At 63.9% G+C, this 57354-nt stretch carries 48 protein-coding genes, 2 tRNA genes and 2 pseudogenes (1 of these 52 only partly in view); 20 read left to right on the top strand and 32 right to left on the bottom strand.

Going from position 1 to position 57354, the window contains the following annotated elements; translation table 11 throughout:
• Positions 1-649, bottom strand: partial view of an acyl-CoA synthetase gene (locus AB4Y34_RS32765; RefSeq protein ID WP_368718378.1) — the start only. It extends 1028 nt beyond the left edge of the window; the window shows 649 of its 1677 coding nt (coding positions 1-649); it begins with the start codon at positions 647-649; its stop codon lies beyond the left edge, outside the window.
• Positions 650-974: 325 nt separating this feature from the next.
• On the opposite strand from AB4Y34_RS32765, the gene AB4Y34_RS32760 reads away from it, so the two are divergent.
• Positions 975-1841: a hypothetical protein gene (locus AB4Y34_RS32760; protein ID WP_176382148.1), complete on the top strand. Its 867-nt coding sequence runs from the start codon at positions 975-977 to the stop codon at positions 1839-1841.
• Positions 1842-1851: 10 nt separating this feature from the next.
• Here AB4Y34_RS32760 and AB4Y34_RS32755 read toward each other — a convergent pair whose 3' ends face one another.
• Positions 1852-2760 (bottom strand): LysR family transcriptional regulator, encoded by a 909-nt coding sequence (locus tag AB4Y34_RS32755; protein ID WP_368718377.1) that lies wholly within the window; start codon positions 2758-2760, stop codon positions 1852-1854.
• A 126-nt stretch (positions 2761-2886) separates the two neighbouring features.
• On the opposite strand from AB4Y34_RS32755, the gene AB4Y34_RS32750 reads away from it, so the two are divergent.
• From AB4Y34_RS32750 to AB4Y34_RS32740, 3 genes are read left to right on the top strand one after another with little or no spacing between them, the layout of a single operon-like run.
• Complete coding sequence (locus AB4Y34_RS32750) at positions 2887-5007, top strand: 3-hydroxyacyl-CoA dehydrogenase NAD-binding domain-containing protein (protein ID WP_368718376.1); 2121 nt, start codon at positions 2887-2889, stop codon at positions 5005-5007.
• A 30-nt stretch (positions 5008-5037) separates the two neighbouring features.
• Positions 5038-6246: an acyl-CoA dehydrogenase family protein gene (locus tag AB4Y34_RS32745; RefSeq protein ID WP_368718375.1), complete on the top strand. Its 1209-nt coding sequence runs from the start codon at positions 5038-5040 to the stop codon at positions 6244-6246.
• Positions 6247-6258: 12 nt separating this feature from the next.
• Positions 6259-7422: an acyl-CoA dehydrogenase family protein gene (locus tag AB4Y34_RS32740; RefSeq protein WP_368718374.1), complete on the top strand. Its 1164-nt coding sequence runs from the start codon at positions 6259-6261 to the stop codon at positions 7420-7422.
• Positions 7423-7522: 100 nt separating this feature from the next.
• Here AB4Y34_RS32740 and AB4Y34_RS32735 read toward each other — a convergent pair.
• From AB4Y34_RS32735 to AB4Y34_RS32665, 15 genes are all read right to left on the bottom strand, one after another.
• Positions 7523-7599: transfer RNA gene (locus tag AB4Y34_RS32735), tRNA-Pro, on the bottom strand.
• A gap of 76 nt (positions 7600-7675) precedes the next feature.
• Positions 7676-8092, bottom strand: coding sequence for a MerR family transcriptional regulator (locus AB4Y34_RS32730; protein WP_176108087.1), 417 nt, complete (start codon positions 8090-8092; stop codon positions 7676-7678).
• A gap of 43 nt (positions 8093-8135) precedes the next feature.
• Positions 8136-8546 (bottom strand): integration host factor subunit alpha, encoded by a 411-nt coding sequence (locus AB4Y34_RS32725; protein WP_176108086.1) that lies wholly within the window; start codon positions 8544-8546, stop codon positions 8136-8138.
• A 69-nt stretch (positions 8547-8615) separates the two neighbouring features.
• Positions 8616-11051 carry a phenylalanine--tRNA ligase subunit beta gene (gene pheT / locus AB4Y34_RS32720; protein ID WP_368718373.1) on the bottom strand — a complete coding sequence of 812 codons (2436 nt, stop codon included), beginning with the start codon at positions 11049-11051 and terminating at the stop codon, positions 8616-8618.
• Positions 11052-11210: 159 nt separating this feature from the next.
• Entirely contained in the window at positions 11211-12224 is a 1014-nt protein-coding gene (gene pheS / locus AB4Y34_RS32715) for a phenylalanine--tRNA ligase subunit alpha (protein WP_018435256.1), read from the bottom strand.
• 158 nt (positions 12225-12382) lie between these two features.
• Entirely contained in the window at positions 12383-12742 is a 360-nt protein-coding gene (gene rplT, locus AB4Y34_RS32710) for a 50S ribosomal protein L20 (protein WP_006052502.1), read from the bottom strand.
• 29 nt (positions 12743-12771) lie between these two features.
• Positions 12772-12969, bottom strand: coding sequence for a 50S ribosomal protein L35 (gene rpmI / locus AB4Y34_RS32705; RefSeq protein WP_006052501.1), 198 nt, complete (start codon positions 12967-12969; stop codon positions 12772-12774).
• 258 nt (positions 12970-13227) lie between these two features.
• Positions 13228-13752, bottom strand: coding sequence for a translation initiation factor IF-3 (infC, locus tag AB4Y34_RS32700; protein WP_075643713.1), 525 nt, complete (start codon positions 13750-13752; stop codon positions 13228-13230).
• 48 nt (positions 13753-13800) lie between these two features.
• On the bottom strand, positions 13801-15708 hold the full coding sequence (thrS, locus tag AB4Y34_RS32695) for a threonine--tRNA ligase (protein ID WP_176382161.1): 1908 nt from the start codon (positions 15706-15708) through the stop codon (positions 13801-13803).
• Between the two features lie 253 nt (positions 15709-15961).
• Positions 15962-16038, bottom strand: a tRNA-Val gene (locus AB4Y34_RS32690).
• A 105-nt stretch (positions 16039-16143) separates the two neighbouring features.
• On the bottom strand, positions 16144-18387 hold the full coding sequence (locus AB4Y34_RS32685) for a bifunctional (p)ppGpp synthetase/guanosine-3',5'-bis(diphosphate) 3'-pyrophosphohydrolase (protein ID WP_368718372.1): 2244 nt from the start codon (positions 18385-18387) through the stop codon (positions 16144-16146).
• Between the two features lie 69 nt (positions 18388-18456).
• Positions 18457-18810, bottom strand: coding sequence for a RidA family protein (locus AB4Y34_RS32680; RefSeq protein WP_176108081.1), 354 nt, complete (start codon positions 18808-18810; stop codon positions 18457-18459).
• 78 nt (positions 18811-18888) lie between these two features.
• Positions 18889-19803: an alpha/beta fold hydrolase gene (locus AB4Y34_RS32675; protein WP_368718371.1), complete on the bottom strand. Its 915-nt coding sequence runs from the start codon at positions 19801-19803 to the stop codon at positions 18889-18891.
• A 225-nt stretch (positions 19804-20028) separates the two neighbouring features.
• Positions 20029-20670: a CoA transferase subunit B gene (locus tag AB4Y34_RS32670; protein WP_013089923.1), complete on the bottom strand. Its 642-nt coding sequence runs from the start codon at positions 20668-20670 to the stop codon at positions 20029-20031.
• A 2-nt stretch (positions 20671-20672) separates the two neighbouring features.
• Positions 20673-21377, bottom strand: coding sequence for a CoA transferase subunit A (locus AB4Y34_RS32665; RefSeq protein ID WP_368718370.1), 705 nt, complete (start codon positions 21375-21377; stop codon positions 20673-20675).
• Between the two features lie 223 nt (positions 21378-21600).
• On the opposite strand from AB4Y34_RS32665, the gene AB4Y34_RS32660 reads away from it, so the two are divergent.
• Positions 21601-22146, top strand: a complete 546-nt coding sequence (locus AB4Y34_RS32660) for a LuxR C-terminal-related transcriptional regulator (protein WP_176108078.1) — start codon at positions 21601-21603, stop codon at positions 22144-22146.
• A gap of 46 nt (positions 22147-22192) precedes the next feature.
• Here the strand turns inward: AB4Y34_RS32660 and AB4Y34_RS32655 are convergent, their stop codons facing one another.
• Positions 22193-22624, bottom strand: coding sequence for a thioesterase family protein (locus AB4Y34_RS32655; protein ID WP_176124024.1), 432 nt, complete (start codon positions 22622-22624; stop codon positions 22193-22195).
• A gap of 55 nt (positions 22625-22679) precedes the next feature.
• On the bottom strand, positions 22680-23456 hold the full coding sequence (locus AB4Y34_RS32650) for an SDR family oxidoreductase (RefSeq protein WP_013089927.1): 777 nt from the start codon (positions 23454-23456) through the stop codon (positions 22680-22682).
• A gap of 186 nt (positions 23457-23642) precedes the next feature.
• Between AB4Y34_RS32650 and AB4Y34_RS32645 the strand changes: the two genes are divergently transcribed.
• Positions 23643-25316 (top strand): electron transfer flavoprotein-ubiquinone oxidoreductase, encoded by a 1674-nt coding sequence (locus tag AB4Y34_RS32645; protein ID WP_176382171.1) that lies wholly within the window; start codon positions 23643-23645, stop codon positions 25314-25316.
• A gap of 175 nt (positions 25317-25491) precedes the next feature.
• Here the strand turns inward: AB4Y34_RS32645 and aroC are convergent, their stop codons facing one another.
• From aroC to AB4Y34_RS32630, 3 genes are all read right to left on the bottom strand, one after another.
• Positions 25492-26592, bottom strand: coding sequence for a chorismate synthase (gene aroC / locus AB4Y34_RS32640; RefSeq protein WP_176382173.1), 1101 nt, complete (start codon positions 26590-26592; stop codon positions 25492-25494).
• A gap of 140 nt (positions 26593-26732) precedes the next feature.
• Positions 26733-28670, bottom strand: a complete 1938-nt coding sequence (locus tag AB4Y34_RS32635; protein ID WP_368718369.1) for an MFS transporter — start codon at positions 28668-28670, stop codon at positions 26733-26735.
• Positions 28671-28859: 189 nt separating this feature from the next.
• Positions 28860-29327 carry a CBS domain-containing protein gene (locus AB4Y34_RS32630; protein WP_026228653.1) on the bottom strand — a complete coding sequence of 156 codons (468 nt, stop codon included), beginning with the start codon at positions 29325-29327 and terminating at the stop codon, positions 28860-28862.
• Positions 29328-29614: 287 nt separating this feature from the next.
• Here AB4Y34_RS32630 and AB4Y34_RS32625 point away from each other — a divergent pair, with 287 nt between their 5' ends.
• The 3 genes from AB4Y34_RS32625 (at position 29615) to AB4Y34_RS32615 (ending at position 32220) form a co-directional block, all read left to right on the top strand.
• Entirely contained in the window at positions 29615-30952 is a 1338-nt protein-coding gene (locus tag AB4Y34_RS32625) for an O-acetylhomoserine aminocarboxypropyltransferase (protein WP_368718368.1), read from the top strand.
• Positions 30949-31782 (top strand): alpha/beta fold hydrolase, encoded by an 834-nt coding sequence (locus AB4Y34_RS32620; protein ID WP_368718367.1) that lies wholly within the window; start codon positions 30949-30951, stop codon positions 31780-31782. Before AB4Y34_RS32625 ends, AB4Y34_RS32620 begins: the two co-directional genes overlap by 4 nt.
• 117 nt (positions 31783-31899) lie before the next feature.
• A complete protein-coding gene (locus tag AB4Y34_RS32615; RefSeq protein ID WP_176108070.1) occupies positions 31900-32220 on the top strand; it encodes a DUF962 domain-containing protein in 321 nt (106 codons plus the stop codon).
• 34 nt (positions 32221-32254) lie between these two features.
• Here AB4Y34_RS32615 and AB4Y34_RS32610 read toward each other — a convergent pair whose 3' ends face one another.
• Positions 32255-33565 (bottom strand): YihY family inner membrane protein, encoded by a 1311-nt coding sequence (locus AB4Y34_RS32610; RefSeq protein WP_176380424.1) that lies wholly within the window; start codon positions 33563-33565, stop codon positions 32255-32257.
• Positions 33566-33707: 142 nt separating this feature from the next.
• On the opposite strand from AB4Y34_RS32610, the gene wrbA reads away from it, so the two are divergent.
• The 4 genes from wrbA to AB4Y34_RS32590 are packed head-to-tail and all read left to right on the top strand — an operon-like array spanning position 33708 to position 37209.
• Entirely contained in the window at positions 33708-34310 is a 603-nt protein-coding gene (wrbA, locus tag AB4Y34_RS32605) for an NAD(P)H:quinone oxidoreductase (protein ID WP_176108068.1), read from the top strand.
• A 10-nt stretch (positions 34311-34320) separates the two neighbouring features.
• Positions 34321-34899 (top strand): DUF2069 domain-containing protein, encoded by a 579-nt coding sequence (locus AB4Y34_RS32600; RefSeq protein ID WP_368718366.1) that lies wholly within the window; start codon positions 34321-34323, stop codon positions 34897-34899.
• Between the two features lie 32 nt (positions 34900-34931).
• Positions 34932-36350: an FAD-binding oxidoreductase gene (locus AB4Y34_RS32595; RefSeq protein ID WP_368718365.1), complete on the top strand. Its 1419-nt coding sequence runs from the start codon at positions 34932-34934 to the stop codon at positions 36348-36350.
• A gap of 52 nt (positions 36351-36402) precedes the next feature.
• A complete protein-coding gene (locus AB4Y34_RS32590; protein ID WP_368718364.1) occupies positions 36403-37209 on the top strand; it encodes a metallophosphoesterase in 807 nt (268 codons plus the stop codon).
• 19 nt (positions 37210-37228) lie between these two features.
• On the opposite strand, the gene AB4Y34_RS32585 is transcribed toward AB4Y34_RS32590, so the two are convergent.
• Together AB4Y34_RS32585 and AB4Y34_RS32580 are read right to left on the bottom strand one after the other, a co-directional pair.
• Entirely contained in the window at positions 37229-37369 is a 141-nt protein-coding gene (locus tag AB4Y34_RS32585; protein ID WP_368718406.1) for a hypothetical protein, read from the bottom strand.
• Positions 37370-37579: 210 nt separating this feature from the next.
• Positions 37580-38518: a LysR family transcriptional regulator gene (locus AB4Y34_RS32580; protein WP_368718363.1), complete on the bottom strand. Its 939-nt coding sequence runs from the start codon at positions 38516-38518 to the stop codon at positions 37580-37582.
• A 211-nt stretch (positions 38519-38729) separates the two neighbouring features.
• Here AB4Y34_RS32580 and AB4Y34_RS32575 point away from each other — a divergent pair, with 211 nt between their 5' ends.
• Genes AB4Y34_RS32575 through AB4Y34_RS32560 form a run of 4 tightly spaced genes read left to right on the top strand, consistent with a single transcriptional unit; the run spans position 38730 to position 43683 of the window.
• Positions 38730-40355: an efflux transporter outer membrane subunit gene (locus AB4Y34_RS32575; RefSeq protein WP_368718362.1), complete on the top strand. Its 1626-nt coding sequence runs from the start codon at positions 38730-38732 to the stop codon at positions 40353-40355.
• A gap of 8 nt (positions 40356-40363) precedes the next feature.
• The gene (locus AB4Y34_RS32570) at positions 40364-42580 is read left to right on the top strand and encodes an FUSC family protein (RefSeq protein ID WP_368718361.1); all 2217 of its coding nucleotides are present in this window, start codon (positions 40364-40366) and stop codon (positions 42578-42580) included.
• Positions 42570-42770 carry a DUF1656 domain-containing protein gene (locus AB4Y34_RS32565; RefSeq protein ID WP_013089944.1) on the top strand — a complete coding sequence of 67 codons (201 nt, stop codon included), beginning with the start codon at positions 42570-42572 and terminating at the stop codon, positions 42768-42770. The genes AB4Y34_RS32570 and AB4Y34_RS32565 overlap by 11 nt, the downstream gene beginning before the upstream one ends.
• Before the next feature lie 13 nt (positions 42771-42783).
• Positions 42784-43683 (top strand): HlyD family secretion protein, encoded by a 900-nt coding sequence (locus tag AB4Y34_RS32560; RefSeq protein WP_176135534.1) that lies wholly within the window; start codon positions 42784-42786, stop codon positions 43681-43683.
• A gap of 114 nt (positions 43684-43797) precedes the next feature.
• On the opposite strand, the gene AB4Y34_RS32555 is transcribed toward AB4Y34_RS32560, so the two are convergent.
• Genes AB4Y34_RS32555 through AB4Y34_RS32545 form a run of 3 tightly spaced genes read right to left on the bottom strand, consistent with a single transcriptional unit; the run spans position 43798 to position 46787 of the window.
• The gene (locus AB4Y34_RS32555; RefSeq protein WP_176380416.1) at positions 43798-44619 is read right to left on the bottom strand and encodes an ankyrin repeat domain-containing protein; all 822 of its coding nucleotides are present in this window, start codon (positions 44617-44619) and stop codon (positions 43798-43800) included.
• Positions 44620-44637: 18 nt separating this feature from the next.
• Positions 44638-45456 carry an ankyrin repeat domain-containing protein gene (locus AB4Y34_RS32550; RefSeq protein ID WP_176124010.1) on the bottom strand — a complete coding sequence of 273 codons (819 nt, stop codon included), beginning with the start codon at positions 45454-45456 and terminating at the stop codon, positions 44638-44640.
• 14 nt (positions 45457-45470) lie between these two features.
• Positions 45471-46787, bottom strand: coding sequence for a hypothetical protein (locus tag AB4Y34_RS32545; protein ID WP_368718360.1), 1317 nt, complete (start codon positions 46785-46787; stop codon positions 45471-45473).
• 108 nt (positions 46788-46895) lie between these two features.
• On the opposite strand from AB4Y34_RS32545, the pseudogene AB4Y34_RS32540 reads away from it, so the two are divergent.
• A pseudogene (locus tag AB4Y34_RS32540) lies at positions 46896-47214 on the top strand (hypothetical protein); the annotation flags it as partial.
• On the opposite strand, the gene AB4Y34_RS32535 reads toward AB4Y34_RS32540, so the two are convergent.
• Positions 47169-48770, bottom strand: coding sequence for a methyl-accepting chemotaxis protein (locus AB4Y34_RS32535; RefSeq protein ID WP_176124008.1), 1602 nt, complete (start codon positions 48768-48770; stop codon positions 47169-47171). The pseudogene AB4Y34_RS32540 and the gene AB4Y34_RS32535 sit on opposite strands and share 46 nt — an antisense overlap.
• 479 nt (positions 48771-49249) lie before the next feature.
• On the opposite strand from AB4Y34_RS32535, the gene AB4Y34_RS32530 reads away from it, so the two are divergent.
• Positions 49250-50515, top strand: coding sequence for an MFS transporter (locus AB4Y34_RS32530; protein WP_368718403.1), 1266 nt, complete (start codon positions 49250-49252; stop codon positions 50513-50515).
• A 625-nt stretch (positions 50516-51140) separates the two neighbouring features.
• Here the strand turns inward: AB4Y34_RS32530 and AB4Y34_RS32525 are convergent.
• Complete coding sequence (locus AB4Y34_RS32525) at positions 51141-51389, bottom strand: hypothetical protein (protein ID WP_368718359.1); 249 nt, start codon at positions 51387-51389, stop codon at positions 51141-51143.
• A 751-nt stretch (positions 51390-52140) separates the two neighbouring features.
• Between AB4Y34_RS32525 and AB4Y34_RS32520 the strand changes: the two are divergent.
• Positions 52141-53989, top strand: a pseudogene (locus AB4Y34_RS32520) (propionate--CoA ligase).
• Positions 53990-54001: 12 nt separating this feature from the next.
• On the opposite strand, the gene AB4Y34_RS32515 reads toward AB4Y34_RS32520, so the two are convergent.
• On the bottom strand, positions 54002-54796 hold the full coding sequence (locus AB4Y34_RS32515) for a 5'-methylthioadenosine/adenosylhomocysteine nucleosidase (RefSeq protein WP_368718358.1): 795 nt from the start codon (positions 54794-54796) through the stop codon (positions 54002-54004).
• Entirely contained in the window at positions 54793-57150 is a 2358-nt protein-coding gene (locus AB4Y34_RS32510; protein ID WP_368718402.1) for a UvrD-helicase domain-containing protein, read from the bottom strand. Before AB4Y34_RS32510 ends, AB4Y34_RS32515 begins: the two co-directional genes overlap by 4 nt.
• Positions 57151-57354 lie beyond the last annotated feature (204 nt).

The following is a 57354-nucleotide window of genomic DNA, read 5'->3' as shown; positions in this document are numbered from 1 at the left end:
CGAGCAACACGCGATGCCCGTGTAGCGCGCCCTTCGGTTTTCCGGTCGTGCCCGACGTATAGATGATGATCGCCGGATCGTCCGCGGCGGTATCGGCCGACGTGAACTCAGCGGACGCGCTATGCAACGCCTGCCAGAACGACCTCACGGGCGCGTCCGATGCTTCGTCATCCTGCTCGATATCGACGCTGAACACGTGTCGCAACTCTGGCAGCGCGCCGCGGATTTCGTCGATCTTTTGCACGCCGGCGTGATCAGTGATGAGTGCGACCGCACCGCTATCGCCGAGGCGATGCTCGATCGCGTCGACGCCGAACAGCGCGAACAACGGCACCGCGACCATGCCGGCCTTGTAGGCCGCGAGATGCGCGATGGCCGTTTCGATCGATTGCGACAGGAAGATGCCGACGCGCTCGCCGCGCCGTGCGCCCGCCGCGAGCAGCGCATTGGCGAAGCGGTCGGACAGGGCTTTCAGTTCGTCGAACGTATGGCGGATCGCGCGGCCGTCGGCATCTTCGTAGATCAGCGCGAGACGCCCCGAGCCATCGGCCCACTTGTCGCATGCATCGACGCCGATGTTGTAGCGCGGTGGAATGCGCCACGTGAAATTGGCCGTGAGCGAATCGTAAGTCTCGCCATCGAGGTTCATCGCGTCTCCTGAAAATCGTCGCTATCGCTGCACGGAGTAGTGCATGGCCCATTGCTTGCTCCTTCTGCGCGCGCATGGCCGGTGCTCCGCAGTTTAGCCCACGATCTTGCCTGTGCCGTTCGCCGCGTCGCCTTGCGCAATTGGCTTCGCCAAATACGACATAGTCCCGCCAATAATCGCCGACCCGTCGCGTTGAACTCAGCGTTTTGCGACAACTCCTGTGTGATTCAAGCCCTTTAAGTCTGACCTGTGCCGTCCCCGTCTAGGATCGTTACACAGGTTCGGCGCCCATGTTGCGCCGCATGATCGCTACCCCGGATGACATATGCGCAAGGCAAGATTTGCATCGTTCTGGCATGGTCCGGAACTTTCTCACTATGAAGTCGCCTGTCTAAGTTCGTTCACGCAGTACGGCAGCGAGGTCGCGCTTTATAGCTACGAGCCGATCGCCGGATTGCCGCCCGGTGTGATCGCGAAAGACGCGACCACGATACTGCCGCGCGATTCGCTGAACGACTTCCCGATTCACGGGGTGCCGTCGATGCAGCATTTCACCGACTATTTCCGCTTCGTGATGTTCACGAAGACCGACGAGATCTGGGTCGACACCGATATGCTGCTGTTGCGCGATTTCGATCTGAACGCCAAGGGCGACCTGATCGGGCGGGAAACCCAGACGAGCATCTGCAATGCGATTCTGAGGCTCGATCCGGATCAGCCGCGCTTGCATGAGGCGATCGAACGGGTCGAAGCGATGAAAGGCACCGCACTGAAGTGGGGCGACACCGGCCCGCGTCTATTGACCGCCGTCTATGGCGTGAAGGCCGGTCTTCCCGAAAGCCTGTTCTATCCGGTGCATTTCAACGATTACTACAAGGTGTTCCTGCCGCGCTATTTCGAAGAGTGCGCGGAGCTCTGTTCCGACGCGTACACGCTGCATCTGTGCAACAACCGTGTCGTCAAGATGGGGCTCTTCAAGCGCATCGGCCCGCCCGTTGGGTCGTTCCTGCATCACGTCTTCGAGCAAACCGGCGCCAACGAGCTGTTTCGCGAGTTTTATCCGGCGAGCGTGATGCAGGCGATGGTCGACAACGCGGTGGAGAAAGTCGGCAGCGACGAAGGCGTGCGCAAGCTGCTGCGCGTCGGCGTGCCAATGGTCACGACGGCCATTGCGCGCAGACTCGGCGCCTGAGTTCGCCGCTTCAGTTCGCGCCGCCCCTGCCCGAGCCCTGCGCCTGCTCCAGCACGAAGTCGATGAACGTCGCGGCCGCGCGCGTGTGGTGCCGGTTCGGCATGTACAGCATGTACATCTGGGTGCCGAAGATGCTGAGCCGCCAGGCATCGAGCGCGCTCAGCACGGCGCCGCGCTTCAGATCGTCCTGCACCACGTAGTCCGGCACGAGTCCGACGCCCAGACCGGCCAGCACCGCCTGCCGCAAAAATAGAAAGTTTTCCGAAATAATCGTCGGTTCGAGCAGCACTTCATGACGCTCGTCGCGCAGATACGCGGCGAGCCGCAATTGCTTGCCGATCACGGCCGCGGTAATCAACGGCGCGGTGCGCAGGTCGTCGAGCGTCGCGGGCATGCCGTGCGCCCGCGCGAATTCGGGGGATGCGCAGGCCACGTACCGGACCGGCCCCATGTCCCGAGCGACGAGGTTTTGCGGCGGCTCCGACATCACGCGCACGGCGATGTCGATCTCGTCGCGCATCAGATCCTCGACGCGGTTCTCGAACATTACGTCGAGCACGATGCCCGGATACAGCCGCTTGAACGCGATCAGCCAGTCGGACATCACGAGCTGGCCATAGCCGCTCGGCACGCTCAGCCGCACTCGCCCTTGCAGGCTTTGGCCCAGCGTCGCCACCGACTCGCGCGCGGCCAGCAATGCGTTGCGAATAGTACGGCCGTGCTCGTAGAGCCGCAGACCGATCTCGGTCGGCTCGACGCGGCGCGTGGTGCGCCGCACCAATTGCAGGCCCACCGAACGCTCGAGCTGGTTCAAATGATAGCTAACGTTCGCGCGGCTCATCTTGAGCCGGCGCGCCGCTTCGCTCAGATTGCCGGCATCGAGGATGTCGACGAGCAGGGTCAGCGAGTTGACGTCCATTGGCATGTCGTTGTCAAAATAATTTTGACAGTCTGTCAATCAGCCATGTGATTGTCAATGAACGTTGACCACTCCAGAATGGGGCGATCCGGCGCGCTTCGCCACCCTCATACGGAGACACCCACGATGAACCATTCCCCCACAGCAGACGTCGTCATGCGCGAATTGCGCGGCAAGCTCCTGCTCGTCACGATCGACCACGCGCCGGTCAACGCGCTCTCTGCCGACGTGCGGCGCGGCCTGCTGGCCGCGATCGAAGCCGCCGACGCCGATCGCGCCGTCGAAGCCGTGCTGATCGTCGGCGCGGGGCGCAATTTCATCGCCGGTGCCGATATTCGCGAGTTCGGCAAGCCGCCGCTGCCGCCTTCGCTGCCGGACGTGTGCAATCGCATTGAGGCCTGCGGGAAACCCGTGATTGCCGCGTTGCATGGCGCCGCGCTCGGCGGCGGGCTCGAAGTGGCGCTCGCCGCGCATTACCGGATCGCCGTCGAGGGCGCGAAGCTCGGCCTGCCCGAGGTGCAGCTCGGCCTGCTGCCCGGCGCGGGCGGCACGCAACGCACGCCGCGCCTGATCGGCGCGCCTGCCGCGCTCGATCTGATCCTGAGCGGCCGTCATGCGAGCGCGAAGGAAGCGTTCGCGCTGGGCTTGATCGACCGTCTTGGCGACAGCGACGACATCCTCGCCGAAGGGCTCGCTTACGCGCATGAACTGCTCGCCGCGCACGCGCCGGTGCGCCGCACGCGCGACGCCGCCGCATTGAACGATCGCGTCGCGAGCCTCGCCGCCATCGCGAAAGCGCGTGAAGAAACCGCGAAGAAAGCGCGCGGCCTGTTCTCGCCGCTGAAAATCGTCGACGCCGTCGAAGCCGCGATCGAAAAGCCCTTCGACGAAGGCCTGAAGTTCGAACGCACGCTGTTCCTGCAATGCCTCGACAGCCCGCAGCGCGCAGGTCTCGTGCACGCGTTCTTTGCCGAGCGCGAAGTGCTGAAAGCGCCCGAAACGCGCGACGCGAAACCGCGCGCGCTCGAGGCGATCGGCGTGATCGGCGGCGGCACGATGGGCGCCGGCATTACGGTCGCGCTGCTCGACGCGGGTCTGCCCGTCACGATGATCGAACGCGACGAAGCGTCGCTCGCGCGCGGCCGCGCGCACATCGACAAGGTCTACGACGGGCTGATCGCCAAAGGCCGCCTCACCGCCGAAAAGAAAGCCGCGACCATGGCGCGCTGGAGCGGCAGCACGACGTACGATGCGCTTGCTCACGTCGACCTCGTGATCGAAGCCGTGTTCGAAGATCTCGACGTCAAAAAGGCCGTGTTCGCCGAGCTCGATCGCGTCTGCAAGCCTGGCGCGGTGCTCGCGAGCAACACGTCGTATCTGGACATCGAAGCGATCGCGGCCAGCATCTCGCGCCCCGCCGATGTGATTGGCCTGCACTTCTTCTCGCCCGCCAACATCATGAAGCTGCTCGAAGTCGTGGTGCCGAAGCAGGTCAGCGCCGACGTCGTCGCGACCGCGTTCGAGCTCGCGAAGAAGCTGCGCAAGACGCCGGTGCGCGCGGGCGTGTGCGACGGTTTCATCGGCAATCGCCTGCTCGCCGTTTATCGCGCCGCCGCGGACGCGCTGATGGAAGACGGTGCATCGCCGTATCAGATCGACGCGGCCGTGCGCGCGTTCGGCTTGCCGATGGGCCCGTTCCAGGTGGTCGACCTCGCGGGCGGCGACATCGGCTGGGCGGCGCGCAAACGCCGCGCGGCCACGCGCGATCCGAACGCACGCTACGTGCAGATCGCCGACCGCCTGTGCGAGCGTGGCTGGTTCGGCCAGAAGACGGGCCGCGGATTCTATCTGTACCCCGAAGGATCACGCGGCGGCATACCCGATCCCGAAGTCGAGGCGATCATCGACGCCGAGCGTAAGCGCGCGGGCGTCACGCCGCGCAGCTTCACCGACGAGCAGATCATGCGCCGCTATATGGCCGCGATGATCAACGAAGGCGCGAACGTCGTGCACGAAGGCATCGCGCTGCGCCCGCTCGACGTCGACGTGACGCTGCTGTACGGCTACGGCTTTCCGCGCTACCGCGGCGGTCCGATGAAATACGCGGACAGCGTCGGCCTGGCGACGATCCTCGCCGACATCCGCGAGTACGCGAAGGAAGACCCGCTGTTCTGGCGGCCGTCGCCGCTGCTCGTCGAACTGGTCGAGCGCGGAGCGGATTTCGCGAGCCTGAACACGACGGCCTGAGCCGCCACGAACCCGGACGGAACGACTGCGATGGATCTGAACTTCACCGCTGAAGAAGAAGCGTTTCGCACCAGCGTGCTGGCGTTTCTGCGCGACAAGCTGCCGCAACGCCTCGCCGGCAAGGTGCACGCCGGCCGGCGTCTGACGCGCGACGACATGGCCGAGTGGCACGCGATTCTGAACGCGCAGGGCTGGCTCGCGAATCACTGGCCGAAGGAATACGGCGGCCCAGGCTGGAACGCGGTGCAGAAGTTCATCTTCGAGAACGAATGCGCGCTGGCCGGCGCGCCGCGCGTCGTACCGTTCGGCGTCAACATGCTCGGGCCCGTGCTGATCAGGTACGGCAGCGAAGCGCAGAAGCGTCACTGGCTGCCGCGCATTCTCGATGGTTCCGACTGGTGGTGCCAGGGCTATTCGGAGCCGGGCGCGGGCTCCGACCTCGCGTCGGTCAAAACGACGGCGGTGCGCGGCAAGGATGCGCAGGGCGAACACTACATCGTCACTGGCCAGAAGACGTGGACCACGCTCGCTCATTACGCGAACATGATCTTCTGCCTCGTGCGCACCGCGACCGACGTGCGCAAACAGGAAGGCATCAGCTTTCTGTTGATCGACATGAATACGCCGGGCGTCGAAGTGCGGCCAATCATCACGCTCGACGGCGAGCACGAAGTCAATGAAGTGTTTTTCACCGACGTGCGCGTGCCTGCCGCAAATCTCGTCGGCGAAGAGAACAAGGGCTGGACCTACGCGAAATATCTGCTCACGTACGAGCGCACCAATATCGCGGGCGTCGGCTTTTCGGTCGCCGCGTTCAACCGTCTGCGCAAGATCGCCGCGAAACAGCTGCGCAATGGCCGGCCGCTCGCCGAGGATCCCGCGTTCGCGGCACGCATGGCGCGCGTCGAGATCGATCTCGAGAACATGAAGACGACCAACCTGCGCGTGATCGCAGCCGTGGCGGGCGGCGGGGTGCCCGGTGCCGAGAGTTCGATGCTGAAGATTCGCGGCACCGAAATCCGTCAGGAAATCTCGTCGCTGACGCGTCGCGCGATGGGCGCTTATGCGCAGCCATTCGTCGAGGAAGCGCTGTACGAAGGCTTCGACGGCGTGCCGGTCGGCCCCGACGAAGCCGCGAGTGCCGCATCGCAGTACTTCAATAATCGCAAGCTGTCGATCTTCGGCGGCTCGAACGAAATCCAGAAGAACATCATTTCCAAAACGATCCTCGGACTGTAAGAGGCGCGCGTCATGAATTTCCAGCACACCGAAGACCGCCGCATGCTGGCGGATACGCTGAACCGGTTTATCAGCGAGCAATACGGCTTCGCGACGCGCGACCAGATCGCGCGCTCGACGCAAGGCTTCAGCACCGAATTGTGGGCGCGCTTCGCGGAGCTTGGCGTGATCGGCGCACTGTTCGACGAAGCGAGCGGCGGTTTTGGCGGCGGCGGGTTCGATATTTCCGTGGTGTTCGAGAGTATCGGCCGGGGGCTCGTCGTCGAGCCGTTTCTCGATACGCTGATCGTCGGCCGGGCGATCGCTCGCAGCGGCAGTGACGCGCAAAAATCGGCACTGGGTTCGTTGATCGACGGCTCGCGGATCGTTGCGCTCGCGCATGGCGAACCGGACAGTCATTACGAACTGGGTCGGGTCGCAGCGACGCGCGCGCGGCGCAGCGTTAAGGGCAACAGCGGCGCGTGGACTTTGCATGGCGCGAAGACCGTCGTTCAGCATGGCGAGCATGCTCATGTGTTCCTCGTCTCGGCACGCACGAGCGGCGAAGACGATGCCGAAGCCGGCATCACGCTGTTTCTGGTGCCGAGGGACGCGGCGGGCGTGAGCGTGCGCGGCTATCGGAAGATCGATGGGGGACGCGCGGCCGAAGTGACGTTCGACAATGTGACGCTCGACGACGACTCCGTGCTCGGCTCAGTCGGCCAGGGCTTTGCGACGCTCGAATATGCGATGAGCTGCGGCGTGCTCGCGCTGTGCGCGGAAGCGGTCGGCGCCATGGACGTCGCGAAAGACTACACGCTCGACTATCTGCGCACGCGCAGGCAGTTTGGCGTGCCGATCGGCAGCTTCCAGGCGTTGCAGCATCGCATGGCCGATTTGCTGCTCGAAATCGAGCAGGCGCGCTCGGCGGTGATCAATGCGGCGGCGGTTCTCGATGGTGAACGCAATGCGCGCGAGCGCGCGGTGTCGGCGGCGAAGTACAGCATCGGCCGGATCGGCACGCGGGTCGCAGAGGAATGCATCCAGATGCACGGCGGGATCGGCATGACATGGGAGCTGCCGGTTGCGCATTACGCGAAGCGGCTCGTGATGATCGATCATCAGCTTGGGGATGAGGATCATCATTTGGAGCGGTTTGTGGCGCTGGGAGCTGCGGCGTCGCTCGCGCAGGCCTGAGCATCAGGCGCCTGCTTGTCGGAGACGCGGGGCGTCGCAGTTGTCCGCGACGGGCAAGAAAAAAGGACTTACGGCTTTCACCGTAAGTCCTTTTTGATCTTGGTCGGGGCGAGAGGATTTGAACCTCCGACCACCTGCACCCCATGCAGGTACGCTACCAGGCTGCGCTACGCCCCGAACAGAAGAAAAATTATAACAGACACTTCATTCGATTAGAACTGCCCGACACGCACAAAGCGAACGAGCCCATTAACTAGTGGCCCAGCAGATCGATTACGCTCTGCAGTTCCTCGCGCAACTTCTCGACATCGACAGCAACCGTTGCCGCCGATGCCTGGACCTGCCCCGCGGCTCCGGCGGCAGCTTCACCCTCTTCGATGACGGCATCCGGCCCACCGCTGCCATGCGAATCGAGCCGGTTGCGGGCGCCGTTGATCGTAAAACCCTGCTCGTACAGCAACTCTCGAATCCGCCTGATCAGCAGCACCTCGTGATGCTGATAATACCGACGATTGCCGCGCCGCTTGACCGGCCTCAACTGGGTGAACTCCTGCTCCCAGTAACGCAGCACGTGGGGCTTCACGCCGCAAAGTTCGCTGACCTCACCAATCGTGAAGTATCGCTTCGCCGGAATCGGAGGCAAGACGACTTTTTCGATCGTCGCTGTCATCGTCAGTTAGCCGTGATGGGTTGCCCGAAAGCGCGCCAGTCGATCAGCGCGCGAAGCTCGCTTCGGCGCCGTTTTCGACGAGCGCCTTCAGCTTTTGACTTGCATGAAACGTCACCACGCGACGCGCCGCGATCGGAATCGCCTCGCCCGTCTTCGGATTTCTGCCGGGACGCTGCGGCTTGTCGCGCAACTGGAAGTTGCCGAAGCCCGACAGCTTGACGCTGTCGCCGCTCTCGAGCGCATCGCGGATCACCTCGAAGAACGCCTCGACCATGTCCTTCGCTTCCCGCTTGTTGAGTCCGACATTGTCGAACAGCAACTCGGCAAGTTCCGCCTTGGTGAGCGTCGGCGTCTCATTGGAAACGACGGCGGGTGATGTCGGAATTTCTCGAATCATGGCGCTGCGTTGCGCCGTAAGAAGGGCTTCGAAATCACTCGAGTTCATTTCATTCATATCTATCAAATGGCGCGCCAAGCGTAAAACAATGGATGCGGAAACAGCCGTGCAAATGTTAAATGCGGGTTATCCGCGCAACCGTGCGCCATATACTCGAGCCAGACGTTCCACCAGAGTTTGAATAGCCAGATCGACCGTTTCATCCTGAAGGGTTCCGCCAGTATCTTGCAAGGTCACCCGGAACGCAAGGCTTTTCTCGTGCGCAGCCAGACCACCGGAAGTGTTTGATTTTGGACGAAATTCGTCGAAAAGCGCAACCTTCTGGACAGTCTTGCAGGCCGGTTCGGACTGGGCCTTCTGGAGCTCGTCGAGCAGCGCCTGAACCTCGATTTTCTGATCGACGACCACCGCAATATCACGTCGTACCGGCGGGAATTTTGAAACTTCCGACGGAACCGGCAATACCCGTTGCATTAATGCTTCCGCTTCGATTTCAAACAGAATCGGCGCATGCGGCAAATCATATTTTTGCATCCAGCGCGGATGCAATTCGCCAATCCAGCCCACTGCGCGACCATTCAATTCGATACGCGCGCTGCGTCCCGGATGCAGCGCCGGATGCTCGGCCTTTACGAACCGCGCGAGCGCCGGTGCGACCAGCGCTTCGATGTCGCCCTTCATGTCGAAGAAGTCGACGGCACGCGTCGGTGCGCCCCACTGCTCGTCGAGCGCGGGACCGTAGGCGAGCGCGCCGATCATCTTCGGCTGCGCGAAACCTTCGACCGTCAGCTCGCCGGCCTTGATCGACGGATCATGCAGGAACACGCGGCCCGCTTCGAACACGCGCACGCGGTCCGCCGCGCGACGGTTCAGGTTCGTGCGAAGCACATGAATCAGGCTGCCGAACAGCGTCGTGCGCATCACCGACAGCTGGCTTGCGATCGGGTTAATCAGACGCACCGGGTTGCTATTGCCCGCGAAGTCCTGCTCCCACTCGGCGTCGACGAAGCTGAAGTTCACCGTTTCCGCGTAGTCGCGCGCGGCGAGTGCATGCCGGATCGCGTGGATCGAGCGTTGCGTCTCGTTGGTCGCGCGCATTTCGCTGGTCGCGACCGGCGGGCGCGCCGGAATCTTTTCGAAGCCGTAGATACGTGCGACTTCTTCGATCAGGTCCTCTTCGATTTCGATATCGAAGCGGTACGACGGCGGCATCACCGAGAACGTATCGCCGTCACGCTCGAACGACAGGCCGAGGCGCGTGAAGATCTGCCCGATTTCATCGGCGCCGATCGCGACGCCGATGATGCGGTTCGCGCGCGAAACGCGCATCTTCACGGGCGCGCGCTTTGGCACGTTGACGATCTGATCGTCGACCGGACCCGCTTCGCCGCCGCAGATGTCGAGGATCAACTGCGTGATGCGCTCGATATGATCGACGGTCGTTGCGTAATCCACGCCGCGCTCGAAGCGATGGCCTGCATCGGTCGAAAAGTTGTACTTGCGCGAGCGGCCACGAATGCTATCGGGCCACCAGAACGCGGCTTCGAGATAGATGTTGGTGGTGTCGAGCGTGACTGCCGTGCTGTCGCCGCCCATGATGCCCGCGAGGCTTTCGATATGCTGCTCGTCGGCGATCACGCCGACCGTTTCATCGAGCTCGACCGTGTTGCCGTTCAGCAGTTTCAGCGTTTCGCCCTTGCGGCCCCAGCGCACGTCCATGCCGCCGTGGATCTTGTCGAGATCGAACACGTGCGACGGACGCCCCAGCTCGAGCATCACATAGTTCGAGATGTCGACGAGCGCGGAGATGCTACGCTGGCCGGAGCGCTCGAGACGCTCGACCATCCATTGCGGCGACTTCGCGCGCGCATTGACGCCGCGGATCACGCGGCCCGAGAAACGGCCGCACAGATCGGGCGCCGAGATTTTCACGGGCAGCGTTTCATTCAGCTTCACCGGAGCCGGCTTGATGTCGAGCGAGCGCAGCGGCGCCCCGGTAATCGCCGACGTTTCGCGCGCGACGCCGAATACCGACAAACAGTCGGCCTTGTTCGGCGTCAGCTTGATTTCAAAAACGGTGTCGTCGAGGTTGAGGGTCTCGCGGATGTCCTGGCCGATCGGGGTATCTTCCGGCAGGATCATCAGACCACTGTGATCTTCGGAGAGCTTCAGCTCGCGCGCCGAACACAGCATGCCCTGGCTTTCGACGCCGCGCAGCTTCGACAGCTTGATCGGGAACGGTGCGCCGCCCTCCTCGGCCGGCGGCAGTTGCGCGCCGACCAGCGCGACCGGCACCTTGATGCCCGGGGCCACGTTCGGCGCGCCGCATACGATGTTCAGCGTCGCGCCGGTGCCGGCGTTGACCTGACACACGTTGAGCTTGTCCGCATCCGGGTGCTTGACGACTTCCAGCACCTGGCCGACGACGATCTTCGAGGTCGGCGGCGCGGCTGGCCGCAGGTCTTCGACTTCGAGACCCGCCATCGTCAACGCGTGCGACAGCTCGTCGGTGGTCAGTCGGGGATCGACAAAGGTTCTGAGCCAGGATTCCGGAAATTGCATGGTTCTGTGTACGTTCTGATCAGGTTAGGTCCACGTCCGGCAGGTGCTTCGTAAAGCCGGTGGTCTTGCGCCGGTTCAGCGAGCTCTGCCGGGGACGCTCGCGGCGCGCACCGGGTGCGCTACCGCGCTCTTTGCTTTGTAGCGCTCGCGCGCGCCGGTTCACGCGAATTGACGCAGGAAACGCAGGTCGTTTTCGAAGAACAGGCGCAGGTCCTGCACGCCGTAACGCAGCATCGTGAGACGCTCGAGGCCGCTGCCGAAAGCGAAGCCGATGTAGCGCTCCGGGTCCAGACCCATGTTACGGATCACGGTCGGATGCACCTGGCCGGAGCCCGAAATTTCGAGCCACTTGCCCGCGTTCTTGCCCGTTTCGAACTGCATGTCGATCTCGGCCGACGGTTCGGTGAACGGGAAATACGACGGACGGAAGCGCACGAGAATGTCGTCGCGCTCGAAGAATTTTTTCAGGAAGTCGGTATAGACACCCTTCAGGTCGGCGAAGCTGATGTTCTCGTCGATCCACAGGCCTTCGACCTGGTTGAACATCGGCGAATGCGTGGCGTCGCTATCCACGCGATACGTGCGGCCGGGCACGATCACCTTGATCGGCGGCGTGTTGGTACGCGCGTAGCGTACCTGCATCGGACTCGTATGCGTACGCAGCAGCAGCGGGCGACCGTCGGCGTCCTTGCCGTCGACGTAGAAGGTATCCTGCATCGAACGCGCCGGATGGTTTTCCGGGCTGTTCAGCGAAGTGAAGTTGTACCAGTCGGTTTCGATCTCGGGGCCGTCTGCCACGTCGAATCCGATCGTACGAAAAATTTGCTCGACGCGCTCCCAGGTGCGCATCACCGGGTGCAGGCTGCCAGCATTGGCGCCGCGGCCCGGCAGCGTGACGTCGATCGCCTCAGCGGCGAGGCGCTGGTTCAGAAGCGCGTCGGCGAGCGACTGACGACGTGCCGTCAGCGCGGCTTCGACCTGTTGCTTGACGAGGTTGATCCGAGCGCCTTCTGTCTTGCGCGTTTCGGGATCGAGTTTGCCAAGGCCCTTCAACAGCTCGGTCAGCGCACCCGCCTTACCGAGAAAGCGCGCTTTCTCGTTCTCGAGGGTGGTGACGTCGGGGGCTTCTGCGAAGGCTTTTTGCGCGTCGGCGACAATCTGGTCCAGATCCATTGATCCCATCATTTCAACGTCAGTGTTCTATCGAAACAAAACTGGTTCTACCAACAAAAACGGGGCTCGGTGAGGAGCCCCGTTTTTGTTGCAGCGTCACCGAGACTACCGGATGTTCGCTGCAACGAACCACGCAGTTTTAATTGCCAGAAGCGCAATCAGGCTGCAACGGCGGCTTTCACCTGCTGAACGATCGCAGCAAAAGCAGCCTTGTCGAATACAGCCATGTCGGCCAGCACCTTGCGGTCCAGTTCGATCGACGCCTTCTTCAGGCCGTTGATGAACACGCTGTACGTCATGTCGTGCTGACGCACCGCCGCGTTGATACGCGTGATCCACAGTGCGCGGAACACACGCTTCTTATTGCGGCGATCGCGGTAGGCGTACTGGCCTGCGCGCATGACCGCCTGCTTGGCGATTCGATAGACGTTATTGCGACGGCCGCGGTAACCCTTGGCCAGCTTGATGATCTTCTTGTGACGGGCCCGTGCGGTAACCCCACGTTTTACTCGAGGCATGTTTCGCTCCTATGAGTGTCGGTTAAGGGTTAAGCGAACGGCAGCATTGCGCGAACGGAGTTCAGATCGGAATCATGAACTGCCGTGGAGCCGCGCAGATGGCGTTTGTTCTTGGTGGTCTTCTTGGTAAGAATGTGACGCTTGAAGGCCTGACCGCGCTTAACGGTACCGCCCGGACGCACCACGAAGCGCTTTGCAGCGCTCTTCTTGGTCTTCATCTTCGGCATGACAACTCCATTATTAGATGGACATGGGTGTGCGGTCGGCCAGATGGCCATTTCCCGCCCTTCGAAACCCATTCCACTTGGTATGCAGACCGCCGATACCGCCAGCGGCCGCTTTTCGGGAACGACTGCGCGCTTGCATGCGCGACGTTCCGAAATTTTCCAACACCGCGCCAGACACCCAGCACAGCATCAAACAACCTTGCGCTACCGGAGAGCGGGCCGCATGGCACGCCGCCGCTCCGGCCAACTGCTTCGCGCTTACTTCTTTTTCTTCGGAGCGAGCACCATGATCATCTGGCGCCCTTCCATTTTCGGCATCTGCTCGACCTGACCGACTTCGTCGAGGTCGGTGCGCAGGCGTTCGAGCATGCGCATGCCGATTTCCTGGTGAGCCATTTCGCGGCCACGGAAACGCAACGTGATTTTCGTCTTGTCGCCGTCTTCGAGGAAGCGGACGAGGTTGCGCAGTTTGACGTTGTAATCGCCGTCGTCGGTACCCGGGCGGAATTTGACTTCCTTGACCTGAATGACCTTCTGCTTGAGCTTGGCCTCGTGTTGCTTCTTCGCTTCCTGGTACTTGAACTTGCCGTAGTCCATCAAGCGGCAAACCGGCGGAACCGCTTGCGGGGCGATTTCGACCAGATCCACGTCCTGCTGTTCCGACATGCGGAACGCATCAGCGAGCTTCACGATGCCGAGCGGTTCGTTCTCGACGCCGACCAGTCGCACCTCGGGTGCTGTAATTTCACCGTTGATGCGGTGCGCAGACTTATCAGTAGCGATGTTACGTTTCCTCTAAAAATTAAAAAAAACGAGCCGGGTACCGAGTGGTTAGTTGAACGACTGCACGTCCTGGCGCAGACGCTCAATGAAGGCGTCAACAGGCATCACACCCATATCGACACCACCACGGGCACGCACGGCTACCGTTTGCGCTTCACGCTCCTTGTCGCCGACCACCAGCAGGTACGGCACCTTTTCCAGCGTGTGCTCGCGTATTTTATAGCTAATCTTCTCGTTGCGCAAATCGGCCTCGACTCTAACCCCTTGTTTTTGCAACGATTGGGCTAGCGACTGCGCATATTCGGACTGACTTTCCGCGATATTCATCACGACGACCTGGATCGGCGCGAGCCAGGCGGGCATTGCACCAGCATGGTGCTCGATGAGAATCCCGAGGAAGCGTTCCATTGATCCGACAATTGCCCGGTGGAGCATGATAGGGCGACGACGACTATTGTCTTCGGCGACGTATTCGGCACCCAGACGCTCCGGCAGCACCATGTCGAGTTGCAGCGTACCGCACTGCCACGAGCGGCCGAGCGCGTCCTTGATGTGATACTCGACCTTCGGGCCGTAGAACGCACCCTCGCCAGGCAGTTCTTCCCACGCGACGCCGCAGGCCGTCAGCGCCTCGCGCAGTCCCTGCTCCGCGCGATCCCACGTTTCGTCGGTGCCGGCGCGCGCATCCGGACGCAGCGACAGCTTGATCTCAACGTTGTCGAAGCCGAAGTCGCGGTAGACGCTCATCGCCAGCGTGTTGAACGCGATCGATTCGCTGATGAACTGGTCTTCGGTACAAAAAATATGGGCGTCGTCCTGCACGAAACCGCGCACGCGCATCAGTCCATGCAGCGCACCCGACGATTCGTTGCGATGGCACGAACCGAACTCAGCATAACGCAGCGGCAGATCGCGATACGAGCGCAGACCGTGGTTGAATACCTGCACGTGACCGGGGCAGTTCATCGGCTTGATCGCGTAGTCGCGCTTTTCCGATTCGGTCGTGAACATATTTTCACGATAGTTCTGCCAGTGTCCCGACGCTTCCCACAGCGAGCGGTCCATGATCAACGGCGTCTTGATTTCAAGGTAGCCGGCGTCATTCACGCGACGGCGCATGTACTGCTCGACCTGCTGCCACAGCGTCCAGCCGCGCGGATGCCAGAACACCATGCCCGGCGACTCGTCCTGCATGTGGAACAGGTCGAGCTGCTTGCCCAGCTTCCGATGATCGCGCTTCTCGGCCTCTTCGAGCATGTGCAGATATGCTTCCTGGTCTTCCTTCTTCGTCCAGGCCGTGCCGTAAATTCGCTGCAACTGCTCGTTCTTCGAGTCCCCGCGCCAGTAGGCTCCCGCGACTTTCATCAGCTTGAAGACCTTCAGCTTGCCGGTGGACGGCACGTGCGGGCCGCGGCACAGGTCCGTGAAGCCGCCATGCGAGTACAGCTTGATTTCGTCGCTGGCGGGAATCGATTCGATGATTTCGGCTTTGTACTTTTCGCCGATGCTCTTGAAGTACTCGACCGCTTCGTCGCGCGACACCACGCGACGCGACACCGGCTCGTCCTTCTTCGCGAGCTCCTGCATGCGCCTTTCGATTTTTTCGAGGTCTTCCGGCGTGAAAGGACGGTTGTACGAGAAGTCGTAATAGAAACCGTTGTCAATGACGGGGCCGATCGTAACCTGCGCTTCGGGGTACAGATCCTTCACCGCATACGCGAGCAGGTGTGCCGTCGAGTGGCGGATGATATCGAGTCCGTCTGCATCCTTCTCCGTGATGATGGCGAGCGCCACGTCGCGATCGATCAGCGCAGACGTATCGACCAACTCCCCGTCGATCTTCCCGCCGAGTGCGGCTTTCGCGAGGCCGGGGCCGATCGAGGCGGCCACTTCGGCGACGGTCACCGGATGCTCGTACTGTCGAACAGAACCGTCAGGCAAACGTATCGAAACCATTGCGTTCTCCGTGGTGCCGACCGGCGGCGGCACATACAACCAGGGTCAAAAAGACAAAAAAAATGCGGCCCCACTTTCGAGGGGCCGCATTCACATTTTACGCAAACATCACTGGCGAAAGAGGTCCTCGACTAGCGTCGCTCCGAAGTGGTTTCGGTCAACGTTCGCGGTGTCATAACCGTATTCGCCTTTTTGCGCTCAAAGCGCTTACTGCAGCGTGCGAAACCCCGGCGAGACCGGAATTCCATTTCGTTGGTAGGCTCGATTGGACTCGAACCAACGACCCCCACCATGTCAAGGTGGTGCTCTAACCAGCTGAGCTACGAGCCTGAAGAAACGAGAGTATATGGGGTACAGCCCAGCTTGGCAAGTACTTTTATGCAGCGACTTTAATTCGTCTCACCGTCGGCAGGCCCTTTTCCAATCGTCCGCGCCTCAGTTCTTGCGCGTCGCCCGCACCACGCCCGTGATTTCGCCCAGCAACGTGCACGCGCGCTGGATCTGCGCAGAGCTGGAAACCTCGACGGTAAATTGCATGAACGCGGCATTGCGGCGCGTTTGCGTCTTCACGCCGATCACGTTCATCTTTTCCCGCGCGAACACTTCGGAGATATCGCGCAGCAAGCCTTGTCGGTCCGTCGCCTCGATGCTGAGATCGACCGGGTAGACGGACTGGCCGCGACCGCTCATCACGTCCGCCGACCACGCGGTTTGCAGCACCCGCTCCGGCGCGCGCTCTGCCATCCGGCGGAACGTCGCGCAGTCGCTGCGATGCACCGACATGCCCTTGCCGCGCGTGACGAAGCCGCAGATGTCGTCGGGCGGCGCGGGCCGGCAGCAGCGCGCGAGCTGGGTGAGCAATGCATCGACGCCGACCACCAGCACGCCGGTAGACGCGCCGCGCGCGACGCTCGCGCCACTGCTGCGTTTCTCGAATTTTTCCGGCGCCTCGAGCTCGGGCTCGGGCGGCGGCGCGTCCTGCAGCGCCTGCTCGACGAGCCGCAGGCTGAATTCCTCCTTGCCGACCACGGAGAACAGGTCGTCGGTGGTCTTGAAACCAAGCCGCGCGGCCAGTTGATCGAGATTGACCGAGGTCTTGCCTTCGCGCTGCAGGGTTTTTTCAACCATCGCGCGACCGTTCGCGATGTGCTCCTGCAACTCGACCGCGTTGAACCACGCGCGCACCTTCTGCCGCGCTCGCCCGCTTTGCAGATAGCCAAGCTGCGGATTGAGCCAGTCGCGCGACGGACCACCCTCCTTCACCGCCACGATCTCGACCGTCTGGCCATTCTGCAATGCGGTGTTGAGCGGCACCATCACGCCGTCGACGCGCGCGCCGCGGCAACGATGCCCAAGCTCGCTGTGCAGGTGATACGCGAAGTCGATCGGCGTCGCGCCGTGCGGCAACGGAATCACGCGCGCCTGCGGCGTCAGCACGTAGATGTGATCGTCGTCGAGCGTGGCCTGCCGCAACTGCTCCCATGGCTGCACCGCGCCCGCTTCGCCATGCTCGCCCTCGGACACCTCGTCCTTCCACGCGAGCAGCTGTCGCAACCAGGCGATCTTCTCGTCGTATTTCTCGCTCGCGGTGAACGTGCCGCCATAGCCGCGCGCACCCGCTTCCTTGTAGCGCCAGTGCGCGGCCACGCCGTATTCGGCGAAGCGATGCATTTCCTGCGTGCGAATCTGCACTTCGAACGCGCGGCCGTCGTCGCCGATCACGACCGTGTGCAGCGACTTGTAGCCGTTCGGCTTCGGCCGGGAAATGTAATCGTCGAACTCCTTCGGCACCGGCTGCCACAGGTTGTGCACGATGCCGAGCACGGTGTAGCAGTCCTTGATGTCCGGCACGATCACGCGAAACGCGCGCACGTCGTACAGCTCCGCGAAGTCGAGCTGCTTGCCGCGCATCTTGCGCCAGATGCTGTAGATATGCTTCGGCCGACCGCTCACTTCGGCGCGGATGTGCGCGGCGGCCAGCTCCTGCTGCAGGCGTTCGATCGCCTGTGCGACATAGCTCTCACGCTCGACGCGCTTCTCGTCGAGCAGCTTCGCGATGCGCTTGTAGGTGTCCGGCTCCTCGAAACGGAACGCGAGATCCTCGAGCTCCCACTTCAATTGCCAGATGCCGAGGCGGTTCGCGAGCGGTGCGTAGATATCGAGGGTTTCGCGCGCGACGTCGGGCGACGGCGTGATCTTCGCGGCCGCGTAGTAACGCAGCGATTGCAGCCGCGACGCGAGGCGGATCAGCACGACGCGAATGTCCTGCGCGAACGCGAGCAGCATCTTGCGCAGCGCCTCGACCTGCGCGCGGCGCGCAGCCTGCGCGTCACGCCCGGCCTCGGGCATCGCGTTTTGCGCCGCACGCAAACTGACCGTGCCGAGCCGCAGCAGCTTGCGCACGTCGCCGACCAGTTGCGCGACTTCTTCGCCGAAGTTGTCGGCGATCACGCGCTCCGGATCGTGCAGATGCGGTGTCAGCGCGAACAGGGCCGCGGCCAGCACCGCCGGCGGATCGACGTTGAGCTTGCGCATGATCGACGCGGTGCCCGCCGCGTGATCCGCGAGCAATTCGCCCGACGACAGCCGCACCTCGCCCGCATGTTCGCGCACGAACGCCATCGCTTCGTCGAAGGAACGATGGGGATGAGGCGCGTTCGGAACGGTTTCGGTATTCATGGTGCGACGGCCCGCCGGGCCAGACGATTCAACGGAAAATCAACAACGGTGCGGCCTCTCAATCGCAAATCAGCTGCGCTGCGCCGCGATCACGACTATTTCGACGAGGCACTTCGGATTCGCGAGCTTTGCCTCGACGGTCGCGCGCGGCGGCGTGTCACCCTGCGCGACCCACTCGTCCCACACTGCGTTCATGCCGGCGAAATGCGCCATGTCCGAGATATAGATCTGCACCGACAGCAGCAGCGACTTGTCGCTGTTCGCTTCAGCGAGCAGACGGTCGATGTGCCCGAGCACTTCGCGCGTCTGGCCGGTGATGTCCTGCTCGTCGTCCTCGGCGATCTGACCCGCGAGGTACACGGTGCCGTTGTGCACGGCCATTTCCGAGAGACGCTTGCCGACGTGATAACGAATGACTGCCATGAAATGTCCTGAACTGAGGGTTGATCGAACTACACGCCGCACGACACTGTTAATAAAAGCTTCATGCGGAACTCAATATTATGACCCGTTCGCGGCCGAGCCGATGAAGAACTCCCTCGCGAGCGCGATCTGGTCCGCCGCGAGAAACGCCGGCGCATGACCGACGCCCGCGATCTCCACGCTCGATACCGCACGCCCGGCCGCCACCATCTTCGCGACCGTTTCACGGGACAGCAAATCCGACTGCTCGCCGCGCACCACGAGCACCGGCCCCTGGAACGACGCGAGCGAATGCCACAGCGCCGCTTCGCCGAGCTTCGCCGCTTCCTCGGTGACCGCCGCGAACGGCTGGGCGATGCGCGGGTCATAGCGCAGCACCCACGCGCCGTCTTCTTCGCGCAGCAACGGGGTATTGATTTCGCGCCATTCGTCAGGCGTCAGCGGGCCGAAGCCCTGCGCGAGTTGCGCCGCGTAGTCGACACCCTGCTGCAGCGTATCGAAGCGTGCGGGCTTGCCGAGGTAGTCGCCGATGCGCTTGACCGCGACCGGCTCCAGATGCGGCCCGACGTCGTTCAGCAGCAGCTTGCGGATCGGCGTGTCCGGCAGACCGGCGAGCCCCATGCCGATCAGGCCGCCCATCGAGGTGCCGAACCAGTCGACGGTGTCGACGTCGAGCCGCGCGATCAGCGTGACCATGTCGGCGACATACTGCGGTACCGCATATAAGTTGGGGTTCGCGAGCCACGACGACAAGCCCCGGCCAACCACGTCCGGGCACACCACGCGATAGGTGTCCGCGAAGTTGGCAGCGAGTCGGTCGAAGTCGCGCCCCGATCGTGTCAGTCCGTGCACGCACAGCAGCACGCGCGGATTGTCCGGATCGCCCCACTCGGTATAGGCGACGCGATGCAGGCCGGCCGCGCTCGCGCACTGCACGTAACGTTGACGCGGCGCGGGCCGCCCGGTGGCGGAAGCATAAGTCGTTGCGGTCATCTGGTGTCCTTGCAAAGACGCTGCGGATTGGGCTGCGAACGATTGTAAACCGCTTCGTCGCGCGGCAAGCATCGGCCAGAAGGCTTAGGAAGATCGTGCAAACCGTCCGGCGCATCCGGCGCCGCGCGCCAAAAATAGAACGGGCGAGACTCGCGTCTCGCCCGTCCGGAAAGCATCGTTGCCGCCGCGCTCGCATCGACGCGCGCAGCGGCGTCTCAAGCCGCGTCAGCTCACCGCGCTCACATCGAGCGGCGCGCCCGTCTTCGCCTTGATTTCGTCGACGCTCACGCCCGGCGCAAGTTCGGTCACTTTCAAGCCGTTTTCGGTCACTTCGATCACGCCGAGATCGGTGATGATCTCATCGACCACACCCACGCCCGTCAGCGGCAGCGTGCATTCTTCGAGGATCTTGTGCTGATCGCCCTTGGCGACGTGCTCCATCAGCACGACCACGCGCTTGACGCCCGCGACCAGGTCCATCGCGCCGCCCATGCCCTTGATCATCTTGCCCGGGATCATCCAGTTCGCGAGATCGCCCTTCTTGCTGATCTGCATCGCGCCGAGAATCGCCAGATTGATGTGGCCGCCGCGAATCATCGCGAACGAATCCGCCGAAGAGAAAATCGACGAACCGGGCAGCGTCGTCACCGTCTGCTTGCCGGCGTTGATCAGGTCGGCGTCGACTTCGTCTTCGGTCGGCGACGGGCCGATGCCGAGCAGACCGTTTTCCGACTGCAGCCATACTTCGACGCCCGCCGGCACGTGGTTCGCGACCAGCGTCGGCAAGCCGATGCCGAGGTTCACATAAAAGCCGTCCTGCAGTTCCTTCGCCGCGCGCGCGGCCATTTCGTCACGAGTCCATGCCATGATCAGTCTCCTTTCGCGCGGACGACGCGTTGTTCGATGCGTTTTTCCGGATGCGCATTCAGTACGATGCGCTGCACGAAGATGCCAGGCGTATGGATCGCGTCCGGATCGAGCTCGCCCACTTCGACGATCTCTTCGACCTCCGCGACGGTGATGCGGCCCGCCATCGCGCACGTCGGATTGAAGTTGCGCGCGGTGCGGCGATAGATAAGGTTGCCGGCCTTGTCGGCCTTCCATGCCTTGACGAGCCCGATATCCGCGGTCAGCGAATGTTCGAGCACGTAGTGGTTCTCGCCGAACTGGCGGGTTTCCTTACCCTCGGCGATCTGCGTGCCGAAACCGGTGTTCGTGAAAAACGCCGGGATGCCCGCGCCGCCTGCGCGCAGCTTCTCGGCGAGCGTGCCTTGCGGCGTGAATTCGAGCTCGAGTTCGCCGGCCAGGTACTGGCGCTCGAACTCCTTGTTCTCACCGACGTACGACGAGATCATCTTCCTGATCTGGCGCGTCTCGAGCAGCAGGCCAAGGCCGAAACCGTCGACGCCCGCGTTGTTGCTGATGCAGGTGATGCCTCGCACCTTCGAATCGCGCAGCGCCGCGATCAGCGCCTCGGGAATGCCGCACAAGCCGAAGCCGCCGACGGCGAACGTCTGCCCGTCCTTGACGATGTCCTTCAGCGCCTCGGCGGCGCCTGGATAGACCTTGTTCATCTGTATGTCCCTTCCTCTATGGAAACCCGAAACCTGTACGCAGGCCGCCGGATCATTGCGGCTGATATCGCAACTGGCGAACTTCACGTCGCCTCACGATACCGCTACGTCATTCTAGTAGTCATCCGCGGCATGCGCCGCGTTGTCATCTGCCCGAAAGAGTACGCTGGGCCCGCCATACGGCACAATACGCAAAAATACATAAGTACTTGCCGCCCCGCCCATGCCCTCCCTGGATTACCGCACTGCGTTTCACCTCGCGCCGATCGGACTCGTGCTATCGCGCGAGCGGACCATCGAAGACTGCAACGACGAGCTCGCGTCGATTTTCGGCTACGCGCGAGACGCGCTGATCGGTCAGTCATTCCAGGTGTTGTACCCATCGGCGGATGAGTTCGAGCGGATCGGCGCGCGCATTCCGCCGATCATGACCGCACAAGGCAGCTACGCGGACGACCGCATCATGAAACGCGCGAACGGCGAGCTGTTCTGGTGTCACGTGACGGGCCGCGCGCAGCAGCGCACCGACCCGCACGCGGCGGGTGTCTGGACCTTCGAGGATCTGAGCGCGACCCGCCGGGTCGCGGTGGAACTGACGCCGCGCGAGCGCGAAATCGCCGCGCAACTGGTGACGGGCAAGACCAGCAAGCAGATCGGCCGCGTGCTCGACATCAGCCCGCGCACGGTCGACGTCTACCGTGCGCGGCTCATGCGTAAATACGATACGGGCAATGCGACCGAGCTCTTGCAACGTCTGCTCGGGGATTGACAGAGAAAGGAAGGATGAAGCACGCGACCACGCTCAGGCAGCGCCGTCAGGCCGCCTTGACGAGAGCGGCGCTCTCGATGGCCGCGCGCAGCACGTCGGGCACTGGCATCGACTTGCCTGCCGCGTAGTCGATCCACACGCATCGCGCGGCGCCCCGCGCATAGAGCGTATCCGGCTCATCTGCACGCAGAAGCTCGAAAGCCGTATCGAAGCTGCTGCGCCCCGGCGTGGCCACCGACATCCGGCCGATCACGTCACCCGGATAGTGCAGCTGCTTCAGGAACTCCATCGACGCATTGACGATCACCGGCCCCTGCCCGTCCGGGCGCTCGCCGAGGAAGTCCATGTGTTCGAACCAGGAAATCCGCACCTGCTCCATGTAGCGAAAATAAACCGTGTTGTTGACGTGACCGAAGGCGTCCATGTCGCCCCAGCGGATCGGCATCGTCATTTCGAAAACTGCGTGAAAATCGCTCATGCTTTACTTCCGTTCTTCCTTTGCTGCCCGACTGTTGAAACGTTTGACTGCGCGCTCACGCGAGCCCGAAACCGTCGTCGGCGGCGATCACCGAGCCGTTGATGAACTGCGATTCGTCCGCCGCGAGCAGCAGGAGCAGCCCGTCGAGATCCTCCGGTTTGCCGACCCGATGGCGCGGCAGCATCGCAATCAGTTTCTGCCCCTGATCGGTCGACCAGTGGTGGTGGTTGATCTCGGTGTCGATATAGCCGGGGCAGATCGCGTTCACATTGATGCCATGCTTGCCCCACTCGAGCGCCATCGCCTTCGTCATGTGGACGACCGCGGCCTTGCTCATCGAATACAGGCCGATTTGCGGCAGCACTCGCAAGCCCGCCATCGACGCGATGTTGATGATCCGGTACGACGGCTTCTGCGCGTTGTTGCCGCGCATGATCATGCGCTTGGCGACTTCCTGCGCGACGAAAAAAGCGCCGCGCGTATTGGTGTCGAACACGTATTCGAAGTCCGCCGGCGTGACCTCGGACAGCTTCTGCGTAGTCGACACGCCCGAGTTATTGACGAGGATATCGATGGTGCCGGCTTCGGTCTCCGCGTGCGCGACCGCCGACTTGATGCTCTGGTAGTCGGTCACGTCGAGCGACACCACGTGCGCGGCTCCGCCGGACGCCTCGATTTCCGCGCGCAGCTCCTTGAGCCGCTCGGTCCGTCGGCTCGCCAGCACGACCTTCGCGCCCGCCTGCGACAGCACCTGCGCGAAGCGCTTGCCCAACCCGCTCGAGGCGCCAGTGATCAGCGCGACCTTGCCTTCCAGATTGATCGAACGGCCCATTGTCTTTCCTTGCTCGGTTGTAGTGACAACTGCGGTTGACGGGTTTGGTACGACCGCGATAAGGGTCTATACCGTATCATGAAATAGTACGCTCGTGCTAATCTGTGGCTTTTGGGTTGCGGCGTAGGGATCGATCGCCCACAATACGAACCCGAAAAAAGCATTCTAACGGTAAGAGGAGCATCAATGACCCCCGCAAGTCTCATTGAGCAGTACGGCCCGCGCGAGTCGATGGAGTATGACGTCGTCATCGTCGGCGGCGGCCCTGCGGGCCTGTCGGCTGCCATTCGTCTGAAGCAGCGCGCCGCCGAACAAGGCGTCGAGCTTGGCGTCTGCGTACTCGAAAAAGGCTCTGAGATCGGGGCGCATATCCTGTCGGGCGCGGTGATGGACCCGCGCGCGCTGACCGAGCTGATCCCGGACTGGAAGGAGAAAGGCGCGCCGCTGACGGTCGAGGTGACCGAAGACCGCTTCCTGTTCCTGTCGGCGACGGGCGCGAAGAGCGTGCCGAACTGGGCGCTGCCGGACAATTTCAAGAACCACGGCAACTACGTGATCAGCCTCGCGAACGTGACGCGCTGGCTGGGTCAGCAGGCCGAGGCGCTCGGCGTCGAGATTTTCCCGGGCTTTCCGGCGGCTGAAGTGCTGTACAACGACGACGGCTCGGTCAAGGGCGTCGCGACCGGCAACCTCGGCATAGGCAAGGACGGCGAGCCGACCGAGAACTTCCAGCTCGGCATGGAGCTGCATGCGAAGTACACGCTGTTCTGCGAAGGCGCGCGCGGCCACCTCGGCCGCCAGCTGAACGAGAAGTTCAAGCTGCGCGACGGCGTCGATCCGCAGGTGTACGGCATCGGCATCAAGGAGCTGTGGGAGATCGATCCCGCGAAGCACAAGCCGGGTCTGGTGATGCACACGGCCGGCTGGCCGCTCGAAAACGACACCTACGGCGGCTCGTTCCTCTATCACATGGACAACAACCAGGTCGTGGTCGGCTTCGTGGTCGGCCTCGGCTATTCGAATCCGTATCTGTCACCGTTCGAGGAATTCCAGCGCTACAAGACGCATCCGGCGATCCGCGCGATTCTCGAAGGCGGCAAGCGCGTGTCGTACGGTGCGCGCGCGATCACCGCGGGCGGTCTGATGTCGCTGCCGAAGCTGGTGTTCCCGGGCGGCGCACTTGTCGGCGACGACGCGGGCTTCCTGAACGCGTCGCGCATCAAGGGTTCGCACGCCGCGATCAAGACCGGCATGCTCGCCGCCGACGCCGCATTCGCCGCGGTACGGGCCGGCCGTCAGTCGGACGAACTGACCGCTTATCCGGAAACCTTCAAGACGTCGTGGCTCTACACCGAGCTGTATCGCGCGCGTAACTTCAAGCAGTGGATGAGCAAGGGTCTCTACCTCGGCACGCTGATGGTCGGCGTCGAGCAGAAGCTGCTCGGCGGCAACGTGCCCTGGACGCTGCATCATCAACATTCCGATCATGAGATGCTGAAGCCGGCTTCGCAGTGCAAGCCGATCACGTATCCGAAGCCGGACGGCAAGCTGACGTTCGACCGGCTCTCTTCGGTGTTCATCTCGAACACGAACCACGAGGAAAATCAGCCGGCGCACCTGACGCTGAAAGATCCGACCGTGCCGGTCAACGTGAACTGGCAGACTTACGCCGGACCGGAGTCGCGTTATTGCCCGGCTGGCGTGTACGAGTTCGTGAAGAACGACGAAGGCAACGAGCGGCTCGTCATCAATGCGCAGAACTGCGTGCACTGCAAGACCTGCGATATCAAGGACCCGACGCAGAATATCGTGTGGGTCACGCCGGAAGGCGGTGGCGGGCCGAACTATCCGAACATGTAATTGTTGTGCTGTTTGCTTTTGCGGCGCTGGGCGATAAGCGGCAGCGTCGCGAAGGCAAATTCCGATAGCGCGCTCGCGCCTTCGTCTGCGCGCATTCTCGCGCGTTTCGTCCGTCCCCTTCCCTATTCATTTTCATGGCGGCTCGTTCGCCGCCAATCTCGGGGCCGCGTCAGCGTTACGGCGCGCTCGCCGCGATCTTCGGCGTGCTCACGGCCACATCGCCGCATTGCGCGCGATGGCGCAGCGCGTGATCGATCAGCACGAGCGCAAGCATCGACTCGGCGATCGGCGTCGCGCGAATGCCGACGCACGGGTCGTGCCGCCCGAAGGTTTCGACGACCACCGGCTGTCCCGCCTTGTCGATCGAACGGCGCGGCGTGCGAATGCTCGAGGTCGGTTTGATCGCGATCGACACCGTGATGTCCTGTCCCGTCGAAATGCCGCCGAGCACCCCGCCCGCGTGATTGCCGATGAAGCCCTCCGGCGTCAGCTCGTCGCCATGCACCGAGCCGCGTTGCGCAACGCTCGCGAAGCCCGCGCCGATCTCGACGCCCTTCACCGCGTTGATGCCCATCATCGCGTGCGCGATGTCGGCGTCGAGGCGGTCGAACAGCGGCTCGCCGAGGCCGACCGGCACACCGGAGGCGACCACGTTGATGCGCGCGCCGATCGAATCACCGTCCTTGCGCAGCGCGTCCATATACGTCTCGAGCTGCGGAACGATCTGCGCATTCGGCACGAAGAACGGGTTTTCGCGCACCTGCGCCCAATCGACGAACGGCACGTCGATCTCGCCGAGCGCGGCCATATAACCGCGGATCTCGGTGCCGAACTTCTCGCGCAGCCACTTCTTCGCCACCGCGCCCGCCGCGACCGTCGGCGCCGTCAGCCGTGCCGACGAGCGGCCGCCGCCGCGGTAATCGCGAATGCCGTACTTCTGCCAGTACGTGTAGTCGGCGTGGCCGGGGCGGAACGTCTCGGCGATGTTGCCGTAGTCCTTGCTGCGCTGGTCGGTATTGCGGATCAGCAGCGCGATCGGCGCGCCGGTGGTTTGACCTTCGAACACGCCCGACAGGATCTCGACCTTGTCCTCTTCCTGGCGCTGCGTCACGTGGCGCGACGTGCCCGGCTTGCGGCGATCGAGTTCGAACTGGATATCGGCTTCGTCGAGCGCCATGCCCGGCGGGCAGCCGTCGATCACGCAGCCGATAGCGGGGCCGTGCGATTCGCCAAAGGTCGTGACAGTGAAAAGCGTACCGAGCGTGTTGCCGGACATGAGCGTCGTCCAAAGAAATTCGGGGGAGAACGCTATTATGCCAGCCCGCTCGCCCCGAAGACGGGCGTGGCGACAGCGCTGCCGAATGCGGGCGAGAGTGGACGAGCTAGCGACCCCGGCATCCGCGCACCGGCCCAAGGCTATTTGCGCGCGCCGCGCAGCTCGGTCACGATCTGCTGCAGTGTTTCCGGCGTCGCGAGCGCCGGGTCGATCGGCTCGCCGACCGCGAGGCTCAGCCGGCTCATCACGCCTTTTCTGAGCGGACGCGGCCAGTGGGCATCGACCGCGCGCGAAAACACGCTGCCCCACAGACCACGCAGCGCCATCGGAATAACCGGCGCCGGGGTGCGCCTGACGATCTCGGCGACGCCGTGGCGAAACGGGTTCAGCTCACCGGTGCGCGTCAGCTTGCCTTCGGGAAAGATGCAGACGAGTTCGCCGTCCGCGAGCGCCCGCGCGCACAGATCGTAGGCACGCGAGAGCAGCGCCGCATCCTGATGCGCGGGCGCGATCGGAATCGCCTTCGCATGCCGGAACAGCCAGCCGACGAACGGCGAGCGGAAGATTTGATGGTCCATCACGAAGCGGATCGGCCGCGGGCTTTCGGCCATGATGACGATCGCATCGACGAAACTGACGTGGTTGCACACGAGCACCGCCGCGCCGCGCTCCGGAATCCGCTCCGCGTGCACGAGCCGGATCCGGTAAAACGTATGCACGAGCAGCCACGCAACGAAGCGCAGCAGGAACTCGGGCACGAGCGAATAGATGTAGCCCGCGACCACCACGTTCAGCAGCGCGGTGACGAGAAAAATTGCCGGAATGCCGAAGCCCGCGGCGGTCAGGCCCATCGCCATCAACGCCGACACGATCATGAACAGCGAGTTGAGGATATTGTTCGCGGCGATGATGCGCGCGCGATGACTCGGCTGACTACGGCTCTGAATCAGCGCATACAGCGGCACGCTGTAGAAGCCGCCGAACATCGCGAGCAGGAACAGATCGGCGAGCACGCGCCAATGCGCGAACCGCGCGAGAAATTCCCCGACGCTGAGCAGATGCCCCGCCGGCGGCAGCGCATGGCTCGCAAAAAAAAGATCGATCGCGAACACGCTCATGCCGATCGAGCCTAGCGGCACGAGGCCGACTTCGATCCGCCGCTTCGACAGCCGTTCGCACAGCAGCGAGCCAATGCCGATGCCGATCGAAAACGTGGCGAGCAGCACGGTCACGACGTCCGGATCGGCGGACAGCACGTCCTTCGCAAAATTGAAAAACGACGCGAGGAACGTCGCGCCGACGAACCACAGCCACGAGATGCCGAGCAGGCTCAGAAACACCGTGCGGTTTTCGTGCGCGAGCTTCAGATTGCGCCACGTTTCGCTGACCGGGTTCCAGTTGATGCGCAAGCCGGGCTGCGGCGCGGGCGTAGCCGGCACGAAGCCGGACACGCCGCGCCCGATCAGCGCGATCGCGATACACGCGCCGGCGAGCACCACCGCGCCATGCTCGGCGAACCCCGCGCCCGCGCCGCCGACGATCGTGCCGACAAGGATCGCGACGAAGGTGCCCATCTCGATCATGCCGTTGCCGCCGACCAATTCGGCCTTCGACAGATGCTGCGGCAGATACGAGTACTTGACCGGCCCGAATACGGTCGAATGCACGCCCATCAGGAACGTGCACAGATACAGCAACGGCGCGCTATGCAGCCAGAAGCCCGCGCCGCCGACCAGCATCACCGCGATCTCGAAAGTCTTGACGAGACGCGTGAGCAAGGCCTTGTCGTACTTGTCCGCAATCTGGCCGGAAGTGGCCGAGAACAGCACGAACGGCAGAATGAAAATCGCGGAGATCAGGAACGCCGCGGTTTTCGGATCGACGCCCGAAAACCGCGCCGCCTGATAGGTGACGAGCGACGTGAAGCCGATCTTGAACACGTTGTCGTTCATCGCGCCGAGAAACTGTGTCCAGAAGAACGGCGCGAAACGGCGCTGGCGGAGCAGGCGGAACTGGGATTCGTGCGCTTCGTGCGCGCGAGCGGCGCGGCGGGCGGCAGGCAACGGACGATCGTTCATGAAGTCAGAACAACGGCGCGGAAAATGGCGATGAAGCGCGCGGAGCGGCGGACAAACGGGCCGGTGCGACGCGCGCTCCAGATCCGGGCACCGGCCCGGACACAAAAAAAGCGCCCGCTTGCGCGCGCGCCCTGTCGGCGGATTCGCGCTCCCGGCGACGGCCGGAGCGCGACCTTCGAGCCACGCGCATCAACGCGCCGGCTGCTGATCCTGTCCTTCCTGCTCTTCCGGCCAGTCGCGGATATAGGCCTTCAGCATGCGATTCTCGAACCCCTGCTCCTCGACCACCGCCTTCGCGACGTCGTAAAACGAGATGACGCCCATCAGCGTGCGGCTTTCCATGACCGGCAGATAACGCACGTGATGCTCGAGCATCATGCGGCGCACTTCGTTGACGTCGGTTTCGGGCGTGCAGGTGAGCGGATGGTCATCCATCACCTTGCGGATCGTCGAAGTACCGACGCTGCCGCCGTTCTCCTTCAAGGTCAGAATGATTTCGCGAAACGTCAGCATGCCGACGAGGTCGCCGTACTCCATCACGACGAGCGAGCCGATGTCGTGCTCGGCCATGGTAATGACGGCGTCATGCAGCGTGGTATCCGGCGTGACCGTAAAAAGGGTGTTGCCCTTGACTTTAAGAATGTCGCTGACTCGCATGATCTATCTCCTGGTACCGCCAATCTTGCAGTGCATTAAATGGTTGTTTCGATCCTATCGGAAAGGCCCATAAAAGGAAAGCGGCCCGCCAGTCAAGGCTCGGCGGGGTTTCGGGGGCTCCAATTCATCTGACTTCCAGATAGCGAGCATGCCCCGCTCCCGGCACGAGCCACATAAATCCGCGGTCCATCCCACGGGAAAACCGCGCTTGAAGCGGCGCGCGCCAATGATAGGATGGCCGGCCTACCCTGATCATTCGCGTGGCCCCTCGCGGCCCGCCGCACACGATGTCCGCCAACCGTTTCGATACGCTTGCGCTGCACGCCGGCGCTGCCCCCGACCCCGCCACCGGCGCGCGCGCGACGCCGATCTACCAGACCACGTCGTTTTCGTTCCGCGACTCGGACCACGCCGCCGCGCTGTTCAACATGGAGCGCGCCGGCCATGTCTACTCGCGCATCTCGAATCCGACCGTCGCCGTGTTCGAAGAGCGCGTCGCCGCGCTCGAAAATGGCGCCGGCGCGATCGGCACCGCGAGCGGCCAGGCCGCGCTGCATCTGGCGATCGCGACGCTGATGGGCGCGGGCTCCCACATCGTCGCGTCGAGCGCGCTGTACGGCGGCTCGCACAATCTGCTGCACTACACGCTGCGGCGCTTCGGTATCGAGACGACCTTCGTGAAGCCCGGCGACCTCGACGCGTGGCGCGCCGCGCTGCGCCCCAACACGCGCCTGCTATTCGGCGAAACGCTCGGCAATCCGGGCCTCGAGGTGCTCGACATCGCCGCGCTCGCGCAGATCGCGCACGCGCACCGCGTGCCGCTGCTGGTCGATTCGACCTTCACGACGCCCTACCTGCTGCGCCCGTTCGAGCACGGCGCCGACTTCGTGTACCACTCGGCGACCAAGTTTCTCGGCGGCCACGGCACGACGATCGGCGGCGTGCTGGTCGACGGCGGCACGTTCGACTTCGAGGCTTCCGGCCTTTTCCCCGAATTCACCGAGCCATACGACGGTTTCCACGGCATGGTGTTCGCCGAGGAAAGCACCGTCGCGCCGTTCCTGCTGCGCGCGCGGCGCGAAGGCTTGCGCGATTTCGGCGCGTGCCTGCATCCGCAGGCCGCGTGGCAACTGCTGCAAGGCATCGAGACGCTGCCGTTGCGCATGGAGCGGCATGTCGCCAACACACGCCGCGTGGTGGAGTTTCTCGCCGCTCATGCGGTGGTCGAATCGGTTGCCTATCCCGAGCTGCCGACGCATCCCGACCACGCGCTCGCGAAGCGGCTGCTACCGCGCGGCGCCGGAGCGGTGTTCAGCTTCAACCTGCGCGGCGACCGCGCGGCCGGGCGCGCCTTCATCGAAGCGCTGACGCTGTTCTCGCACCTCGCGAACGTCGGCGACGCGCGCTCGTTGGTGATCCACCCGGCATCGACGACGCACTTCCGCATGGATGCCGCCGCGCTCGCCGCGGCCGGTATCACCGAAGGCACGATCCGTCTGTCGATCGGGCTCGAAGATCCGGATGACCTGATCGACGATCTCAAGCGCGCGCTGAAGGCCGCGCAAAGAACCGCCGCTGCGGCGCCCGCCGCCACGAACGCCCCCGCCCGCCCGGAGTCCGCATGATCGTCACCGTCCAAGGCAAACCGGCCTACGCCTACAGCGGCGGCAAACCCTTCGACGCGGGCCTGCCGACCGCCGTGTTCATCCACGGCGCCGAGCACGATCACAGCGTGTGGGCGCTGCAAAGCCGCTATTTCGCGCATCACGGCTTCGGCGTGCTCGCGCTCGACCTGCCGGGCCACCGGCGCAGCGCCGGCCCCGCGCTCGCCAGCATCGCCGCGCTGGCCGACTGGCTCGCCGCGCTGCTCGATGCGGTGGGCGTCACGCGTGCGTTCGTCGCCGGTCACAGCATGGGCTCGCTGATCGCGCTCGACTTCGCCGGCCGCTATCCGCAGCGCGCCACGCATCTTGCGCTGCTCGCGACCGCGCTGCCGATGACCGTCTCCGACGCGCTGCTCGACGCCGCGCTCAATCGCGAGCCCGAGGCGATCGACATGGTCAACCAGTGGTCGCATTCGACGCTCGCCGCGAAGCCCTCGTGCCCCGGCCCCGGCTTCTGGCTGCACGGTATGAACCAGCGGCTGATGGAGCACGTGTCCGCCAGCGGCGAGCCGCATCTGTTCCACACCGACTTCACCGCCTGCCATACCTATGCGGACGGCCTCGCCCGCGCGCCGCAGGTGCGTTGCGCGACACGCCTGATCGTCGGCCGCCGCGACGCGATGACGCCGCCGCGCGCGGCGAAAGCGCTCGCCGATGCGCTCGCGCAGGCGGGCACGCCGGTCGACACCGTCACGCTCGATGCGGGCCACGCGTTGATGACCGAGCAACCCGACGCGACGCTCGATGCGCTGTACAGCTTCGCCACGCGGGCAGCGCACGAAGGGCGCTGAATCACGACGATACCCACGCCGAAGCCGCCGCGCCATCGGCCGAATGGCCAGGTTGCGTTAGGCAGGCGATCGCCGGAGAATGATTGAAGCTGTCTTTTTCAGCCTCCGGAGGCCGCTATGGCTCATACAGCACATACCGATCACTTCGCGAGCTTCGCGGAGTTTTATCCGTACTACCTGAGCGAGCATCGCAACATCGCGTCGCGGCGGCTGCATTTCGTCGGCTCGCTCGGAGTCATTGGCTTTCTCGCGATGGCGCTCGCCACCGGCAACTGGGTATGGCTGCCGGCGGCCGTGGTGTGCGGCTATGGCTTCGCGTGGGTCGGCCATTTCTTCTTCGAAAAGAACAAGCCGGCCACCTTCCGTCATCCGCTTTACAGCCTGATGGGCGACTGGGTGATGTTCAAGGACATCTGCGTGGGGAAGATTTCGTTGTAGTTTTACCAAGGCGGCTCGAAGTCGAGCCGCCCTGTCACGCCGCCTGGTGCGGCATCGAAGCCGCCACGCGCTCGTTTCCGGGTCGCGCCGCCCTTGCCGCCGCGCGCGAGGCAAGGAGCGCGGCGAGCGTCACCTTCAGCTGGTCGTTGTCGAGCGCGGCGAGCAGCATACCGCCGTCAACCCGTGTGGAGTCGAGTTCGAGCTGATACGTAAGCTCCGCGCGGTCGATCACGAACAGGTCGTACAGCCGCTGCACGGTCACCTGCGCCGGGTTCGCGAGCAGCACGTAGTGCGGGCCGGTATGGTCCTCCTCCAGCCGCGCGATCCACTCGATCTCCTCGAGACGCTGCAACAGCATCAGCGTCGTATCCTTGTCGCGGCGAAGCATGCGCGCAAGCTCGGGCATCGTGTAGCCACGTCTGCCGCCCTCACGCGCTTCGCACAGCCGCGCGAGCAATTCGAGCGAATCGAACAGATTGCTGCCATAGAACACCGGGCGGTGAAACTGACCGATGCGGATCGCCGGCAACGCCGATGCGATCATCGCTCCGGTCAGCGTGATGAACCAGCAGAGATACATCCACACCAGGAACAGCGGCACCGCGGCGAACGCCCCGTACACCGCCGTATACGTTGGAATACGGCGCACGTAGTAGCCGAAACCGCGCTTGGCGAGCTCGAACGCGACTGCGGCGATCACGCCGCCGACCACCGCGTCGCGCCATTCGACACGGCAGTTCGGCAAATAAACGTAAAGAATCGTGAACGCGAGCATCGTGAACGGCAGCGTGGCGCTGGCGAGCGCCCATTCGATCAGCGGTGTGATGCGCTGCGCGGCGCTAAACGACATCGATTGCGTGAACAGATACGACGAGATGGACAGGCTCACGCCGATCAGGATCGGACCGAGCGTGATGATCGCCCAGTACACGAGGATGCGCTGCGCGACGGGCCGCGCCTTGCGCACGCGCCAGATCACGTTGAACGCGGACTCGACGGTCATCATCGTCATCACCGCGGTGACGAACAGGATGATCATGCCGATCGTGGTCAGCCCTTTGGCCTTCGACGCGAACTGGTTCAGATACTTGAAGATCTGATCGTTCAGTTGCGCGGGCATCAGGTGATCGGCAAGAAAAAACTGCAGCGACGCCTGGAACGAGCTGAAGATCGGAAACGCGGTGAACAGCGCAAACGCGACGGTGGCGAGCGGCACGAGCGCGAGCATCGTGGTGAACGTCAGGCTGCCCGCGACCTGCGGAATCCGGTCCTCGCCGATGCGTTGCGCGGCGAATTGCGCGAGCCGTTTGAGCGTGTCGAGATCGAAACGCACCCTAACCAACAAACCTGCCTCCTTGCTTGCTGAACCGTCAGAACGGGACTGCGGGAACCCCTTGCGGCGTTTGGCCGAACCTCCTGGCCGAACGGCTATGAATGGCCTGTGCGACGGACCGAACCCCTATAATACCCGTTCAATGATGAGGCCTATGAAAGACATTCTCGTGCTTTATTACAGCCGTCACGGCGCCACGCGCGAGCTCGCGCTGGCGATCGCGCACGGCGTCGACAGCGTCCCCGGCATGCAGGCGCGCGTGCGCACCGTACCGGCGGTTTCCACGGTCTGCGAGGCGAGCGAGCCGGACATCCCCGCCGAAGGACCACCGTACGTCGAGCTGCGTGACCTCGAAGAATGCGCGGGCCTCGCGCTCGGCTCACCGACCCGCTTCGGCAACATGGCGGCCGCGCTCAAATACTTTCTCGACGGCACCACGCCGCAGTGGCTATCCGGCGCGCTGTCGGGCAAGCCGGCCTGCGTGTTCACGTCGACCGGCAGCCTGCACGGCGGCCAGGAATCCACGCTGCTGTCGATGATGCTGCCATTGCTCCATCACGGCATGCTGATCGTCGGCATTCCGTACACGGAGAGCACGCTGACCACCACGCAAACCGGCGGTACGCCGTATGGCGCGTCGCATTTCGCGCGCGCGGGCACGGCCGGCCACGGCATCTCCGCCGACGAACGGACGCTGGCCATTGCGCTGGGTGCGCGCGTTGCGCGCACGGCGGCGTCGATGTCCGAACGGCCGTGAGCGCAAAGCCGTGAACGACCCGCATCCGCAACCAACCGAACGCGACGACGCCCGTCGGGACGCCAGCGGCGCGGAATTCGCAAGCACGTCGGCAGCCGCAACCGTTGTACCCGTGCAGCCCAAAGCCGCCGCCGCGCTCGTCGCCGCTTTCACACTGGTCGCGATGATCGTGCTGGCAGTCGCATGGGAATGGTGGCTCGCGCCATTGCGGCCTGGCGGCTCGCTGCTCGTGCTGAAGGCGTTGCCGTTGCTCTCCGCGTTGCCCGGCGTGTGGCGACGTCGGCTCTATACGATGCAATGGGCGTCGATGCTGATCTTGCTGTATTTCGCCGAAGGCGTCGTGCGCGGCTGGAGCGATCATGGCTTGGGCGCGCGGCTCGGCTGGCTGCAAGCGGCGCTCGCCGTGGTCTTCTTCGCCTGCGCGCTCGCGTATGTCGGGCCGTTCAAGCGCGCGGCGCAACGAGCCGCGAAGCAAGCCGCGAAGCAAGCCGCGAAGCAAGCCGCGAAGCAAGCCGCGAAGCAAGCCGCGAAGCAAGCCGCAAAGCAGGCTGCAAAGCAAACCACCGGCGAACCAACCCCGCCCCCCTGACGTCCAAGCCTCAGAACCGTCAACCGATCCACATGAAACACACCGCTTTTCTCGCCGCCTGCTGCGACGCCATCGGCGCGGCTCACGTCCTGACCGATCCGCACGACACCGCTCCCTTTCTGACCGACTGGCGCCGCCGCTACACCGGCGCGGCCTGCGCGGTGCTGTGCCCGGCCACGTCCGCGCAAGCCGCCGCGCTCGTCAGGCTCGCGGTCGAACATCGCGTCGCGCTGGTGCCGCAGGGCGGCAACACCGGCCTCGCAGGCGGCGCGACACCTGACGCCAGCGGCGCGCAGGCGGTCATCAGCCTGCGCCGCCTGAATCGCGTGCGCGACATCGATCCGCACAACAACACGATCACCGTCGAAGCCGGCGTCATCCTCGCCGACGTGCAGAAGCACGCCGAAGCGGCCGGGCGTCTGTTTGCGCTGAGCCTCGCCGCCGAAGGCAGCTGCACGATCGGCGGCAATCTGTCGACCAACGCGGGCGGCACCGGCGTGCTGCGCTATGGCACCACGCGCGAGCTGTGCCTCGGCCTCGAAGTGGTGACGCCGCAAGGCGAACTGTGGGACGGCCTGCGCGGGCTGCGCAAGGACAACACCGGCTACGATCTACGCGACCTGTTCATCGGCGCGGAAGGCACGCTCGGCCTGATCACCGCGGCGGTGATGAAGCTGCATCCGCAGCCGGCCGCGCGCGTGACCGCGCTCGCCGCGCTCGCATCGCCGCATGCGGCGCTCGATTTTCTCGCGCTCACGCAACGCGTCGCCGGGCCGCTCCTGACCGGCTTCGAACTGATGTCGGATTTCTGCCTGCGCCTCGTTGGCCGGCATTTCGAACAGATGCGTTATCCGTTCGCCGAACCGCATGCGCAAATCGTGCTGCTCGAACTGTCGGACGGCGAAAGCGAAGAGCACGCGCGCAGGCTGTTCGAGGGGCTGATGGAAACCGCGCTCGAACAGGGTCTCGTCGAAGACGCCGTGGTCGCGGAAAACCTCGCGCAGTCGCGCGCGTTCTGGAATCTGCGCGAGCACATTCCGCTCGCGCAGGCCGAGGAAGGCCTGAACATCAAGCACGACATCGCGGTGCCGATCTCACGCATCGGCCACTTCATCGAAGCGACCGATGCCGAGATCGCGCAAGCCGCGCCGGGCGCGCGCATGGTCACGTTCGGCCATCTCGGCGACGGCAATCTGCACTACAACGTGCAGGCGCCCGAGGGCGTCGATGCGAAGGCGTTTCTGCGCCAGTACCAGAGCCCGATCAACCGGATCGTCTACGACAGCGTGAATGCGCACCGCGGCAGCATCAGCGCGGAACACGGACTTGGCCAGCTGAAGATCGACGAAGCCGCGCACTACAAACAGGACGTCGAGGTGCGGATGATGCGCGCGATCAAGCAGGCGCTCGATCCGCTCAACCTGATGAATCCGGGCAAGGTGCTACGCTAATGTTTGAAGCCACCGCGATCCGGCGCGGCGGCGTTTCGCAGGAGTCGCGTCCGTGAAGATTCGCGTGCTGTCCGATCTGCATCTGGAAAACGACGAGCCTGAACTGATCCCGCATGCGCAGGCGGATCTGGTCGTGCTGGCGGGCGACATTCACAACCACGCGGCCGGCCCGCGCTGGGCCGCGCAGGCGTTCGACGACACGGTGCCGGTCGTCTACGTACCGGGCAATCACGAGTATTACGACGGCGAGTTCGGCGCGCTGGAGAGCGCGACGCTCGACGCGGCCGCGCAGGTCGATAACGTGCACCTGCTGAACAACGCCACGCTCGTCGATAGCCAGGGGCGCTGGCGCGTGCTCGGCACGACGTTGTGGACCGACTTCGCGCTGTACGGCGCGACGCCCGAAGCAATCGAGGAATCGATCGTCGCCGCGCGGCGCGTCATGCTCGATTATCGCGGGCTGATCCAGATGAACTGGCCGCACGACCCGCGCGACGCCGCGCGCGACTTCACGCCGGCCGATTCGCTCGCGCTGCACCAGCATGCGCGCGCGTGGCTCGAAAGCGAGCTGACCAAACCATTCGCCGGCCAAACGATCGTGGTCACGCACCATGCGCCGCATCGGCTGAGTCTCGCCGAGCGCTTTGCCGATGACCGCGTGTCGGCGGGCTTCGTCAATCACCTGCCGGAGCTCGTGCGCGCGCCTGTCGCGTTGTGGATTCACGGCCACACGCATACGTCGTTCGACTATGTGGTGGACGGCACGCGTGTGGTGTGCAATCCGCGCGGCTATTTCGACCGGCGCACGCGCGAGTGGGAAAATCCGCTGTTTGCGTGGGACAAGGTCGTCGAGATCTAGCTGGTTCTAGCGGGCCCGCTCACCGCTCTCGCCGCGGCGCATCCTGTGACTCGACTTCGACCGGAACGAGCCGCGGCTGCTGTACACGCATGCGGCGCAGCAAATCGCGCGACGCGGCGACGCCGATCAATCCGAACATGACGGCCAAGCCGATCATCAAGTGCGTATCCATGGATGTGTCGTCCTTCAGTGGTTGCGAGGTGCCGAACGGCGGCGAATCCAGCGCGTCCGGCCAGAGCGGCGACGCGTGAACGACACGTTAACAAATCGACTGCGCGGCAGAAGTAAAGAAATGTTGCGACGCGGCGCGTGTGTAACAGGCTGTCACGTCTCGCGCCCCTCGAACGTCAACGCTTGACGAGCGGACCGTTCAGGTTCGCGCGAACTGCCGCAATTCTTCCTGATCCGCCGCCAGAGTCGAGGGCAACTCGTCGCGCAGGAATTCGACCCATGTGCGGATCTTCGCATCGAGATACTGCCGCGACGGATACAGCGCATACAGATTCATCTGCTGCGATGTGTACTCGGGCAGCAGCCACACCAGTTCACCGCTGCGCAAACCACTAATCGCCGAGTAGATCGGAATCAGCGCGATGCCCATGCCCTGGGCGACAGCCACGACCATCGCCTCGGCCACGTTCACCTGGAACGTCGCCGAGCCGAGCGACACGACTTCCTCGCCGTTCGGGCCGTCGAAGGTCCATTTGTCGGGCGGGTACACCGGCGTCACCATCTGCAGGCAGGTGTGCTGCACGAGGTCCGCGGGCGTTTGCGGTACGCCGCGCCGCTCGAGATAGGCAGGCGACGCGCACGCAATGCTGAACGCGCTGCCAATGCGCTGCGACACGAGCCCCGAGTCCGGCAGGACGGTGGCGAGCGTCAGCGACACGTCGAAGCCTTCGTCGAGCAGATCCGGCATGCGCTGCGCGAGCGTCAGTTCGACATGCACGTCCGGGTAGCGCTGCTGGTAACGGCTCACGGCCGGCACCACGTAGTGCTGGCCGAAGCTCGTCGTCGCATGAACCTTGAGCTTGCCGGACGGGCGCGCGTGCGCGTCGCTCGCCTCGGCCTCCGCCTGATCCACGTACGCGAGGATCTGCTCGCAGCGCTGCAGATAGCGCTCGCCCGCCTCGGTCAGCGCGATGCGGCGCGTGGTCCGGTTCAACAGCCGCGTGCGCAGATGCGCTTCCAGATCGGAAACCGCGCGCGACGCGTAGGCCGTCGTCGTATTCAGATGTTGCGCGGCGCCCGTGAAGCTGCCCGCTTCGACGACGCGGACGAATACGCGCATGTTTTGAAGCGTGTCCATACCTATCCTCTGTCGACCGGAGTTTGCGCTCTAGCCCTTGCTCCGATCCCATGCAACACAGTTGCGAAAAATCGGCAGCGATTGTTACACGATCAGCAATGGCCATTATCTCATGTCTCGTAAGAATGCCTTGCATCTTTACCGGTTATTCCGCAATTGATCGAAAAATATAATTGCGCACAAGGTTCTATAGTCAAATTTGGAGGAAATCGTGCAGTCTCCGGTACACAAAGGGATCGCCGCAGCCTCGGTTCTTACGATCCTATTAACAATCGCCGGATGCGCAAGTACCGGGGGCGTGGCGCCGCAAACGCGCACGATCAATCCTTCATCGCTCGACGCCGGCAACGCGATTCGCGCCGCCAACGCCGATGCGCAGTGGCCCGCCGCCGCCTGGTGGCGTGCCTATGACGATCCGCAGCTGAACCGGTGGATCGCGGACGCACAGGCCGGCAATCCGAGTCTCGCGGTCGCCCAGGCGCGCGTGCGCGAGGCGGCGTCGATGGCCGGCGTCGCGCGCGCGGCGCTCGCGCCGCAAGTCAACGGCAGCCTGTCGATCCAGCGCGAACAATGGCCCGACAACGTGTTCTACGGGCCGGGGCCGCTCGCCGGCGAGCAGTCGTGGAACAACACCGGCACCCTCGCCCTCGCCTATCACCTCGACTTCTGGGGCAAGGACAAGAACGCCGCCGAGCGCGCGCTCGACCTCGCACACGCGAGCGCCGCCGACGCGCGCGCCGCGCAGCTCGAACTGCAAGCGAACGTCGTGCGCACCTATATCGAAATGTCGCTGAACTACGCGCTGCTCGATATCGCGAAGGCCACGCTGCAACAACAGCAGCAAATCGTCGACCTCGCGAACCGGCGCCTGAAGGGCGGCATCGGCACGCAGCTCGAAGTGAGCCAGGCCGAAACGCCGATGCCCGAGTACGAGCGCCAGATCGACGCGATCGAGGAAAAGATCGCGCTCGGCCGCAATCAGTTGGCCGCGCTCGCGGGCAAGGGTCCAGGCGCCGGCGACGCGATCCAGCGCCCGACGTTGTCGCTCGCCGCGCCCGCCGGTTTGCCGGCCGCGCTGCCCGCGGAGCTGATCGGCCACCGCCCCGACGTGGTCGCGGCGCGCTGGACGGTCGCCGCACAGGCGCGCGGCATCGACGTCGCCAAGGCAGGGTTCTATCCGGACATCAACCTGCTCGCGTCGATCGGCGGCTATGCGGCGATGGGGCCGCTGTTCCAGTTCCTGAAGAGTCCGTCGCATAGCTGGAGCGTGGGCCCCGCGCTGACGCTGCCGATCTTCGACGGCGGCCGGCTGCGCTCGCAGCTCGGCGCCGCGTCGGCGGGCTACGACGAAGCGGTCGAGCGCTACAACCAGTCGATCGTCACCGCGCTGAAGGACATTTCCGACCAGGTGATCCGCATCCGTTCGCTGACCACCCAGGCCGACGACGCCGACCGCTCGGTCGCTGCCGCGCGCAGGAACTACGATCTGTCGCGCGAGGGTTTCCGGCGCGGCTTGACCGACTATCTGAACGTGCTGGTCGCGCAAAACCAGTTGCTGCGTGCGCAGGAAGGCGTCGCCAAGGTGCAGGCCGAGCGTCTTGGCGCGCATGCGTCGCTGATAACGGCGCTCGGCGGCGGTCTCGACGATCCGGCCAACGGTCCGCGGGATAACGAAACCTTGCCGGCGCATGGCAAGGGCAACAACGAAGGCAGAAGCGGCTCGGCGGATAGCGGCGCGGCGAAGGCAAAGGCCGATCCGCATGCCAACGCCAGCACAAATGCAGTCACCACCGCCACCACCGTCTCGCGCCCCCCGAGCGCGCCCGCGTCCGAGTAACAAAGGCCATGTCCTCCTCGCCCTCCCCGTCGACCGCGCGCCCCGCGTCGTTCGCCGCGCTCTACCAAGCCGCCGCCCACTGGGCGCGCACCGACGGCCTCGTGTGGATGTACCTGTTGAAATCGCTCGCCGCGTGTTTCCTCGCGCTCGGCATCGCGATGAAACTCGATCTGCCGCAGCCGCGCACCGCGATGACCACCGTGTTCATCGTGATGCAGCCGCAAAGCGGCGCCGTGTTCGCGAAGAGCTTCTACCGGATCTGCGGCACGCTGGTCGGTCTGGTCGTGATGCTCGCGCTGATCGGCCTGTTCGCGCAGCAGCCGGAGCTGTTCCTGATTACGACCGCGATCTGGGTCGGCATTTGCACCGCCGGTGCCGCGCGCAATCGCAACTTCCGTTCGTACGGCTTCGTGCTGGCCGGCTACACGGCCGCGCTGATCGGCATCCCCGCGTGGCAGCATCCGGACGGCGCGTTTCTCAGCGCGCTCACGCGGGTCGCCGAAGTCGTGATCGGCATCATCTGCGCGGGCGCGGTAAGCGGCCTCGTGTTTCCGCAATTCGCCGGCCAGCAGATGCGCAGCACTGTGCGCGCGCGCTTCTCGGCCTTCGTCGAATACGTGTCGGCGTCGCTGGCCGGCCGCAACGACCGCGCGCAGATCGAGGCGACCAATGCGCGCTTCGTCGCCGACATCGTCGGCTTCGAGGCCGCGCGCAGCGTCGCCGTGTTCGAAGGCCCCGATTCGCGGATGCGCGGCGGGCGCCTCGCGCGTTTGAACAGCGAGTTCATGACCGCGTCGACGCGCTTTCACGCGCTGCATCAGCTGATGAACCGTCTGCGCGAGAACGGCACCCACGGTGCGTCGATTGCGATCGACGCGCTCGAGCCGTACTTCAAGGAGATCGCGCCGTTGCTCGCGAAGTCGGGCGAGCCGGTGCTGAGCGCGGTCGACGCCGCGCACGCCGCGGCGCAGCTCGACACCTACAGGAGCGAATTGCCGAAACGCGTGCGCGCGACGCGCGACGAGCTCGAAACGCATCCCGACGCGCCGTTGCTCGATTTCGACACGGGCGCCGAACTGCTGTACCGCTTCATCGACGACCTGCACGCGTACGCGGCGACCTACGCGTCGCTCGCGGTCGACACGCACGCGCGCGAACGCTGGATCGAGCGCTACGAACCGAAAACCAATGCGATCGCCGCCGGCGTCGCGGGCCTGCGCGCGGCCATCGTGATGCTGGTGCTCGGCGCGTTCTGGATCGCGACCGCGTGGCCGAGCGGCTCGACGCTGACGCTGGACGCGGCGGCCGTGTGCGCCCTCGCGTCGTCGTCGCCGGACCCGAAGCGCACCGCGTTCCAGATGGCCGGCGGCACGGTGCTCGCGACGCTGATGGGCATGACCGCGGTGTTCGGCGTGTATCCGCACATCGACGGCTTCGTGATGCTGTGTGTCGCGCTCACGCCGTTCCTGCTGCTCGGCGTGTTCATGACCACGCGTGCGAAGCTCGCGGGCTACGGCGTCGGCTATTGCATCTTCTTCTGCTTCCTCGCCGGCCCCGACAACGTGATTCACTACGACCCGAGCTCGTTCATGAACGACGCGCTCGCGCTGGTGCTGTCGATGCTGGTGGCGTCGATCGCTTTCGCGGTGCTGCTGCCGCCGTCCACGCCGTGGCTGCGCAACCGCCTGCTCGTCGACCTGCGCCGCCAGGTGGTGCTGGCTGGCCGCGCGAGTCTTGCGCGCGTGCGCTCGCGCTTCGAGAGCGGCGCGCGCGATCTGATGTTCCAGATCAACTCGCTGTCGCAGAACGAGCCTGAGACGAAGCGCGACACGCTGCGCTGGCTGTTTTCGGTGTTGGAGGTCGGCAACGCGGTGATCGACCTGCGCCGCGAAATCGCGACGCTGCCCAACGAGCCGCGCTACCACAAGGCGGCACCGTGGCGCGTCGCACTGCGTGCGCTGCGCGATGCGCTCGCGGCGCTGTTCGAGCGGCCGCGGGAACAGCACTTCGCGCGCGCGCTCGCGACGACCGCCGACGCGATCGCGCAAGTACAGCAGTTGATGGCCGGCTTCACGCCATCGCGCGAAGAACGCCATCAACTGCTGCGCATCCTCAGTCAACTGCATTTCATCCGTACCGCGCTGCTCGATCCGCAGTCGCCGCTCGCCTCGGCGATCGGCGCGCGCGCGGACACCTCAGAAGAAGGAGCTCCTCATGCCGCGTGATATCGCCGTGCTCGATGCCTATGTGCCGGCCATTCTGCTGCTGTTCATCGCGGGCGCCGCGCTGACCTGGCTACTCGATCGCGTGATCGCCTATACGGGCCTCTATCGCGTGGTGTGGCATCCCTCCCTGTTCCGGGCGAGCTTGCTCGTGTCCGTGTGCGGCCTTCTCGGCCTCGCCGTTTATCGTTGATCAGAGTCGAAACATGACCATCCGAAATCTTGTGGGCTTCATCGCGACAGCCGTCATTTTCATCGTCGCGATCCTGATTGGCCGCGTGCTGTGGGTCCATTACATGGACGAACCGTGGACGCGCGACGGCCGCGTACGCGCCGAGATCGTCAACGTTGCGCCGGACGTGTCGGGCGCGATCGTCGATCTGCCGGTCAAGGACAACCAGTTCGTGAAGAAGGGCGACCTGCTGATGCAGATCGATCCGTCGCATTATCAGATCGCGGTCGAGCAGGCGCAGGCCGCGGTGGCCGCGCGCAAGGCCGAATTGCAGATGAAGCGCGACGACGCGCAACGGCGTGCCGACATGGATTCGCAGGTGGTGTCGAAGGAAAGCCGCGAAAACGCGACGCATACCGCGTCCGCCGCTGGTGCCGCCTATCAGCAGGCGCTCGCCGCGCTCGACGCCGCGAAGCTGAACCTCGAGCGCACGCGCGTCGTGTCGCCGGTCGATGGCTACGTGACCAACCTCTCCGTGTTCCGCGGCGACTATGCGACCGCCGGCGCCGCGAAGCTCGCGATCGTCGATAGTCATTCGTTCTGGGTGTATGGCTATTTCGAGGAAACCAAGCTGCCGCACGTGCGCATCGGCGATCAGGCCGAAGTGCGGCTGATGAGCGGCGGCACGCTGCAAGGCCATGTGGAGAGCATCTCGCGCGGCATCTACGACCGCGACAATCCGCAAAGCCACGAGTTGCTGGCGGACGTGAATCCGACCTTCAACTGGGTGCGCCTCGCGCAGCGCGTGCCGGTGCGTGTGAAGATCGACTCGGTGCCGGCCGATGTGATGCTGGCGGCGGGCACGACCTGCACGGTGGTCGTGCGGCCGGGGACGGGGTCCAACTCCCACTTCGCGTCGGCCAACGCGAGCTGACGAGCGCATCGTTTTTTGTAGGCGGAACTGCCTCATCGTCGCCTTCAGCCCTATCCGCCTTGTCGTGTGCGAGGCGGTTAAGAACTTCTAACCTCTCGCCAGCGTGAAGCTGCGTCAAGGCAGCGGAAGCTTGCTGTCATCGAGCCGGCGCGGAGGATTGGCTCCCCAACGTGCTTTTATCTGTTCCGGAGTCTCGGGAGGCCATTTCACGCCCATCCTGATGATGCGATCCCGGATTTCGACCAGTTTCCTGTAGGCCGGTGAATCGGGCGCGGGCGCGTTTCTGTTGATGTCATGAGAAAGCGCGAATGGGAACGATACGCCGTTGATGTTGTAAGTGGACGGGTTCGCGCCGTGATCGAGAAGGTAGTCGATCTGGTCGAGTGCGTTGTTCATTAATGCTTCAAATAGCACTGAATTACGCAACGAATCGCGCCGGTTCACATCTGCGCCACGCTCCACCAGCAGCTTGAGTGAGGCGGATGTCGACTCCTTTGCAACATCAAAAATTATCGGGGTGCCTTCTGAAATCAAATTTGGATCAACACCGCCGTCCAGCATGGCACGCAGGAATTCCGGGTGAGAGCTGTTGAGCATGACTCCGAGCGGGTCACCAAAATCCGGCACTTCCTGCAAGGGATCGGCTCCGGCCTTCACCACCTCCGACGCAACCGCGAGCCGATGCGGGTCGCGCTGCAACGCCTCCTGAAACGCAAAAAACAGCATCGTCATGTTCTTGCGTCCGGGCGTGTTCAGGTCCGTCTTTGGTGCCAGCCGCCTGACCTGCTCCATGTCGCCGCGTTCGATGGCCTGCGCCAGTTCGAGTTGCGCGCCGCCAAAGAAATCAGTGGCGGGAGATTTTTTCATTGCATGAACCACAGAAGATAGCGCCAGTAACAGCACTGGCACGATCAGGATTCGGCTGAGTGTTTTCATCGCTTTCAGCCTCGTTATTCAAGGCAGCGGAAGCTTGCTGTCATCGAGCCGGCGCGGTGCGTTTGCCCCCCAGCGCGCCCGTATCTGAGCCGGAGTCTCCGGGGGCCATTTCACGCCCATCCTGATGATGCGATCCCGGATTTCAACCAGTTTGACACCTGATTTAGAGGTGGTGCCTACATGTTCCATTTGCGATTCCAATTGTCTTGGGAACGAGATTCCATTGATGTTGTAAGTGTTGGGGTTGGCTCCGTGATCGAGAAGGTAATTGACTGCCTCGGTGTCATAGCCAGTTAGCGCTTCATAGAGAGATGTGTTGCGCAATGAATCACGCCGGTTCACATCTGCGCCACGCTCCACCAGCAGCTCGAGCGAGCCCAATTTGCGATCGCTTGCAACAAAGAAAACGATGGGTCTGCGGCCCTCGATCATGGTGTTGGGATCAACCCCACTGTCCAGCATCGCGCGCAGAAATTCCGGATGCGCGCTGTTGAGCACGACCCCGAGCGGATCGCCAAAATCCGGCACTTCCTGCAAGGGATCGGCGCCGGCCTTCACCACCTCCGACATAACCGCAAGCCGATGCGGGTCGCGCTGCAACGCCTCCTGAAACGCAAAAAACAGCATCGTCATGTTCTTGCGCCCAGGCGTGCTCAGATCCGTCTTCGGTGCCAGTCGCCGGACCTGCTCCATGTCACCCCGCTCGATGGCCTGCGCCAGTTCGAGTTGCGGGCCGCTAAAAAAATCAGTGGCGGGAAATTTTTTCATTGCATGAACCGCATAAGATAGCGCCAGTAACAGCGCCGGCACGATAAAGATTCGGCTGAGTGTTTTCATCGCTTTCAGCCTCGCTATGACAGTGTTTCAAGTACGGTGATGTCCTCCGCCTTCTGCTGCTCGATGCCGTCAATTGCCTGTGTGATGAAGTGGCGCGACAGGGGCGAGCCGCTGCCATGCAGGGGATAGGGAGTACCGGCTGCACCTGGCAGGGGCGTCCACGTCTGTGCCACGGTCAGAATGTCGCCATTCACATGGTAGGCATTGATGTTCGATGGCGTGACCTGGCCGCCGTAGTGTTCGACCGTCTTCGGGTGCAGACCGGCGGCATTGAAGCTCCAGCAGTCCTTGCCGCTGGCCAAAGAAGCGGCAGAACACAGGCCACCGCCTAGCGAGTGACCTGTTATGTCGATACGCTCTGTGATCTCACGTAGCTTGGTGCCACTCCTTACTGCCCGTTTGTAGTATTCCGATGCGATATTCACGCTCTGGTTAACATTGTTTGACCAGTCGGCCAGACTTGTCATTTCGGTTCCCTTGAACGCGAGTGTCGGATTCATATCGGCACCGAAGACCGCCGCATCCGGTTCGTATAGCTGCGCCCTGAAGTTCGAGCCCCTGATTGCAAAGTCCATGGCATCAAGCCCGTACCGATCCAGAAACTCCCTATCCCCGCTGCGGTTCACCCACCCTTCGGGCACCGGCCCGGACGGCTCGTAGACATGATCGGAGAGTCTGGCCTTCTCCACCGCGACATTGTTGCGCGCGAGCCGTTCAGCCGCCGCCCGCACGCGCCCGGACATGGCCGCATTGCCCGTCGCAATCAGCGCCTTGCGCGTCCGCCACCGCTGCGCCTTGGTCAGTGCCTGTGGTATCTCGATGTGTGGCGATGTCGCCCTGGCTGCGCGCGCAGCGGCTAACTGGGCTTGCCAGGCGGCCGGGGCATACTCGACGGATAGAATGGGTTCGCCGTCCGGATGACTGCCGGTCCTCGCTACGGGATTCCTTAACGGCGTGCTGCTGTAGGGCGACGGAAACAGGCTATTACGCGGACCTCGAATGGCAAGCAGTTTGCCCCGGCGAACCTCTTCGAGAAGAGCAACGATGACCCACCAGCCATCGGTGTCAGGGTTACGGTGCCGCGCGCTATGGAAAAACAGCCAGCCACTCTTCTGGATGCGCCTGACCAGCTTCCGGTCCTCCTCCCACTCCCTGTGATTCAGTGCGGCAATCTCGAGAAACTCCCGGGTCTCCGCCCTGGCCTTCTGACGGTCTGCGGCCTTGCCGAGGCACGCTTTATAGTGCCACTCGTCACAGATGACATAACAGGCACCCGGTGGCCGCTGGCAGAACAGCTCCACGGAGTGCATCTCAAATACGGACAGGGACATAGGTGTGTCGTTGGTCTATCTGAAGTCGCTGCCGGAGTTGACGGCAGTCAGATAATTACCGTGCGACAGGCAGTCCGTACATGGGCGACCGCCCAAAATCGGCTTTCGACGAACCTCGCGGTGTTCCGCTGCGACTATGCGACCGCCGGCGCCGCGAAGCTCGCGATCGTCGATAGTCACTCGTTCTGGGTGTATGGCTATTTCGAGGAAGCCAGGCTGCCGCTCGTGCGCGTCAGCGATCCGGCCGAAGTGCCTCGCGCAACGCGTGCCTGTGCGCGTGAAGATCGACTCGATGCCGGCCGATGTGATGCCGGCGGCGAGCACGACCTGCACGGTAGTCGTTGGGCCAGAAACGGCCCCCAGCTCCCACCGCGCCGCTTTTTACAGCCGGAACTGCCCCACCATCGCCTTCAGCCCGCGCGCCTGATCGTCGAGCGAGCGGGCCGCGGCGGTGGCCTCCTCCACCAGCGCGGCGTTCTGCTGCGTGCCCGCGTCCATCTGCGTGACCGCGAGATTGATCGCCTCGATACCGGCGCTCTGCTCGGACGACGCCGCCGAAATCTCGCCGATGATGTCGGTCACGCGCTTCACGGCCTTGACGACTTCGTCCATCGTCTGACCGGCTTCCGCGGCGAGCGTCGAGCCGTTGCCGACGCGCTCGACCGACGTCTGGATCAAGCCCTTGATTTCCTTCGCGGCCGCAGCACTCCGTTGGGCGAGATTGCGCACTTCCGCCGCGACCACCGAAAAGCCGCGCCCCTCCTCGCCCGCGCGCGCCGCCTCGACGGCCGCGTTCAGCGCGAGGATGTTGGTCTGGAATGCGATTCCCTCGATCACGCCGATGATGTCGCCGATGCTGTGTGCGCTGTCGTTGATGTCGTTCATCGTTGCGACCACGCGGCTCACGACCGCGCCGCCCTGCTCGGCGATCTCCGACGCGTTGTTCGCGAGCGTGCTCGCCTGCTTCGCGTTGTCGGCGTTCTGACGCACCGTCGACGTCAGCTGTTCCATGCTGCTCGCGGTGCGCTCGAGCGCGAGCGCCTGCTGCTCGGTGCGTTGCGACAGGTCCAGGTTGCCCATCGAAATCTGTCCGGACGCGGTTGCGATCGCATCGGCGCTCGACGCGATGTCGGCGACCGTCGTCGCGAGTCCGCTTTGCATGTCGGACAGCGCGAACAGCATGCTCGAACGGTCCTTGCCGCCGAGCGTAATGCGGTTCGACAGATCGCCCGCGGCGATGCGGCGCGCGATTTCCTTCGCGTACGCGGGCTCGCCGCCGAGCTGCGCGGTGAGCCGCCGCACGACCCACGCCGCGATGCCGAACGCGAGCACGATCAGTGCGAGCGTCATCACCGCGATCATCACGAACGACGACTGGTAGATGAAGCCGGACGCGTCGATCGTCGCCTTCGCGGCGGTGCCGCGCTGGGTGACGAGTTCGTCGACGAGCTTTTCGAGCTTGCCGGTTTCGACGAGCAGCGACACGTCCTGCGTGCCGACCTGCCAGTTCATCTGCGACAGATCGAGCGGCTGCGCTTTCACGAGCGTGACGAAGTCGCGCAGATGGGTGCTCCAGGTTCCGATCGCCGCGGCGAACGCCTTCTGCGCGGCGACCGCCTTCGCGTCGGACGGATCGACATACTGCTGCAGCGTGCGCAGTTGCTCGTTCAGACCGGCGAGGCCACGCTCGATGTCGGCGCCGAGTTCGTCGCGCTCCTTCGCGGTGGTCGCAGTCAGCAGCATTTTTTGCGCGCGGCTCGCGCGCAGCATGTGGCCGCGCGCTTCCTCGGCGGCGCGGCTCGCGACGTGGCCCTGGTCGTAGATCGATTGCGCGGACGCGTTCAGCCGGCCGATCTGCAGCAGCGAAAACACGCCGATCAGCAGCGTGCCTGCGAGCAGGATCGCGAACGCGATCCGCAGGGTCGCCTTGACCGACAGGCCGTTGAACTTCGTTGCCGCCGCGCTGTGTGCCACTGCTTCCATACTCCCCAACCCCCACGTGTCGACGCGCCGGAAAGGTCGGTTCCGGCGTCCCCGCTTGTCTTTCCGGGTCTACGGCAGACTGCCGCGCGATCTTGAATGTCGCGCGATTCGGACGACGGCGGGTCGTGCGCCGCCGGCCGTTCCCGGTCCCATGTTCGATGCGCCGCTTCGTGAGCCGCGCATTCGCGAGCGCTTTATACCGCAGACAAAAACCCGCCAAAAATGCCTCGACAGCGCGGAGCAGACTATTCGTCTTTCCTCGCCGAAAGCAAAGTCATCCGGCCCCGTGTCCGATTCGCGACAAAACTTGTCCTTACAATTCGCTCCGGCCACATTAAACTTCGGTTAAATAGTCAAAACGCCGGTTGCCGCGACCAAATGACGCAGCGGTGGCGGAACGCGCCTACGAAGCGCGCTGCCGCACCGGTTCCAGCGCCGATTTTTTCTCTCCCATTTGCCTGATCTTCTTCTACTCGCGTATGGAAACGAGCCTCGATAAAAGCGCCCTCGCCGGCGCATCCGCAACGGGGGCGAGCGCCTCCCCGGTCACCGCCGCGCCGGCGGCCGCCAAGGTGCAGCGCACCGTGTATTCCGTGCTTGGTGCAATCAGCTTTTCGCACCTGCTCAACGACATGATCCAGTCGCTGATCCTCGCCATCTACCCGATGTTCAAGGACAACTTCTCGTTGTCGTTCGGGCAGATCGGTCTGATCACGCTGACCTACCAGATCACCGCGTCGCTGCTGCAGCCGCTCGTCGGCAGCTATACCGACAAGCACCCGAAGCCGTACTCGCTGCCGGTCGGCATGGGTTTCACGCTTGCTGGTCTGCTGCTGATGTCGGTTGCGCCGAACTTCAGCGTGCTGCTGGTCGCCGCGGCGCTGGTCGGCTGCGGATCGTCGGTGTTTCATCCGGAGTCGTCGCGGGTCGCGCGGATGGCCTCGGGCGGCCGTCACGGTCTCGCGCAGTCGCTGTTCCAGGTCGGCGGCAATGCGGGTTCGTCGCTCGGCCCGCTGCTGGCCGCGCTGATCGTGATTCCGCATGGCCAGCGCAGCATTGCGTGGTTCTCGGCGGCGGCGCTCGTCGCAATCTTCGTGCTTACGCAGATCGGCCGCTGGTACAAGCAGCATCCGTCGGTCAAGAAGGCGCGCGGCCACGCGGCGCATGCGGCGCTGCCGCGTAACAAGATCATCCTCGCGATGAGCGTGCTGGTGCTGCTGGTGTTCTCCAAGTACTTCTACCTCGCGAGCATCAACAGCTATTTCACGTTCTATCTGATCGACAAGTTCCATCTGTCGGTGCAGGCCGCGCAGATTCATCTGTTCGTGTTCCTCGCGGCGGTCGCGGCGGGGACGGTGATCGGCGGGCCGATTGGCGACAGGATCGGGCGTAAGTATGTGATCTGGGTGTCGATACTTGGCGTCGCACCTTTCACGCTGCTGCTGCCGTATGCGAATCTGTTCTGGACCGGGGTGCTGACTGTTGTGATCGGGGTGGTGCTTGCTTCGGCGTTCTCGGCGATTCTTGTTTATGCGCAGGAGTTGATTCCTGGGAAGGTGGGGATGGTTGCCGGGTTGTTCTTTGGTTTTGCGTTTGGGTTGGGCGGCGTTGGCGCCGCGGTGCTTGGGCAGCTGGCTGACGCGACCAGTATTGGGTTTGTTTATAAGGTTTGTTCGTTTTTGCCTTTGATTGGGGTGCTCACTGTTTTGTTGCCGGATGTTGAAGAGAAGCGGGTGAAGGGGTGATATCGCTGTGGGATGGGCCTTTCGTTCTTCACAGGGTGTTGGCCTTTCCTTGCTTTGTTATCGGTCTATTAGCGTTGCCCCTGTGCGGGGCGGCACCTACTTTCTTTGCTGCTGCAAAGAAAGTAGGCAAAGAAGACAGCTCAAACCGCCAGCTCATAAGCGGGTCCCCTGGCTTGGCAGGGGTAGTGGTGCATCTGGAATCCGTGCCCCCGCACATTCCCCGGCAGTGACAAAGCCATCATTCCTCCCACTCCGCACTACGTCGCGGACGGGTCAGCCGGGGAAACCGGCGGGTTTGCCCGCGCAGCGGGGAGCCCTCGGCTGCGCCTCGGCGAGGCGCCGAAACAACGAGGGGTTTTGGAGCGGGGATTCGGCGCGCGGAGCGCCGCCGGAAGAATGACTGCCGTGTCACGAACGCGGAATGTGCGGGAGCACGGATTCCAGATGCACCACTACCTCACGCGGACCGAGGGACCCGCTTAAGAGTTCGCGGTTTGAGCTGTCTTCTTTGCCTACTTTCTTTGCAGCAGCAAAGAAAGTAGGTGCCGCCCCGCACAGGGGCAACGCCAATAGACCGACAAGCCAGCAAGCAAAGGCCAACACCGCAAAGAACACCACCCGCGCCTTAGACCCGCATCCGTCTCCACGTAAAAAAGCCCACGGCAACTACGACAACCGCAACACCGTCGACGACGCCCAGCACTGGCAAAGGATCAGTCCACTTGTCCATGTTCGTCGTACGCGAATAGTAGGGCTCGCCGTTTCCATACGCTTCGTTAAGGTTGACCACGTTGAACGCGACGACAGCAACGGCAATGGCAATGGCAAGTAAAACTACGCCAGCGAAAACACGGACAAATCTGGTTTTCCGCATGTCAGTACCTGACCGTTAGTGGAATGTAGCAATCCGGCGACGGCGTCGCCGCCTCCTTCAGGTCGCGCACGAAAGTTTCCATCCCAGCATGCAGGTTGATACAACCCGCGCTCCCCGCATGCGTGCCACCGTGAATAAAGAACCCTCCGCGTCCAAATGTCTGACTTCCCGGATAGACATGAATCGTGATCCGATGATCGCCCCATGCGGCACGCGGAGCAAGGTTGTACCAATGGTTCTCCCACATCTGCGAAGGATCAATTCAGTATTGACCGGGCGGAATCGGACCCACACCTTCTTCGCGCTGACGCATCGACGAATAATCGAATTTGCCCCTGCTATCCGTTCTGCCGGACACTGCCGCATAGTTGCGGGAAACCTGACCACTCATGGTCAAAAAACGACCATCAAAGCGTAGAAACACCTGAGACCTCGCGCAGGCCGGAACGCGCGGACTACCACGCTCGGAAGCGTATCGATTGGGCAAGCAAACCTCCATGTTTGGGTAAAAGCGATGTGCCACGTTGGCCGTCTCCACCCTACCTGGCATCGAGAAACCTGGATATGGGCGACGGATGAATCTGAGGAACAACGATTTTTTCCTGTTGCTCTTCGCCCTTGCGGCGAACCAGCTTGCTCACCCTCCCGCCCGTAGCTATGCTTGTGCGGATAACCCGCGCCGCGCCGGGCGCGCAAATTGCACGGCCGTTTCATACCCCCGTCCACTCCCGCCGCACGAGGATCGCCGCCGATGACCCGCTACCGCGATTTCCACCGCCGCTCGATCGAACACCCCGAAGCCTTCTGGCGCGAAGAAGCCCAGCGTATTCACTGGCACACGCCATTCGGCACCGTGCTCGACCGCTCGAAGCCGCCATTCGCGCGCTGGTTCGTCGGCGGCCGCACGAACCTCTGTCATAACGCGGTCGACCGCCATCTGGCCGAGCGCGCACAGCAAAACGCGCTGGTCTACGTATCGACCGAAACCGGCATCGAGCGCCAGTACACTTACGCCGAGCTGTACGCCGAAATCAACCGCATGGCCGCGGTCATGCGTTCGCTGGGCGCGAAGCGCGGCGACGTCGTGCTGATCTATCTGCCGATGATCCCCGAGGCGCTGTTCGCGATGCTCGCCTGCGCGCGGCTCGGCGCGATCCACTCGGTCGTCTTCGGCGGCTTCGCGGCGCCGAACCTCGCCGCGCGTATCGACGACGCGAAGCCGGTGCTGATCGTGACCGCCGACGCCGGCGCGCGCGGCGGCAAAGTGGTCGACTACACGCCACTCGTCGACGAAGCGCTCTCGCGCGCGAAGCACAAGACGCCGCACGTGCTGCTGGTCGACCGACAGCTCGCGCCCGAGCGCCTGAATGCGCCCTACCTCGTCGCCTACGAGCCGCTGCGCGAACAGTTCTTCGACGCCCACGTGCCGTGCGAATGGCTCGAATCGAACGAGCCATCCTACGTGCTATACACGTCGGGCACGACCGGCAAGCCGAAGGGCGTGCAGCGCGATGTCGGCGGCTATGCGGTCGCGCTCGCGGCATCAATGGAATACATCTTCGAGGGCAAGGCCGGCGACACGATGTTCACCGCGTCCGACGTCGGCTGGGTGGTCGGCCACAGCTACATCGTGTACGCGCCGCTGATCGCGGGCCTCACCACGGTGATGTACGAAGGCACGCCGATTCGCCCGGACGGCGGCATCTGGTGGCGCCTCGTCGAACAGCACAAGATCAACCTGATGTTCACCGCGCCGACCGCGATACGCGTGCTGAAGAAGCAGGACCCGGCGCTGATGAAGGCCGCCGATCTGTCGAGCCTGCGCACGCTGTTTCTCGCCGGCGAACCGCTCGACGAACCGACCGCCGAATGGATCTCGACCGCGCTGAACAAGCCGGTGATCGACAACTACTGGCAGACCGAAACCGGCTGGCCGATGCTCGCGATTCCGCGTGGCATCGAGGTACTGCCGACCAAGCTCGGCTCGCCGGGCGTGCCGTCGGTCGGCTATAGCCTGACCGTGCGAGACGAGTTGACCGGCGAGCCCTGTGCGCCCGGCGAGAAAGGCGTGCTGACGCTCGACTATCCGCTGCCGCCAGGCTGCATGTCGACGGTGTGGGGCGACGACAAGCGCTTCGTCGGCACCTACTGGTCGAGCGTGCCGAACCAGCAGGTCTATTCGACGTTCGACTGGGGCGTGCAGGACGAGGACGGCTACGTGACGATCCTCGGCCGCACCGACGACGTGATCAACGTCGCGGGCCATCGGCTCGGCACGCGCGAGATCGAGGAGGCGCTGTCGAGCCACGCGGCCGTCGCGGAAGTCGCGGTGGTCGGCGTGACCGATCCGGTCAAGGGTCAGGCGGCGATGGCTTTCGTCGTGCTGCGCGGCGCGCAAAGTGAAGGCGACCCGAGCGAGTGCGCGGCCCGCACGCGTGGTGATGGTATCGATGCTGCCGAAGACGCGCTCCGGCAAGCTATTGCGCCGCGCTATCGCGGCGCTCGCCGAGGGACGCGAGCCCGGCGACCTGCCGACGATCGAAGATCCGGCCGCGCTACAGCAGGTGCGCGACGCGCTCGGCGACGGCACGAAGAAATAAACCAGCGGGCGCTCAGCCCGCGGCGTGGCGCGTGCCCAGAAAGCGCGCGAGGATCGCGTTCGAATACGTGCCCGCGATGCCGGTCAGAAACGACATGAACGATCCGGGCGCGTGGTCGTCGGCGGTATCGGAGATCGTGCGCACGACCGCGCACAGCACGCCGTACTCGTAGCAGACTTGCGCGATCGCCGCGCCCTCCATCTCGACCGCGAGCGCGTCGGGCAGCGCGTTGCGCAGCGCCGCGACGGCCGCCGCGCTCGCGACGAACTGATCGCCGCTGACGATCAAGCCGCGATGCACGCGCGGCTCGCGCGTGCCGAACCGGGCCGCGCATGCCGCGCCCTCTTCGGCGACGAACTGCTCGCATGCGAGCGTGAGACGATCGGCGAGCGCCGCATCGGCGGCGAAGCGCGACATGCCGAGCAGCGGCACCTCGAAGCGCGGAAACAGCGGCGACGCGTCGACATCGTGCTGCATCAGCGTGCTCGCGACGACGATATCGCCGACATGCACATCGACGCCAACGCCACCCGCGACACCGGTGAACACCACGGCTTCGACATCGAACGCGTGAATCAGCGCGCTGACCGTCGCGGCCGCGGCAACCTTGCCGACGCGCGCTAGCGTGACGACACACGGCGTGCCGTGCACGGTGCCGACGTGGTAGTCACGCTGGCCGTACTTGACCGTGCGCACGCCGGACTCGGCGCGCATCGCTTCGATCAGGTCGCCGAGTTCCTGCGGCAACGCGGCCAGAATGCCGAGCGGTCGCCGTGCACCGTGGCTGACGTTGAAGGGCATGCTCATTCGACCGCCTGCAATTTAGCTACCGCCAGCGCCAGCCACTTTTCGCCGTGCCGCTTGAAGCGGACCTGCGCTTTCGCGTCGGCGCCGTTGCCTTCGAGCGCGGTGATCGTGCCTTCGCCGAACTTCGTGTGGAACACCTGCTGGCCGACGCGAAAGCCCGTTTCGGCCGCGCGCTGCTCGTTCGCGAAGGCGGGCGCCGGCGCGGAAGTCACCGCCGTCGCCGAACCACCGCCGTAGCCCGGCCGCGCAAACCAGTCGCGCCCGTAGCCGGCGTTGTCCGAGCGACCGCCCCAGCGCGAGCCCGCCTCGACCTTCGGCGTGAGCCACTTCAGCGTTTCCTGCGGCAATTCGTCGAAGAAACGCGAGCGGATGTTGTAGCGGGTCTGACCGTGCAGCATCCGGCTCTGCGCGAACGACAGATACAGCCGCTCCTTAGCGCGCGTGATTGCGACATACATCAGGCGCCGCTCTTCTTCGAGGCCATCCGACTCCATCGCGCTGTTCTCGTGCGGGAACAGCCCTTCTTCGAGACCGGTGATGAACACCGCGGTGAATTCGAGCCCCTTTGCCGCGTGTACGGTCATCAACTGCACCGCTTCCTGGCCGGCCTGCGCCTGGTTGTCGCCCGCTTCGAGCGACGCGTGCGACAGGAAGCCCGCGAGCGGCGTCATCGTGTCGGGGTTTTGTGCGGGATCGGCGATGCCCGGGGCGTCGAGGACCACCGTGTTCGGATCGTCGGTCGCGACCGCGAGTTCGGGCGCGGCGCTGGCGCCTGGGCGCAGCGGGATCGAGCGCGCGGGCGTATCGAGCCCGTAGCCTTCCTCGCTGACGAACGCGGCGGCCGCGTTGACGAGTTCCTGCAAGTTCTCGAGCCGCTCCTGGCCTTCGCGCTCGTTCTGATAGAAGTCGGCGAGACCGCTCGCGCGGACCACGTACTCGACGGTCTCCGGCAGGCTCATCTGCTGCGTGTCGGCGCGCATCTTGCCGATCAGGTTCGCGAACGCGGCGAGGCTCGAGCCCGCCTTTCCCGCGACGTACGGAATCGCCGCAGCCATCGAGCAGTTGTACAGACGCGCCGCGTCGGCGAGCTGTTCGATCGAACGCGCGCCGATGCCGCGGGTCGGGAAATTGACGACGCGGCCGAACGCGGTGTCGTCGTTCGGGTTGTCGATCAGGCGCAGATAGGCAAGCGCGTGCTTGACTTCCTGACGCTCGAAAAAGCGCAGGCCGCCGTACACGCGGTACGCGATGCCCGCGTTGACGAGCGTGTGCTCGATCGTGCGCGACTGCGCGTTGCTGCGGTAGAGCACCGCGATTTCGCTGCGCGACAGGCCGGTGTTGATCAGCGCACGGATCTCTTCGACGATCCAGCCGGCCTCCTGCGAATCGGTCGCCGATTCGTAGACGCGCACCGGTTCGCCGTGGCCTGCGTCGGTGCGCAGATTCTTGCCGAGGCGGCGCGAGTTGTTCGCGATCAGCTGATTCGCGGCATCGAGAATATGGCCGTGCGAGCGGTAGTTCTGTTCGAGCTTAATCAGATTGCGCACGTTGAACTCGTGCTCGAAGTCGCGCATGTTGCCGACGTTCGCGCCGCGAAACGCGTAGATCGACTGGTCGTCGTCACCGACCGCGAAGATCGCGTTGTGCTGACCCGCGAGCAGCTTGAGCCACGCGTATTGCAGCTTGTTGGTGTCCTGAAACTCGTCCACAAGGATGTGCCTGAAGCGCGCCTGGTAATGCGCGCGCAGCGGCGGATTGTGCGCGAGCAGCTCGTAGCAGCGCAGCAGCAGTTCGGGAAAGTCGACCACGCCTTCGCGCTGGCATTGCTGATCGTAGGCTTCGTAGAGCTCGACGAACTTGCGGTTGAAGTTGTCGGTGGCGTCGACGTCTTTGGGGCGCAGGCCCTGCTCTTTCGCGTTGTTGATGAAGTACTGGAGATTTTTCGCCGGGTACTTTTCGTCGTCGATGTTGAGGCCCTTCATCAGACGCTTGATCGCCGACAGCTGGTCCGCGGTGTCGAGAATCTGGAACGTGGCGGGCAGCCCGGCGTCGCGGTGATGCGCGCGCAGCATCCGGTTGCACAGGCCGTGGAACGTGCCGATCCACATGCCGCGCGTGTCGATCGGCAAGAGCGCCGAGAGGCGCGCCATCATTTCGCGGGCGGCTTTGTTGGTGAAGGTCACCGCGAGGACGGTCGCGGGGGACGCGAGGCCTTGCTGGATCAGCCACGCGATGCGGGTGATCAGGACGCGGGTTTTGCCGCTGCCGGCGCCCGCCAGGATCAGGGCGGGCTCATTCGGGAGCGTTACGGCGGCGTGTTGTTCGGGGTTTAGATTCGAAAGGAGGTCGGGCATTTTTTTCGCGAAGCGCAGTTCGGGGGACATTATATGCCCCGGCGGGGGCGGCGCTTTTTTGTCGTTGTTCTGGCTTCTTTGGCCTTTCCTTGCTGGCTTGTCGGTCTATTAGCGTTGCCCCTGTGCGGGGCGGCACCTACTTTCTTTGCTGCTGCAAACAAAGTAGGCAAAGAAGACAGCTCAAACCGCCAGCTCATAAGCGGG

This window comes from Paraburkholderia sp. BR10954 (assembly GCF_040965775.1).
Classification (GTDB): Bacteria; Pseudomonadota; Gammaproteobacteria; order Burkholderiales; family Burkholderiaceae; genus Paraburkholderia; species Paraburkholderia youngii.
This window is presented reverse-complemented; position numbering and strand designations above follow the sequence as displayed.

Excerpts from the sequence above, each read along its gene's own strand:
- AB4Y34_RS32555 (WP_176380416.1), bottom strand. The coding sequence starts at position 44,619 with ATGAAAACACTCAGCCGAATCCTGATCGTGCCAGTGCTGTTACTGGCG.
- aroC (WP_176382173.1), bottom strand. The coding sequence starts at position 26,592 with ATGTCCGGCAACACGCTCGGTACGCTTTTCACTGTCACGACCTTTGGC.
- AB4Y34_RS32760 (WP_176382148.1), top strand. The coding sequence starts at position 975 with ATGCGCAAGGCAAGATTTGCATCGTTCTGGCATGGTCCGGAACTTTCT.
- AB4Y34_RS32570 (WP_368718361.1), top strand. The coding sequence starts at position 40,364 with ATGTCCTCCTCGCCCTCCCCGTCGACCGCGCGCCCCGCGTCGTTCGCC.
- AB4Y34_RS32630 (WP_026228653.1), bottom strand. The coding sequence starts at position 29,327 with ATGCGAGTCAGCGACATTCTTAAAGTCAAGGGCAACACCCTTTTTACG.
- AB4Y34_RS32515 (WP_368718358.1), bottom strand. The coding sequence starts at position 54,796 with ATGAGCATGCCCTTCAACGTCAGCCACGGTGCACGGCGACCGCTCGGC.
- pheT (WP_368718373.1), bottom strand. The coding sequence starts at position 11,051 with ATGCAATTTCCGGAATCCTGGCTCAGAACCTTTGTCGATCCCCGACTG.
- AB4Y34_RS32645 (WP_176382171.1), top strand. The coding sequence starts at position 23,643 with ATGACCCCCGCAAGTCTCATTGAGCAGTACGGCCCGCGCGAGTCGATG.
- rpmI (WP_006052501.1), bottom strand. The coding sequence starts at position 12,969 with ATGCCGAAGATGAAGACCAAGAAGAGCGCTGCAAAGCGCTTCGTGGTG.
- AB4Y34_RS32530 (WP_368718403.1), top strand. The coding sequence starts at position 49,250 with ATGGAAACGAGCCTCGATAAAAGCGCCCTCGCCGGCGCATCCGCAACG.
- rplT (WP_006052502.1), bottom strand. The coding sequence starts at position 12,742 with ATGCCTCGAGTAAAACGTGGGGTTACCGCACGGGCCCGTCACAAGAAG.
- AB4Y34_RS32745 (WP_368718375.1), top strand. The coding sequence starts at position 5,038 with ATGGATCTGAACTTCACCGCTGAAGAAGAAGCGTTTCGCACCAGCGTG.
- AB4Y34_RS32730 (WP_176108087.1), bottom strand. The coding sequence starts at position 8,092 with ATGACAGCGACGATCGAAAAAGTCGTCTTGCCTCCGATTCCGGCGAAG.
- AB4Y34_RS32670 (WP_013089923.1), bottom strand. The coding sequence starts at position 20,670 with ATGGCATGGACTCGTGACGAAATGGCCGCGCGCGCGGCGAAGGAACTG.
- AB4Y34_RS32550 (WP_176124010.1), bottom strand. The coding sequence starts at position 45,456 with ATGAAAACACTCAGCCGAATCTTTATCGTGCCGGCGCTGTTACTGGCG.
- AB4Y34_RS32650 (WP_013089927.1), bottom strand. The coding sequence starts at position 23,456 with ATGGGCCGTTCGATCAATCTGGAAGGCAAGGTCGCGCTGATCACTGGC.
- AB4Y34_RS32580 (WP_368718363.1), bottom strand. The coding sequence starts at position 38,518 with ATGGACACGCTTCAAAACATGCGCGTATTCGTCCGCGTCGTCGAAGCG.
- thrS (WP_176382161.1), bottom strand. The coding sequence starts at position 15,708 with ATGGTTTCGATACGTTTGCCTGACGGTTCTGTTCGACAGTACGAGCAT.
- AB4Y34_RS32560 (WP_176135534.1), top strand. The coding sequence starts at position 42,784 with ATGACCATCCGAAATCTTGTGGGCTTCATCGCGACAGCCGTCATTTTC.
- AB4Y34_RS32595 (WP_368718365.1), top strand. The coding sequence starts at position 34,932 with ATGAAACACACCGCTTTTCTCGCCGCCTGCTGCGACGCCATCGGCGCG.
- AB4Y34_RS32665 (WP_368718370.1), bottom strand. The coding sequence starts at position 21,377 with ATGAACAAGGTCTATCCAGGCGCCGCCGAGGCGCTGAAGGACATCGTC.
- AB4Y34_RS32725 (WP_176108086.1), bottom strand. The coding sequence starts at position 8,546 with ATGAATGAAATGAACTCGAGTGATTTCGAAGCCCTTCTTACGGCGCAA.
- AB4Y34_RS32755 (WP_368718377.1), bottom strand. The coding sequence starts at position 2,760 with ATGGACGTCAACTCGCTGACCCTGCTCGTCGACATCCTCGATGCCGGC.
- AB4Y34_RS32535 (WP_176124008.1), bottom strand. The coding sequence starts at position 48,770 with ATGGAAGCAGTGGCACACAGCGCGGCGGCAACGAAGTTCAACGGCCTG.
- AB4Y34_RS32565 (WP_013089944.1), top strand. The coding sequence starts at position 42,570 with ATGCCGCGTGATATCGCCGTGCTCGATGCCTATGTGCCGGCCATTCTG.
- AB4Y34_RS32620 (WP_368718367.1), top strand. The coding sequence starts at position 30,949 with ATGATCGTCACCGTCCAAGGCAAACCGGCCTACGCCTACAGCGGCGGC.
- AB4Y34_RS32655 (WP_176124024.1), bottom strand. The coding sequence starts at position 22,624 with ATGAGCGATTTTCACGCAGTTTTCGAAATGACGATGCCGATCCGCTGG.
- wrbA (WP_176108068.1), top strand. The coding sequence starts at position 33,708 with ATGAAAGACATTCTCGTGCTTTATTACAGCCGTCACGGCGCCACGCGC.
- AB4Y34_RS32615 (WP_176108070.1), top strand. The coding sequence starts at position 31,900 with ATGGCTCATACAGCACATACCGATCACTTCGCGAGCTTCGCGGAGTTT.
- AB4Y34_RS32625 (WP_368718368.1), top strand. The coding sequence starts at position 29,615 with ATGTCCGCCAACCGTTTCGATACGCTTGCGCTGCACGCCGGCGCTGCC.
- AB4Y34_RS32685 (WP_368718372.1), bottom strand. The coding sequence starts at position 18,387 with ATGAATACCGAAACCGTTCCGAACGCGCCTCATCCCCATCGTTCCTTC.
- AB4Y34_RS32545 (WP_368718360.1), bottom strand. The coding sequence starts at position 46,787 with ATGTCCCTGTCCGTATTTGAGATGCACTCCGTGGAGCTGTTCTGCCAG.
- AB4Y34_RS32740 (WP_368718374.1), top strand. The coding sequence starts at position 6,259 with ATGAATTTCCAGCACACCGAAGACCGCCGCATGCTGGCGGATACGCTG.
- AB4Y34_RS32680 (WP_176108081.1), bottom strand. The coding sequence starts at position 18,810 with ATGGCAGTCATTCGTTATCACGTCGGCAAGCGTCTCTCGGAAATGGCC.
- pheS (WP_018435256.1), bottom strand. The coding sequence starts at position 12,224 with ATGGATCTGGACCAGATTGTCGCCGACGCGCAAAAAGCCTTCGCAGAA.
- AB4Y34_RS32635 (WP_368718369.1), bottom strand. The coding sequence starts at position 28,670 with ATGAACGATCGTCCGTTGCCTGCCGCCCGCCGCGCCGCTCGCGCGCAC.
- AB4Y34_RS32525 (WP_368718359.1), bottom strand. The coding sequence starts at position 51,389 with ATGCGGAAAACCAGATTTGTCCGTGTTTTCGCTGGCGTAGTTTTACTT.
- AB4Y34_RS32510 (WP_368718402.1), bottom strand. The coding sequence starts at position 57,150 with ATGCCCGACCTCCTTTCGAATCTAAACCCCGAACAACACGCCGCCGTA.
- AB4Y34_RS32750 (WP_368718376.1), top strand. The coding sequence starts at position 2,887 with ATGAACCATTCCCCCACAGCAGACGTCGTCATGCGCGAATTGCGCGGC.
- AB4Y34_RS32675 (WP_368718371.1), bottom strand. The coding sequence starts at position 19,803 with ATGACCGCAACGACTTATGCTTCCGCCACCGGGCGGCCCGCGCCGCGT.
- AB4Y34_RS32660 (WP_176108078.1), top strand. The coding sequence starts at position 21,601 with ATGCCCTCCCTGGATTACCGCACTGCGTTTCACCTCGCGCCGATCGGA.